The sequence below is a fragment of the Brevibacillus borstelensis genome, from assembly GCF_036700025.1.
GTDB classification, from domain to species: Bacteria; Bacillota; Bacilli; order Brevibacillales; family Brevibacillaceae; genus Brevibacillus; species Brevibacillus borstelensis.
Genome location: NZ_CP144922.1, coordinates 2381712 through 2439382 on the forward strand (window position 1 = coordinate 2381712; position 57671 = coordinate 2439382).

The 57671-nt window shown below is 53.1% G+C and carries 52 protein-coding genes, 2 pseudogenes and 2 riboswitches (2 of these 56 cut by a window edge); of the genes and pseudogenes, 47 read left to right on the top strand and 7 right to left on the bottom strand.

Annotated features, from left to right (window positions below; translation table 11 throughout):
• The 10 genes and pseudogenes from V5G20_RS11115 to V5G20_RS11160 all read left to right on the top strand — a co-directional run.
• Positions 1 to 19, top strand: the final stretch of a protein-coding gene (locus tag V5G20_RS11115) for an LCP family protein (RefSeq protein WP_003386222.1). It extends 1394 nt beyond the left edge of the window; the window shows 19 of its 1413 coding nt (coding positions 1395-1413); the start codon falls outside the window, past its left edge; its stop codon occupies positions 17 to 19.
• A gap of 171 nt (positions 20 to 190) precedes the next feature.
• Positions 191 to 2344, top strand: coding sequence for a DNA topoisomerase III (locus V5G20_RS11120; RefSeq protein WP_003386221.1), 2154 nt, complete (start codon positions 191 to 193; stop codon positions 2342 to 2344).
• Between the two features lie 170 nt (positions 2345 to 2514).
• Positions 2515 to 3180, top strand: a complete 666-nt coding sequence (locus tag V5G20_RS11125; RefSeq protein WP_024984277.1) for a PspA/IM30 family protein — start codon at positions 2515 to 2517, stop codon at positions 3178 to 3180.
• Positions 3181 to 3400: 220 nt separating this feature from the next.
• A complete protein-coding gene (locus tag V5G20_RS11130; protein ID WP_003386219.1) occupies positions 3401 to 3805 on the top strand; it encodes a DUF350 domain-containing protein in 405 nt (134 codons plus the stop codon).
• Positions 3806 to 3831: 26 nt separating this feature from the next.
• A complete protein-coding gene (locus tag V5G20_RS11135) occupies positions 3832 to 4338 on the top strand; it encodes a DUF4178 domain-containing protein (RefSeq protein ID WP_122958261.1) in 507 nt (168 codons plus the stop codon).
• A gap of 12 nt (positions 4339 to 4350) precedes the next feature.
• Positions 4351 to 5139, top strand: coding sequence for a DUF4247 domain-containing protein (locus V5G20_RS11140; protein ID WP_003386217.1), 789 nt, complete (start codon positions 4351 to 4353; stop codon positions 5137 to 5139).
• Positions 5140 to 5276: 137 nt separating this feature from the next.
• Positions 5277 to 6722 carry an IS1182 family transposase gene (locus V5G20_RS11145; RefSeq protein ID WP_024985259.1) on the top strand — a complete coding sequence of 482 codons (1446 nt, stop codon included), beginning with the start codon at positions 5277 to 5279 and terminating at the stop codon, positions 6720 to 6722.
• Positions 6723 to 7013: 291 nt separating this feature from the next.
• Entirely contained in the window at positions 7014 to 7244 is a 231-nt protein-coding gene (locus V5G20_RS11150) for a spore coat associated protein CotJA (RefSeq protein WP_003386215.1), read from the top strand.
• Positions 7241 to 7510, top strand: coding sequence for a spore coat protein CotJB (locus tag V5G20_RS11155; protein ID WP_003386213.1), 270 nt, complete (start codon positions 7241 to 7243; stop codon positions 7508 to 7510). The genes V5G20_RS11150 and V5G20_RS11155 overlap by 4 nt, the downstream gene beginning before the upstream one ends.
• Positions 7511 to 7531: 21 nt before the next feature.
• Positions 7532 to 7732 (top strand): annotated as a pseudogene (locus V5G20_RS11160) (manganese catalase family protein); the annotation flags it as partial.
• A gap of 5 nt (positions 7733 to 7737) precedes the next feature.
• Here the strand turns inward: V5G20_RS11160 and V5G20_RS11165 are convergent.
• The gene (locus V5G20_RS11165) at positions 7738 to 9345 is read right to left on the bottom strand and encodes a recombinase family protein (RefSeq protein WP_338463407.1); all 1608 of its coding nucleotides are present in this window, start codon (positions 9343 to 9345) and stop codon (positions 7738 to 7740) included.
• A 284-nt stretch (positions 9346 to 9629) separates the two neighbouring features.
• Here V5G20_RS11165 and V5G20_RS11170 point away from each other — a divergent pair, with 284 nt between their 5' ends.
• Entirely contained in the window at positions 9630 to 9806 is a 177-nt protein-coding gene (locus V5G20_RS11170) for a hypothetical protein (protein WP_157211768.1), read from the top strand.
• Between the two features lie 217 nt (positions 9807 to 10023).
• On the opposite strand, the gene V5G20_RS11175 is transcribed toward V5G20_RS11170, so the two are convergent.
• Positions 10024 to 11223, bottom strand: coding sequence for a multidrug effflux MFS transporter (locus tag V5G20_RS11175; protein ID WP_338463408.1), 1200 nt, complete (start codon positions 11221 to 11223; stop codon positions 10024 to 10026).
• Positions 11224 to 11514: 291 nt separating this feature from the next.
• Between V5G20_RS11175 and V5G20_RS11180 the strand changes: the two genes are divergently transcribed.
• The 22 genes and pseudogenes from V5G20_RS11180 (at position 11515) to V5G20_RS11285 (ending at position 36453) form a co-directional block, all read left to right on the top strand.
• Positions 11515 to 11679, top strand: a complete 165-nt coding sequence (locus V5G20_RS11180; RefSeq protein ID WP_157211767.1) for a hypothetical protein — start codon at positions 11515 to 11517, stop codon at positions 11677 to 11679.
• Between the two features lie 747 nt (positions 11680 to 12426).
• Positions 12427 to 12810 (top strand): annotated as a pseudogene (locus V5G20_RS11185) (manganese catalase family protein); the annotation flags it as partial.
• Between the two features lie 356 nt (positions 12811 to 13166).
• Positions 13167 to 13613 carry a DUF4912 domain-containing protein gene (locus tag V5G20_RS11190; protein WP_024982951.1) on the top strand — a complete coding sequence of 149 codons (447 nt, stop codon included), beginning with the start codon at positions 13167 to 13169 and terminating at the stop codon, positions 13611 to 13613.
• 126 nt (positions 13614 to 13739) lie between these two features.
• Entirely contained in the window at positions 13740 to 15770 is a 2031-nt protein-coding gene (locus tag V5G20_RS11195; protein WP_338463409.1) for a sugar phosphate nucleotidyltransferase, read from the top strand.
• A 146-nt stretch (positions 15771 to 15916) separates the two neighbouring features.
• Positions 15917 to 17329 (top strand): phosphoglucomutase/phosphomannomutase family protein, encoded by a 1413-nt coding sequence (locus V5G20_RS11200; RefSeq protein ID WP_031932974.1) that lies wholly within the window; start codon positions 15917 to 15919, stop codon positions 17327 to 17329.
• 613 nt (positions 17330 to 17942) lie between these two features.
• Complete coding sequence (gene ltrA / locus V5G20_RS11205) at positions 17943 to 19208, top strand: group II intron reverse transcriptase/maturase (RefSeq protein WP_024985202.1); 1266 nt, start codon at positions 17943 to 17945, stop codon at positions 19206 to 19208.
• A gap of 227 nt (positions 19209 to 19435) precedes the next feature.
• On the top strand, positions 19436 to 20083 hold the full coding sequence (locus tag V5G20_RS11210; RefSeq protein ID WP_031932973.1) for a serine/threonine protein kinase: 648 nt from the start codon (positions 19436 to 19438) through the stop codon (positions 20081 to 20083).
• A 108-nt stretch (positions 20084 to 20191) separates the two neighbouring features.
• Positions 20192 to 20641, top strand: a complete 450-nt coding sequence (gene lspA / locus V5G20_RS11215) for a signal peptidase II (protein WP_003386201.1) — start codon at positions 20192 to 20194, stop codon at positions 20639 to 20641.
• 53 nt (positions 20642 to 20694) lie between these two features.
• Entirely contained in the window at positions 20695 to 21624 is a 930-nt protein-coding gene (locus V5G20_RS11220; RefSeq protein ID WP_031932972.1) for an RluA family pseudouridine synthase, read from the top strand.
• A 54-nt stretch (positions 21625 to 21678) separates the two neighbouring features.
• Positions 21679 to 22080, top strand: coding sequence for a VOC family protein (locus V5G20_RS11225; protein WP_003386199.1), 402 nt, complete (start codon positions 21679 to 21681; stop codon positions 22078 to 22080).
• Between the two features lie 136 nt (positions 22081 to 22216).
• Positions 22217 to 23584, top strand: coding sequence for a hypothetical protein (locus V5G20_RS11230; RefSeq protein ID WP_338463410.1), 1368 nt, complete (start codon positions 22217 to 22219; stop codon positions 23582 to 23584).
• Between the two features lie 249 nt (positions 23585 to 23833).
• On the top strand, positions 23834 to 24373 hold the full coding sequence (gene pyrR, locus V5G20_RS11235; RefSeq protein WP_003386197.1) for a bifunctional pyr operon transcriptional regulator/uracil phosphoribosyltransferase PyrR: 540 nt from the start codon (positions 23834 to 23836) through the stop codon (positions 24371 to 24373).
• Positions 24374 to 24525: 152 nt separating this feature from the next.
• Positions 24526 to 25881, top strand: coding sequence for a solute carrier family 23 protein (locus tag V5G20_RS11240; RefSeq protein ID WP_031932970.1), 1356 nt, complete (start codon positions 24526 to 24528; stop codon positions 25879 to 25881).
• Between the two features lie 189 nt (positions 25882 to 26070).
• Positions 26071 to 27015: an aspartate carbamoyltransferase catalytic subunit gene (locus V5G20_RS11245; protein WP_285854634.1), complete on the top strand. Its 945-nt coding sequence runs from the start codon at positions 26071 to 26073 to the stop codon at positions 27013 to 27015.
• Complete coding sequence (locus V5G20_RS11250) at positions 26985 to 28265, top strand: dihydroorotase (RefSeq protein WP_003386194.1); 1281 nt, start codon at positions 26985 to 26987, stop codon at positions 28263 to 28265. Before V5G20_RS11245 ends, V5G20_RS11250 begins: the two co-directional genes overlap by 31 nt.
• A 16-nt stretch (positions 28266 to 28281) precedes the next feature.
• Complete coding sequence (locus V5G20_RS11255) at positions 28282 to 29379, top strand: carbamoyl phosphate synthase small subunit (RefSeq protein ID WP_031932968.1); 1098 nt, start codon at positions 28282 to 28284, stop codon at positions 29377 to 29379.
• Positions 29363 to 32575 (top strand): carbamoyl-phosphate synthase large subunit, encoded by a 3213-nt coding sequence (carB, locus tag V5G20_RS11260; RefSeq protein ID WP_031932967.1) that lies wholly within the window; start codon positions 29363 to 29365, stop codon positions 32573 to 32575. Before V5G20_RS11255 ends, carB begins: the two co-directional genes overlap by 17 nt.
• Before the next feature lie 17 nt (positions 32576 to 32592).
• Positions 32593 to 33360, top strand: coding sequence for an orotidine-5'-phosphate decarboxylase (gene pyrF, locus V5G20_RS11265; protein ID WP_051925551.1), 768 nt, complete (start codon positions 32593 to 32595; stop codon positions 33358 to 33360).
• A gap of 25 nt (positions 33361 to 33385) precedes the next feature.
• The gene (gene pyrE, locus V5G20_RS11270) at positions 33386 to 34030 is read left to right on the top strand and encodes an orotate phosphoribosyltransferase (protein WP_003386189.1); all 645 of its coding nucleotides are present in this window, start codon (positions 33386 to 33388) and stop codon (positions 34028 to 34030) included.
• Between the two features lie 211 nt (positions 34031 to 34241).
• Positions 34242 to 34982: an oxygen-insensitive NADPH nitroreductase gene (nfsA, locus tag V5G20_RS11275; protein WP_003386188.1), complete on the top strand. Its 741-nt coding sequence runs from the start codon at positions 34242 to 34244 to the stop codon at positions 34980 to 34982.
• A 150-nt stretch (positions 34983 to 35132) separates the two neighbouring features.
• Complete coding sequence (locus tag V5G20_RS11280; protein WP_003386187.1) at positions 35133 to 35585, top strand: hypothetical protein; 453 nt, start codon at positions 35133 to 35135, stop codon at positions 35583 to 35585.
• Positions 35566 to 36453 (top strand): tetratricopeptide repeat protein, encoded by an 888-nt coding sequence (locus tag V5G20_RS11285; protein WP_338463411.1) that lies wholly within the window; start codon positions 35566 to 35568, stop codon positions 36451 to 36453. The genes V5G20_RS11280 and V5G20_RS11285 overlap by 20 nt, the downstream gene beginning before the upstream one ends.
• Here V5G20_RS11285 and V5G20_RS11290 read toward each other — a convergent pair.
• Together V5G20_RS11290 and V5G20_RS11295 are read right to left on the bottom strand one after the other, a co-directional pair.
• A complete protein-coding gene (locus V5G20_RS11290) occupies positions 36444 to 37064 on the bottom strand; it encodes a YdcF family protein (protein ID WP_031932965.1) in 621 nt (206 codons plus the stop codon). The genes V5G20_RS11285 and V5G20_RS11290 overlap by 10 nt on opposite strands.
• A 113-nt stretch (positions 37065 to 37177) precedes the next feature.
• Entirely contained in the window at positions 37178 to 37795 is a 618-nt protein-coding gene (locus V5G20_RS11295; protein ID WP_003386184.1) for a TetR/AcrR family transcriptional regulator, read from the bottom strand.
• A 149-nt stretch (positions 37796 to 37944) separates the two neighbouring features.
• Between V5G20_RS11295 and kynU the strand changes: the two genes are divergently transcribed.
• The 5 genes from kynU to dapF all read left to right on the top strand — a co-directional run bounded on the left by kynU (position 37945) and on the right by dapF (position 42995).
• Positions 37945 to 39231 (top strand): kynureninase, encoded by a 1287-nt coding sequence (gene kynU, locus V5G20_RS11300; protein ID WP_024982935.1) that lies wholly within the window; start codon positions 37945 to 37947, stop codon positions 39229 to 39231.
• A 46-nt stretch (positions 39232 to 39277) separates the two neighbouring features.
• Positions 39278 to 39913 (top strand): arylformamidase, encoded by a 636-nt coding sequence (gene kynB / locus V5G20_RS11305; protein ID WP_003386182.1) that lies wholly within the window; start codon positions 39278 to 39280, stop codon positions 39911 to 39913.
• Positions 39914 to 39981: 68 nt separating this feature from the next.
• Positions 39982 to 40677 (top strand): tryptophan 2,3-dioxygenase family protein, encoded by a 696-nt coding sequence (locus V5G20_RS11310; RefSeq protein WP_003386180.1) that lies wholly within the window; start codon positions 39982 to 39984, stop codon positions 40675 to 40677.
• Positions 40678 to 40896: 219 nt separating this feature from the next.
• Positions 40897 to 42132: a dicarboxylate/amino acid:cation symporter gene (locus tag V5G20_RS11315; protein WP_003386179.1), complete on the top strand. Its 1236-nt coding sequence runs from the start codon at positions 40897 to 40899 to the stop codon at positions 42130 to 42132.
• Positions 42129 to 42995, top strand: coding sequence for a diaminopimelate epimerase (gene dapF, locus V5G20_RS11320; protein WP_003386178.1), 867 nt, complete (start codon positions 42129 to 42131; stop codon positions 42993 to 42995). Before V5G20_RS11315 ends, dapF begins: the two co-directional genes overlap by 4 nt.
• A gap of 203 nt (positions 42996 to 43198) precedes the next feature.
• Here dapF and V5G20_RS11325 read toward each other — a convergent pair whose 3' ends face one another.
• From V5G20_RS11325 to V5G20_RS11335, 3 genes are all read right to left on the bottom strand, one after another.
• Positions 43199 to 44935, bottom strand: coding sequence for an amidohydrolase (locus tag V5G20_RS11325; RefSeq protein WP_024982932.1), 1737 nt, complete (start codon positions 44933 to 44935; stop codon positions 43199 to 43201).
• 15 nt (positions 44936 to 44950) lie between these two features.
• Complete coding sequence (locus tag V5G20_RS11330; protein ID WP_243014276.1) at positions 44951 to 46096, bottom strand: polyamine ABC transporter substrate-binding protein; 1146 nt, start codon at positions 46094 to 46096, stop codon at positions 44951 to 44953.
• Positions 46097 to 46225: 129 nt separating this feature from the next.
• The gene (locus V5G20_RS11335; protein ID WP_003386175.1) at positions 46226 to 47428 is read right to left on the bottom strand and encodes a saccharopine dehydrogenase family protein; all 1203 of its coding nucleotides are present in this window, start codon (positions 47426 to 47428) and stop codon (positions 46226 to 46228) included.
• Positions 47429 to 48055: 627 nt separating this feature from the next.
• Positions 48056 to 48167, top strand: a riboswitch (SAM riboswitch).
• A 103-nt stretch (positions 48168 to 48270) separates the two neighbouring features.
• Positions 48271 to 48385: riboswitch (SAM riboswitch) on the top strand.
• A gap of 85 nt (positions 48386 to 48470) precedes the next feature.
• Between V5G20_RS11335 and V5G20_RS11340 the strand changes: the two genes are divergently transcribed.
• The 9 genes from V5G20_RS11340 to V5G20_RS11380 form a co-directional block, all read left to right on the top strand.
• Positions 48471 to 49721: a homoserine dehydrogenase gene (locus tag V5G20_RS11340; protein ID WP_003386174.1), complete on the top strand. Its 1251-nt coding sequence runs from the start codon at positions 48471 to 48473 to the stop codon at positions 49719 to 49721.
• A 101-nt stretch (positions 49722 to 49822) separates the two neighbouring features.
• Entirely contained in the window at positions 49823 to 51316 is a 1494-nt protein-coding gene (gene glpK / locus V5G20_RS11345; RefSeq protein ID WP_024982929.1) for a glycerol kinase GlpK, read from the top strand.
• 240 nt (positions 51317 to 51556) lie between these two features.
• Positions 51557 to 52273: an extracellular solute-binding protein gene (locus V5G20_RS11350; RefSeq protein WP_338463412.1), complete on the top strand. Its 717-nt coding sequence runs from the start codon at positions 51557 to 51559 to the stop codon at positions 52271 to 52273.
• Between the two features lie 50 nt (positions 52274 to 52323).
• Positions 52324 to 52632: an ABC transporter substrate-binding protein gene (locus V5G20_RS11355; protein WP_338463463.1), complete on the top strand. Its 309-nt coding sequence runs from the start codon at positions 52324 to 52326 to the stop codon at positions 52630 to 52632.
• A gap of 12 nt (positions 52633 to 52644) precedes the next feature.
• Entirely contained in the window at positions 52645 to 53772 is a 1128-nt protein-coding gene (locus V5G20_RS11360; RefSeq protein ID WP_024982928.1) for an ABC transporter ATP-binding protein, read from the top strand.
• Positions 53769 to 55475 carry an ABC transporter permease gene (locus V5G20_RS11365; protein ID WP_003386169.1) on the top strand — a complete coding sequence of 569 codons (1707 nt, stop codon included), beginning with the start codon at positions 53769 to 53771 and terminating at the stop codon, positions 55473 to 55475. Before V5G20_RS11360 ends, V5G20_RS11365 begins: the two co-directional genes overlap by 4 nt.
• A gap of 12 nt (positions 55476 to 55487) precedes the next feature.
• Positions 55488 to 56258 (top strand): HAD-IIA family hydrolase, encoded by a 771-nt coding sequence (locus V5G20_RS11370; protein WP_338463413.1) that lies wholly within the window; start codon positions 55488 to 55490, stop codon positions 56256 to 56258.
• A 49-nt stretch (positions 56259 to 56307) separates the two neighbouring features.
• A complete protein-coding gene (locus V5G20_RS11375; protein WP_003386166.1) occupies positions 56308 to 56874 on the top strand; it encodes a glycerol-3-phosphate responsive antiterminator in 567 nt (188 codons plus the stop codon).
• A gap of 128 nt (positions 56875 to 57002) precedes the next feature.
• Positions 57003 to 57671 carry the start of a glycerol-3-phosphate dehydrogenase/oxidase gene (locus V5G20_RS11380; protein ID WP_311068360.1) on the top strand. 1047 nt of this gene lie beyond the right edge of the window, so the window shows 669 of its 1716 coding nt (coding positions 1-669); the start codon lies at positions 57003 to 57005; the stop codon falls past the right edge of the window.

Here is a 57671-nt window from a genome sequence, read left to right on the forward strand (position 1 = left end):
CAACGGTCAGACCGGATAGACCGAGGCTGCATTCGAGAAGCGAATAACGAGCATATGGGAAACGGGGGCAGGAGACTGCTCCCTTTTTGTGCTTTCCATCCGCTCGCAAGGAGGGAAGCGGATAGTGTAAAATGAACGGGAACAAGCTTTTCAACAAAACCTGTACAAATAGCATAGGGAGAACGAGGAAATGAAGGTTGTCATAGCAGAAAAGCCGGACCAAGCCATGAAACTGGCCGGCCCCTTTACACATAGAAAAAAGCAGGGATTTCTTGAGATCGCCCCCAATCGCCTGTTTCCCCAGGGGGCGCTCGTCACATGGGCGATCGGCCACATCTGTGAGCTCGTTCCCCCGGAAGCGTACAATCCAGCCTGGAAAAGATGGACACTGCAAAGCCTGCCGCTGATTCCGGAGACGTTTCGCCATCAGGTGACACGGTCCAAAGCCAAGCAGTTTGCCATCATCAAGCAGCTCCTCAGACGGTCTGATGTTCGTGAAATTATCCACGCCGGTGATGCGGGGAGAGAAGGCGAGTTGATCGTCAGGACCATCATCGAACAGTGCGGCGTGAAAAAACCGATGAAGCGCTTGTGGATTTCCTCTCTGACCGAGAAGGCCGTTGTCGCGGGCTTCGAGTCGCTTTTGGACGAAACGGAGACGCAAAACCTGTATCAGGAAGCCTACAGCCGCTCCTGTGCCGACTGGCTGATCGGCATGAACGCCTCCCGTGTCTACACGATTCTGCTGAAGAACAAGGGGATCAACGATGTATTTTCAGCGGGGAGGGTTCAGACCCCGACACTTGCGCTGGTCGTCAAGCGCGAAAAGGAAATCGCGAACTTCAAGCCCGAACCGTTTTGGGAGGTGCTGGCCACTTTTCAGATCGATGGCAAGAAGTACGAGGGCGTCTGGCAAAAGGACGGGCAGTCCCGCATCGACCAGGCGGAGATGGCAGAGCGGATCGCCGCCTTTTGCCGCGGGAAGTCAGCCTCTGTAAAAGAGGTGAAGCAGGAACGGAAGGAGTATTTGCCGCCCTATCTGTTTAATCTCTCGGCATTGCAGGCAACCGCCAACAAGCTCTACAAGTTCTCGCCGCAAAAGACGCTTGAAGTGGCACAGAAGCTCTACCTGAAAGGATATCTTTCCTACCCGCGCTCCGATTCCAGCTTCGTCACCACGGAGGAGGCGCGGACCTTTCCCGATATTCTCGCCAAGCTGGCAAAGCAGCCGGCGTTCAGCGGCTATTTTCCGACGCCCAAGACATCGCTTGCAGGGAACAGCCGCTACGTCAATCAGAAGAAAGTGACGGACCACTATGCGATCATCCCGACGGAGCAGGTGCCGAACGTCGCGAAGCTGCCTGATGAAGAGCGCAAAATTTACGACCTGGTAGCGCGCAGGCTGATCGCCGCCCACTGCGAGAGCGCATTATTTGACTATACGACCGTGCTGACGCTGGTGGAGGGACGGGCAGAGTTCGTCAGCAAGGGAAAGGTTCAGGTGCGTGCCGGTTGGCGAACCGTGTTGTTTGACCAGGAGAAGGACGGCGACGATGAGATTTTGCCGCCGCTTGCAGAGGGCGAAGAGGGCAGCGTGCACAAGGTAAAGGTAAAGGAGAGCAAGACGCAGCCGCCCAAGCGATACACGGAAGGCCAGTTGATCACCTTGATGAAAACGGCGGGCAAGCATTTGGACAACCAGGAGCTGGAAAAGGTCCTGATGAAGACGGAAGGCTTGGGGACGGAAGCGACCAGAGCCGGGATCATCGCCATGCTGAAGCAGCGCAAGTACATCGAGGTAAAACGGAACCAGGTGTTTGCCACGCAAAAAGGCATTCTCTTGATCGAAGTGATTGGAGACAAGATTCTGGCATCCGCCGAGATGACGGCGCGTTGGGAGCAGCGTCTGGCCGAGATTGGCCAGGGACAGGCGTCTGCCCAGGCGTTCATGGAGCAAGTGCGAAAATTGTCCCATAAGATCGTCCAGGACGCCGTGGAGCAATCGAAGGAATGGAACCTGCAGGACTACGATGTCCAGGCCCTGCCCAAACAGGCTTCGCGATTCAGACTCGGCAAAAAGGTGGCCGCCTGCCGGGTATGCGGCGGAGATCTGGTAGACAAGGGAGATTTCTACGGCTGCAGCAACTACCAAAAGACAAAATGCAGCGTGACCATCTCCAAGCAGATCATGGGCAAGAAGATTACCGAAACCAATGCCAAGAAGCTGATGGAGCAGGGCAAAAGCAACAAGATCAAGGGATTTAAAAAAGGACAGGAGAGTTTTGACGCCTATCTGGTTTGGGACGAGGAGGAGAAAAGAGTGAAGGTCGAACAGGACTCGTAATACTGGCGCTGAAGCCTTGAATGGGTGATCGGGGAGCGAAAAGAGTTTCTCTGCCCTGAGTCCTATCGTTTTTTGAAACTTCTTTTGTACTCATCCGTACCTATATAGAGAAAGAGGTACAGCGTCTAAAGTTGTATTTCCAAGTTCCTTATCCGAGGAGGAAAAGACCTATGTCCATTTTTAAAAGACTTCGCGACCTGACCATGTCCAATCTGTATGCGCTTATAGAAAAAGCGGAAGATCCGATTAAAATGACCGACCAATACCTGCGTGACATGCAGGAAGACCTGGCGGAAGCGGAAAAAGCGGTGGCTGCTCAGATCGTTTTGGAAAAGAAATTCAAACAACTGTATGAAGAGCAGGAAGCCCTGGTGAAAAAACGCGATGAGCAGGCCCATGTCGCAGCGCAGGCGAAAAATATCGACCTCGCTCGCCGCGCGCTGGAAGAAAAGAAAGCAGCCGAGCAAAAAATGGCCGAGTACAAAACAAGCTATGAGCAAAACAAGGCTGCTGCCGATATGCTGCGCGAAAAGCTGGAAGAAATGCGCAAGCAGATTACCGAGCTGAAAAACAAACGGGAAACATTGGCTGCACGCGTGAATGCCGCCAAAGCGCAAAAGCAAATCAACCAATCGATGTCCGGGTTCGACTCCAGTACTGCTATGGCCGGGCTGAAGCGCATGGAAGAAAAAGCGATGCAGCTGGAAGCAGAAGCGGAAGCGAGCGGAGAGCTGTACAAGAAACAATCCTCTCTGGACGAAGAAATTGCCAAACTGAGCAAGGATCAGCAGGTTGAAGACGAGCTTGCTGCGCTGATGAAAAAATACGAGGGGTAAGCCGCCTGGGCGGTCCCCCTTTTTTCGTCGCAGGAAGTAACGAAATGATGCGTAATGGACCGATAGTACAACTATTGAAGCCCGTGTCCCCTTGGGCACTGCGTTCAGCCAAGGCTTGGCAAAGCCGGCTTTCTATCAGCAGAGACGGTTGGAGCCGAGGGAAAGACGAAGGCACGGGATTTTCCGGATTGAATGAACTTGATGCGTGGGGGGATTGTCAGTGGCCTGGAGAGAAATTCTCGCCATGCTCGTTTGGACGGGAGCAGGGGCTATCTTGTTGTTTGTGCTCATGTGGATAGATTCCTTGTTTACCAGATACAAAGATTTGACGGAAATGAAAAAAGGCAATGTGGCCGTCACGACGAGATTTGTGATGAAGCTGTTTGCACAGGGATACATTCTGTCGCAGTCGATTGCGACATCCAATGACCTGTGGGAAGCGCTGCTCGTCTCGGTGGTATCTTTTATCATCTTGTTCATTTTGGAATTTGTGGTGGAAAGGCTGTTAAAAACGTTTACAGGCCTGGATCTGGATGAAGGCACCCAGCAGGGAATGGTAGCGTATGCGCTCCTGGCCGGGTCCTTTCATGTCGTTGGAGCATTGATTTTGGGGGCCTGTCTGTAAATGGTTAGATTGAGAGGGGTTCACCAATGAGTGTATGGAAGAGAATCCAAAACATCTTTGCCAAGCATGAGCCTCCTCATGAGGAAGAGAGCTTGCTTGCGATCGGACCGGGAGATGTCATCGAAGTCTCGCTGGAGACCTATCAAGTGACGGGCAAGACCCGCAATCTCAACCGGAACGCTGTGATGCTCACTTTGCAGGATGGCAATCGAGTGCGCTACTTTTTGATTGAAGAGCGGGAGCGGACGGTTTATCAGCTATATGACGTCATTGACGGGCGGCTGGATTCAGTGGATGAAATCCCGAGCACGATTAAATTGGACGATGCCACCTACCATCTGGAGGAGCAATTTTCCGGAAAGGTGACGGCGACGGGAAGCACAGCGTTCCAATCCTCGGGGGAGCAGCATATTTGGCAGTTCCAATCAGATGACCGGCGGCTGCTCAGAATCGAGTGGCAAGACGGACGCATTATGCTGTATGAAGGGGAGAGCATCCTGCCGGCCGACGTGCAGATTATTCGCGGGACGTAAAGGGGGAGAGACATGCGACAGGCACTGTATAAAGCGATCAAGCTCATCCTGGTCCCGGCCCTGTTGCTGCTTGCCTTGTCAGGGTGCAACACCCAATCAGTAGGTGAAACCTATCCGCTGGAATCTGTGATTTCCAAAGACGGAAGCCAGACCTCCCGCGTTTACCGCGCTGAAAATAAAACGGTGCCGGAAGTGGCCAAGGAGTTGTCCGCGCAAAGAGAGCCGGACGAAATCTCCAAAGAGGACGAGAAACACATGTTTCTGGTCTACTCGGATGAATGGTATCATTTGCAGCAGGATGAGGCCAAGCCTTCAGATACGCTCATCGAAGTGGACAGCAAGGAATTTGTTCGACAAAACTACAATCCGTCCTTCCTCGAAGGGTACATCCTTGCAAGCATCCTGAGTGATCTGTTCGATGGCCACAAAAGCTATCCGGGTACGTACCGGGGCTACACGACCAAGGAAGTGTACAAACCGTCAGGGACGTACCGTACACCTACTGCAGAAGAGATAAAGAAGGCTCCGCCGATCACAACGCAGGGAACCGGCAGCATCATCAAACGGGGAGCGAAAGGAAAAGATACGACCGTCGGCTCCGAGGGCAGCATCACCAAGAAGCCGGTGGATACGTCTTCAGGCTCGAGCAAGAAAGGAAAAATTACCCGAACCTCAAGCAAGGGCAGCAGCATTTCTGACAGCAGCTCCAGCAAGAAGTCGTCGATCTTTTCCACGCCCCGAAGCAAATCGCCGCCGCGTACGAAGGTAGGGGGCTACGGACGAATAACCAAGAGAAGATAATCCGTATGAGAAAGATCCGCTTTCAGAAGCGGGTCTCAGCCTGTAGACAAAGTTCCGTAAGGAACAGGGTCTGCAGGCTTTTTTGTTGAATATAGAACATGTTACGTTTTCAAAAGTTATTTTTTAGAGGTGGCATTATGCTTAATAAGCAAGAGGCCGAAGGGCGTTATCAGATATCTGCATTCTCGCTAGATGAGTTGGTGCCAGAAGATCATCTCGTAAGAAAAATTGAAAATGCAATCGACTTTTCGTTCATCTATGACTTGGTGGAAAGCCTCTACTGTCATGACAATGGCAGACCCAGTGTTGACCCTGTAGTCTTAGTTAAAATTGCTTTCATCCAATATATTTTTGGAATTCGTTCCATGCGACAAACGATTAAAGAGATCGAAACCAATGTTGCCTATCGGTGGTTTATTGGCTATGATTTCAGTCAGCCCATTCCCCATTTCACGACCCTAGGCAAGAACTATGTTCGCCGTTTTCGGGATACTCAACTCTTCGAGTCGATCTTCCTTCGAATATTGGAGGAGGCGGTTCATCATGGATTCGTGAAGCCTGATGTGCTTTTCATTGATGCTACGCATGTAAAAGCCAGTGCGAATAAGCATAAATACGTGAAAGAAATCGTTGAAGAACAAGCGAAGAAATATCAAGAGCTGCTGGACGAAGAAATCAATCAGGATCGTATTGCACATGGAAAGAAGCCCCTTGAAAAAAAGACAGAAACTTCGAAGAAGGAGGTGAAAGTCAGCACAACTGACCCGGATTGCGGATTGTTTGTAAAAGGGGAAAAGGAACGTGTATTTGCTTATAGTTTTCATACAGCATGTGATCGAAATGGATTTGTGCTTGGTGCCAAGGTAACGCCAGGCAATGTGCATGACAGTCAGGTTTTTGAGGATGTTTTGAATCAAGTGCGAAAGACGTTTGCACAGCCTCAAGCTGTGGCAGTGGACTCGGGATACAAGACGCCTTACATCAGTAAAACACTCCTTGATGACCAGATTCGCCCCGTTATGCCCTACACAAGACCACGCACCAAAGAAGGTTTTTTTAAAAAGCACGAATATGTGTATGATGAATATTTCGACTGCTACATCTGCCCGAACGAGCAAATCTTAACATATGAGACAACAAACAAGGATGGGTACCGTATCTATCGATCAAATTCTCAAGTTTGCCGAAGTTGTCCGTTCTTGAAACAATGCACGGAAAGTAAAGACTACACAAAGAGAGTGAGTCGCCACATCTGGGCTGATTACCTCGAAGAGGTAGACCACCTCCGGCATACCGAGGAAAACAAACAAATCTATAGCAAACGGAAAGAAACGATTGAACGTGTATTCGCTGATATGAAGGAAAAGCATGGCATGCGTTGGACGACCTTACGAGGACTGGAGAAGGTCACGATGCAGGCGATGCTTGTTTTCGCTGCCATGAACTTGAAAAAAATGGCGACCTGGCTATGGAAATCAGGTCGCCAAAAGGTGAACGATCAAAACACCTTCGGTATTTTCATCAAATTATTAAACAAACTCCCTCTGCTGTTCGTTCAGCGAGGGAGTTTGTCTGCAACCTGAGATCCGCTTTCAGAAGCGGGTCTTTTTTGTTTGTACATACATGCAGGATTTCCAATCGTAATCGCATGCATTTTTTCATCATCAATAACTGACGGAGAGGAACAGACATTTCTTCTCCTAAAGCTGAGAGGCGGAGAATTGGACGCATTGACCTGTGACCGGAACGATTGTCATACGCAAATAGACGATTTTTATTTACGCGAATCGGGCGATTGCCCAACACCGGGCATGGGTAATTGTCATAGAGTGGTAGTGGTTAGTCAAAGACCTATCCCCAAGGAGGTTCCAGCATTGTACTCCCAGTACCGAGTCTATTATCCGTATGTCAGCCCGTTTGATCCTTGCCCTCCGCAACGAGTGAAGACATATGTGGTTCCGCCGCAGCTATTTATTCACTTCCAACCTCCCAATTTGCCGCAGTTTTCACCTCGTGAGGCGCTATTCCACGGCACACTGTGGCCAGAGCTGTACAGCCCTTATGAAGGACGCGGCGACAGGAGCGAAGGGAGGAGAAAAAAATGAATGAACCAAAGCCTGTTGACGAGCGATACTACCAACTATTGCATCAACTGCAGGCACTCGATTTCGTCTTGGTCGAATTGACGCTCTATCTCGATACACATAGCAATGACGCTGACGCGCTGCAGCAGTTCAACCAAATATCCGAGGAGCGCTGGAAGGTTGCTTGTGAATTTGAAGCAAGCTACGGACCGCTGCTGCAATTTGGTCTCAGTTTTTCTGGTTACCCGTGGCAGTGGAACGACACGCCTTGGCCCTGGCAGGTATAAAGACGAGGAGGAGAACACATCGTGTGGGTGTATGAAAAGAAACTGCAATATCCTGTCCGCGTGAGCAAATGCGATCCGCGTATGGCAAAATTCCTGCTTGAGCAGTACGGGGGCGCGGATGGTGAACTGGCTGCGGCTCTCCGCTATCTGAACCAGCGGTACTCGATTCCTGACAAGGTCATCGGCCTATTGACAGATATCGGGACGGAAGAATCGGTACATGACAGTTATCGATGAGAAGGAGAATCTCTTCTTTTTGGAAGCTTCGGATACAGTACGAGCGTAAATTGATTGACCGCTTCTGGATTCCACCGGCCGCCTTTCTCCTTCCGATAGGTTGCCTGCTCGACCACAGATTTTAACAGAGCGTTTTTCTTGGCAGGATCATCAGTCTTGTGATATGCCTCCAGCACATGTTCAACCTGTGGAATCGTCTCCGTCCTCGCTGCAATCCGTTTTTGTTCTAACTCCATTTCTTGTTCGGTCTGCGAAATCGCTTGTCGCGTGTCATTGATCTGTTTGGCAAGAGATTGCGACCGCTCTTTGTATATGTCAATGGAATACACCTTTAGCTCAAGCAGATTGTGGACTTCGTTTTTTTGGGCTTCCAATGCGGTTAATTTTTTTCGCAATGATTTTAACATTTCCTCGTGAGCTTTCCATTTCATCTGATCGTTTCGATTCGGTTTCGGCTGCTTTTCTTTCCATTGTGCTTTGTAAGATTTGAGCCATTCCTGAAGCGACCGCAGGAGACGATCTTCAACAACATGAAAATATGAGCTGACATTGACGCAATCTTGTGCAGGGCAAATCATGGCAGCCGGATTTTTTTCACCGTAGGGACGCAAGACCATGGGGCCGCCGCACATATCGCAGCGGATCAAACCGGCGAGGGGATTGCTTATTTTTCCTTTTGGCAGTGGCGTGTGCCTGTTTTCTTCCATGATCGTTTGCGCAAGAGCAAAAGTATCTTCATCGATCAACGGCGTGTGCATCCCTTTGGCTTCGACCCACTGATCCCGAGGCTTTCTCGGCCGGCTTTTTCCATCACGTCGTTTCACCTGCGGACGAGCTCCCCATCGTACCCGGCCGATATAGACAGGGTTACGGAGCAATCCATTTATCGTCGCTACCGTCCACCTGCTATTTCGGGCTGTCGGTACTCCCATCGCATTCAACTTTCTGGCCAAGCGGGCAGTGCCCATTCGTCTTTCCGGATTGGGGTCGGTGTACAGAGAAAAGATCAATTGTACGATCGGCGCTTGCTCAGGATGTGGCTCCAGCGTCCAGCCCTTGCCCGGGAGCTTTACCCGCTGATAGCCATAAGGCGGAGTGTTTCCGACATAACGCCCGTCTCTCACGCCATCGACCCGGCCGCTCTGCAGTCGTCTTGTAATCGTTTTGAACTCGCGGCGAGACATAAACAGGCCGAACTCAAAATACTCTTCGTCATCGGGGTTTTGCGGGTCATACACACGCATGGGCGTGACGATCAGGGTGTTCGAGTATTTGAACGCATTTGCCACGATTCCCTGATCCATCGTATCCCCGCGTGCCAAACGCTCTACTTCTACTACGAGTATCCCTGTCCATTGCTCGTTTTCCACATCCTCAAGCAAGCAAATCATTTCCGGGCGCTCTGAAATTCTTTCGCCGGATGTGGCTGGCTTCTCCCGATAGATTTTGTCAAGGGTGATCCCGTACCGCTTCGCCAGCTCCTGCAGGATGCGCTTGTGACGTTTATACGTATCTTCTTCGCCCCTGGCTTCTGCCTCGAGATCGACACGTGATTTTCGGAGGTAAGCAGCGTATTTCCCGATTGGAAGTGTATGCAAATGACTCACCTCTTCCAGGAAACAAGTATTGTCGACTATATAGAGGAACGTTGACCTGCTTATTGCTTAGCCTATGTTATGATTCCTTTTCAGCGATTTAGTCCTTCTTTGCATAATCGGCTAAGCAGCATACTTGGCGAAAACAGCTCTCCGGCCACTTCTAATGATTACGCATGTAGCGCTTTGTTTTGCACAAGAAATGAGCCTATCTTTGCGACTGGGCATGATCAAGGGCAGTCCCCATGGCATCAATGCATATACATCCAGCGAAGGGAGTGGGTGCTGTGGGTAAAAAACGGGAGAAACCAAACATCGTGGAGACCTACATGATTGAAGGTTCCACCATCCACATAGCCGACAACTGCATGCGAAAGGATAAGGAGGAAATCGACAGAATCATCGACGACTTCCATGCAGCAGGATGGGCGATTTTGCAAGAAGCGGAAAATAAGGTCGGCTGAGCTCCGGCTTGGTCAGGCAAGCATCAAAAGAAGAGAGGGAAACGGAAAAAAGCCGACTTTCTTTTAACAGAAAATCGGCCAATCGAAGCAGTTGCAATCATCATCTCGTGCTTTTTTCGTTTATCTGAACGGATTTAGGCGATGGAGCCACCGCCTAAATCGTTCCCCTAACGTGCGTGAAAGAAGCGGTTCAATCAGTATTCATGCCCCGCTGTGATCACAGACTGCTTTCGTTTGTATTGTGACGAACAATTATCTTTTTGCTAACCAGCGACATGAGTATCGCCATAAGAAAATAGACAGGCATCGTCACCAATGAGCCATTGTGAAGCCAGCTCATGCCACTTGTGATCAGGCTGACTACAATGTAGTAGCCCAATCCAAAAATAGCTCCGGCAGTACCGAGTACATCGCCGTAAGCAACGAGCGCCAGACTCAGGCAGTTCGGGATAGTCATGCCAATCCCCAGCAGAATGATAAAGATCGAGGCAACCATCAAAGCCAGAGAGAGAATGGACGGGCTTACCCCAAACAGTGTGAAACCCGTCAAACATATCGCTCCGAACGTCGTTACCAGGGAGCCGATCAGGATGATGTTCTCTGCGGAAAAGCTGTTCAAAAGTTTTTTCGAGAGCATCGCCCCAAATACAGAGGACAATGCTACGAAAATACCCAAAAATCCAAACAGCCCAGGTGTCATGCGGAAAAATTCAATGAAAATAAAGGGGGCTTCGGCATAGTAACTGAACAGTATGCCGTTTGTCCCCCCGATCAAAAAGGTAAAAGCCCCTATTCTACGGTCAGAAATCAGGCGCTTCCATACAGAGAGTGTGTGAATGTTTGCGGCGGCGGACACTCTTGTTTCAGGGAGAGAAGCAAAGGTCCAAATAAAAATGGCCACACTCATCCCAACAAGGGTAAAGAAAACAGCCTTAAACCCAAACAATTGATCTACCCAGCCCCCAATCAACGGTCCAATGGCCGGGGTAAAGGCAAGCGCGGCCGAAATTTGGGCAAACACGGCATGGCGTTTGGCGGCTTCAATGCTCTCCCGCAAAATGGTTTGTGTAACTACAGAACCTGTGCTGGCCCCGAAAGCTTGAGTAAATCGGCACAACAACAACCATCCGGCCGAGTCAGACAAGTAGCAGCCGAGGCTTCCCAAACCGTAAACGAATATTCCCCATAGCATGGCAGGACGCCGTCCGATGGAATCGGAAAGTCTGCCCCAGCAAAAAACACCAACGGCGAAACCGAGGAAGTAAATGCTCAGCGTCAATTGAATCATGCTGCTGCTCGCATCAAGATGATTGGCAATATCGGGTAAAGCAGGTGTATATATCGTTTCGCTGATTTGCGGGAAACCAACAAGAATGATTAACAGAAACAAAGATGGTGTTGAGATTTTTCTTTCCACAGTAATGCCCCCCTATAATATGAAAATCTCAAACAGTCAGGGGGCCAATTACGGAATAGGGGGTTTGCATTTTATCAATCTGGAAAATGAGAGCATCGTACTTTTCACCTTTACTAACTTTTTAAAGGGGGGAGTCTAATAACGAGCATCTTAGCAAAAAAGAGCTTGTCCTACAATACGGATTTATCTAACAAGCCGCAGATTTATGGATAGCAACCGGATCTGGTCTATCAACGAATGGCAATAGGCTTGATGAGAAAGAATAACTCAAAATGGCCATGGAGGGATACAATGACACCAGATGCGGTAGGAAGCTCATCCTTGCTGGATTCAGCAGACAAAGATCAAAGTGAGACAAAACAGATCATGGATGAGGTCTTGATAGAAACGAAGAAAACAGAGGAAGAGCAAGTGAGTGAGAAGAATGAATACTTGACAAACCTGCAGCAGGATTGACGCTGCCCCGTCTCCAGCTGCTTTTTTATTTTCCTGCCCGTCTTCACCAGCCAAATCATCCGAGTATGCACAGGAACATGGGGCTTCTGTTATAACTGGTTTCCTTTTCCCGAGCTTAAAACCAATTGGGCGGTAGGAAGGGGAACAACCTAGAACGCCCTCCCAATTGTTTACATACGATGGAATCGTATCCAACAGGGAGGGATAAATGTGCAGGATAGGCTGAAGTATCATTTGGAGAAAGCGAACTTATATAACTTGCTTGCGAAATATTATGAGCATATGAACCCAGAAAAGCATATTCACTATTACAAAAAACATTTTTACCATGAGCAAAAAGTTGTCCAGTATTACGAGGGGATGAAAGGGAGAAAAGAATCCTCATATTCCGGTCACAGGTGCTATAGCTGCTAGATATCCAGGGAATCAGGACCGCCTCCCTCCACCAAAAAAGAGAGAGTGTCAAAAGCCTGTGTGAATAAAGAGTTTCTTTCGAAGATACTATCCACGACGGATGTAATGGAATTGGTATTGCTTCGGGAGCAACTAGTACTGGAAGCCTCTAGACCAGAAATGAGTTGGGACTCACGGATGGACATTTATAAAAAAGTGGAACGCATTAATGAGAGAATTTATCAATTGGAAGGCTGAGGAAACTAACACCCGTTTTCAACCTGAGTTGAAGACGGGAATTTTTAAAGCCCTCCTGCAAAAAGAGGGCTCGTTCAACGACAACAGCAGTGTGCCGAAGAGTTCGCTCATCTTGAAATGATCGCGACGATGGTCTACAAACTGACGAAAGACGCTACGCCCGAGCAGCTGATAGAAAACGGGCTTGGCGATCATTACGCCAACCACGACAAGGCATTGTTTTATCAAAATGCATCCGGCGTCCCCTGGACTGCAACCTACATCCAAGCCAAGGGCGATCCCATCGCCGACCTCTACGAAGACATCGCCGCAGAGGAAAAAGCGAGAGCGACCTATCAGTGGCTGATCGATATGACCGATGACGTGGATTTGCAGGACGGTCTGAAATTCCTGCGTGAACGGGAGGTCATTCACTCGCTTCGTTTCAGGGAAGCAGTGGAAATACTGAAAGAAGAACGAGATCGGAAAAAGTTTTTCTAGCCCGGGGCCACCGCACAGGTGGGCTCTTTTCTTTTGAGTTGAAACAGCTATGTAGCCCGAGGTCACTGGAAATAGCTGCTTACGATGTAGAGATTTTCCATAAATTTTCTCCTCGTTCAAGATGCAACAATTTTAAGTGATTCCCTCCAATCAAAACGGTCAAAACGATTTTTGTACGATGATGACGAAAAAGAGCTGTTTACTCGACAAAAGAACAAGCGATATGTTTGCAGCGTTCGACAGTTTTTGTCTGCCACTTCCGCTATGATTGCAATGGTGATTGATCCGTAAACAGTCTTCGTGGGATAGGAGAGAAGAACTACATATGGGAATACGACAGAAGGGAGCGATGTACGGTGCTCATTCAACCAGTTCCAATCCATTCACAGTCGAAGTCCGATTCTCAGGAGAGCCCGTGTCCGTTTGGCCACAACAGAATCTTGACTGCTGTAAAAAGACCTGACGCCTTCTGTGTAAAGTGGGAAATAGGCGCAGCCCGGCTGCGGATGATTGCTTCCTACCTGCAGGCTGACGAACAAGAAGTAGCCCAAGGGCTTCGTGTGTACGATGCCACGAATCTGCGAATAAATGGCAAACCTCCTCATCCGATCAGAGAGATTTGCGTGCAGGCGGATACAAGGGAAACTGTTGTTGATCGCTTGCGCCCGGGTGGAACGTATCTCGTTGATTTCGGATTATTTCACGATAGACGATTTTGTCCTGTCCTGCGCTCGGAGCCAGTGACGATGCCAGCGAGGAATCAGATGTTTTGGCAAAGACTGCATGCGGGAGGCAGCCGATAGAGGACAAATTCATTTCAAGCAGTAAATCCGCCGTTTTGTTCTATTGGCCGGAAAATCGGAATAGAGTAAACGTACGCTTCTTTCCCGGGGGTTCCGGATGATTGTGCAAACAAGGAGGTACCGTGGATGAAGGCTGTAATCTTGGCGGACGGAAAGGGCGAAGAGCTCCTTCCATTGACCGTGCGTACTCCAAAAGCGATGGTACCGCTATTGAATCGCCCGTGCATGGAGTACACGGTCGAGCTCTTAAAGCAGCATGGCATTACAGATATTGCCGTTTCGCTAGAGTACCTTCCCGAGCTGGTTCGGGATTACTTTGGCGACGGTTCCCGGTTCGGCGTTGCACTTACCTATTTTGAGGAGCAGAGGCTGTCTGCAGGCGATGAAAAAAATCGGCAGAGCCTTGCGGAATTTCTGAATGATACAAGCGTCGTCATTCGCGGAGACATCTTGACCGACTGCAATCTGTCGGAAGCCATTGGCTTCCATCGGGAAAGGCGTTCGATGGCGACTCTGGTGCTGTCTGGTGACGAGTCTCGTTTACAAGGTCTCCACGTATGGACAAATCGGGAAGGCAACGTAACAGGGGTTGCGGAACAATCAGTCGAAGAAGGCAGTTTTGCCTTGGGTACGGGAATTGTGTTGATAGAGCCGGAGATTTTTTCGCTGCTTGAGGATGAAGGCGAACTAGCGGAATCGGAACAGCTTGTTCACTCGCTTTTCCAACAGGGAATCCCTCTGAGCGGTTATGTCATGAAGGCGTATTGGTCGAAAATACACTCGCTGATGGAATACAAGCAGGTTCAATGCGATCTGCTGGACGGCAAGGTGGACAGGGCTATCCCCGCCAGGCAGCTGGCTCCCGGAATTTATGTGGAGGGAGATCTTGCAATCGATGCCTCTGTGAGATTGGAAGGACCGCTCCTGATCGGAAAAGGGGTCCACCTGCAAACAGGGACATCGGTTGGGGCTTACTCTGTCATCGGGAGCCGATCTGTCGTAGCAGAAGGGTCAGCATTGACACAAACGATCCTCTGGGAAAACAGCTATATCGGGATGCAAGCGGATGTGTCGGGCAGTATCCTCGGGAGAAACACAAGCATCGGCGATTGCGTCCTGCTCGGGGAGAACACAGTCGTGGGGGATGGTTGCCGCATCGGACGCGCAGCCAGTGTCAAAGCCGGTGTGCTGATCTGGCCCCACAAAGGAATTGAGGAAGGAGCAACGGTGAACCATACGGTTATTTTCGGCAATACGCAGCCGAGGAGGTTGTTTGACAGCCAAGGCATTACGGGGATAGGGAATGTTGACATAACCCCGGAGTTTGTTTCCCGACTGGCTGCTGCCTACGCCTATCAGCTTCCGCCGGGGAGCCGAATAGCGCTTTGCGCTTGCGATCATCCATTTGCTCAATTGCTCAAGCATAGCGTCATGACCAGCCTATGTGCAGCAGGGATTGATACAATCGATTTCGGTGTCGGTATTGCGCCTCAGCTTCGCTATGGTGTACAAAGCCTTTCCTGCACCGGCGGCATCCATATCCAGATGGCAAAGCAGCATGGAGAAAAGCAGGTAACGCTTCGATTTGCGGATCAAGACGGACTGCCCATCAACCGTGAGATGCAGCAAAGCATCGAGTTGTCATGTAGACAGGAGATGTACGCTCGTTCCCTGGGGCGCTTGGGTCAGCTGCATGTGGAGCATCGCGTTTGGGATGCGTATAAACAGGCATTGTTTATGCAAGTCGATGGCGGAACAATCAAGCACAGGGGATATACAGTACTGGTTGAATGTGAATCCCGTTTTTTGCTTAGCCTTTTATATCCTTTATTCACTGAACTGGGAATGACCGCTTTGGTTGGCTCGATTGCCGACGGCGTCAGCAGCTATCAGGCGGATATGGGCGTACGGCTTCTGCAAAGCGGGGAAGCGCTCGAGCTGTTTTCCCATACGGGCGAGCGGTTGACGGAGGACCAGCTTGCCGATCTGCAAATGATCTTTAGCGAGACGAGAAGCGAGGGAACCAATGAGGCCCGTTTCCATCCGAAGCTGGATGCTGTCTACATACTCATGTGCATCGTAGATTACCTTTGCAAAAAGGAGCTTTCGCTGGCGGATTTGGTTCTTCAGAGACGGGCTGCGCTCCGTTTGCAGTGAGGCAAAAGATAGCCGGTTGTCCATGGTTATCAGGGGGAAAATCGCGGCGTAAAATGTGGGAGGAAGGAAATCTGCAGCCTTTCCATTTTAAATGGATCCATAAAGGAGACGAGAGAAATGAAGCAAGAGAGCTGAGGTGAAACAATGTGACTGCAATACGCTTTGGCACGGACGGCTGGCGAGCCATCGTAGCTGATGAGTTTACGATGGAAAATGTACGGGTCGTGGCCCAAGCCATTGCTGCTTATACGAAGGGAATCGGTCAGGAGGAGCAAGGCATTATCATCGGTCATGACACCAGGTTTTTGGGTAGACGCTTTGCACTTGCCGTTGCCGGTGTCCTGGCCGCCAATGGCATTCGGACGTATTTGGCAAACGAATCCGTCCCGACGCCTGTTGTCGCTTTTGGAGTCAAGCATTTTGCCGTCAGCGGGGCGATTATGATCACGGCCAGTCATAATCCTCCCGAATACAACGGCATCAAGTATATACCCGATTACGCGGGACCGGCAACGCCGGAGATTACCGAGAGACTGGAGGAGGAAATTCAGCGCATTCAAAACGGGGGAGAAGTGCTGTCGATCACCCCTGAGGAAGCAGTAGCCCGCAGGCTTCTTGAAGTAATTGTGCTGCGTCCCCACTACGAAGCCCATCTGCGTCGCATGATCCATTTTGACAAGATGAGGCAGGCGCATCTTCGTGTTGTGGTCGATCCCATGCACGGTGCCGGGATTGGCTATGTCAGCCGCATGCTTGCAGAAGCAGGCGTAGAAACCTGCGGGATTCGGGAAACAGCTGATCCATTTTTCGGCGGACAGCTGCCCGAGCCAAAGGATCAGCACCTTTCTTTGCTCAAGCAGGAGGTCATCAAGCAGAAAGCGGCATTGGGACTCGCCAATGACGGCGATGCGGATCGCTTTGGCGTCGTGGACCGGTTCGGCCAGTATTTGACGCCCAATGCCATCCTCGTTCTGGTCGCCTATCATCTCGTAAAAAACAGGGGGCTTCGCGGCAGAATCGTTCGGACGGTCGCTACTACTCATTTGCTCGATCGGTTGGCGGAGCGTTACGATCTGGAGCTGGTGGAGACGCCTGTCGGGTTCAAGTACATCGGTGCCCAAATGATGCGAGGCGACGTGCTGCTGGGCGGAGAGGAAAGCGGGGGTGCCAGTATTTTGGGTCACATCCCGGAAAAGGATGGCGTCCTGATCAACCTGCTCTTGGCGGAGATGTGTGCGTGGGAAAAGAAAGGCATCGACCAGACGCTGCGGGACGTGTATGACGAAATTGGCGAACTGTTCAGTACGCGTATGGACATCCGGTTGCCGGAGAAAACGCCTTGGCTGGAGCAAATCAGGACCGTTTCTCCTGCAAAAGTGGGACCTTATGCTGTCACAGGCGTGAACAGAATGGACGGGATCAAGCTCTTGCTCCAGGGAGGACACTGGGTCCTGATCCGCCCGTCCGGTACAGAGCCGCTTTTGCGGATTTATTGCGAGGCAGCGAGTGTCGGAGCGCTGAACAAGATAACGGAAGCCATCCGCGACTGGTTTTCGTAGCCAGCAACGCGTAGAATCGGCGGCCCTTTCACTTTTTCCGGTGAAAGGGCCTTTTTGGTGCGCCCAGCATGGGCGATAGCTATAGGGTGAAAGTCCCGAACGGGGGTTGGCTGTACCAACCGTTAGCTCAAGGCAAGGGTGTCGACCGCGAGGTCGAATCTGAAGGAAGCCGGCGGCAAAATCCCGACCTGAGGTACACGAACCCAATTTGAGGCTGTTGTATCCGGGCGAGTCTGCCAAACAAGACAAAGCCCCATACAGCCAAGGGATACAGTAGTAAACTTGGGCAGGTACATGGGATGAAAGTTATCGTTCTTACCTGGGGAGGTCTGCATGAAACGCCTTCAACTGTTGGTAACCGTCTCCGTAAGGAGACGCTGAACATGCAGAAGTCAGCAGAGGCCATAGTACCCGAGTAGAGGACGCTTGAATGGGGAAGGGCCGAACATCAAGTCAGCATGCGATCCATGTCTTTTGATACGGTACGTCGAAGCAGAATTCTGTCAAGGAACTACTTTTGGAAGAGCAGGGGTGAAGCCCCGAGGGTACAAAAGAGGGCTGAGTATCGTACAGCAAGCACGGAGTCCGCATGTGCGAAGGAAGGAACATCATTATGGATTTGCTGGAAAAAGTCTTATCACGGGAAAACTTACGGATGGCACTCCAACGAGTGGAGGAAAACAAAGGTGTCGGTGGAGTCGATGGTGTTTCAACCGAACAACTACGCGATTATCTACGTGAACACTGGCAAGCCATCCGCGAGAAGATGGAAAGGGGAACCTATAGACCTTCACCTGTTCGCAGAGTCGAAATCCCGAAACCTGACGGTGGTGTAAGGTTATTAGGCATTCCCACCGTGGTAGACCGCTTTATTCAGCAGGCCATCCTCCAAGTGTTAACGCCGATCTTCGACCCCACCTTCTCGGAATCTAGCTATGGGTTCCGTCCAAAACGTAGCGCTCACATGGCAGTAAGGAAAGCGCAAGCGTATATCTCCGAAGGATATCGTTTCGTGGTGGACATCGATCTAGAGAAATTCTTTGATCGCGTAAATCATGATATTCTAATGAGCCGTGTGGCTCGAAAAGTTCAGGACAAGAGAATTTTAAGACTGATTCGTTCCTACTTGAATGCGGGGATCATGATAAATGGCGTCTGTACAACATCAAGTGAAGGAACACCGCAAGGTGGGCCGTTAAGCCCACTTTTGGCAAATATCCTACTTGATGATTTGGACAAGGAACTCGAAAAGAGAGGCCACCGTTTCTGCCGCTACGCAGACGATTGTAATATCTACGTGAAAACAAAACGGGCAGGGGAACGAGTAAAGAAGAGTATTCAAAACCACTTGGAGAAGGTACTAAGGCTAAAAGTAAATGAGGAGAAAAGCGCGATAGACCGACCATGGAAACGAAAATTCTTGGGCTTTAGTTTTACCTTTGCAAAACAGACAAGGATTCGCATCCACCCCAAATCCCTCCTCAAGCTAAAAGAGAAAATCCGCACGATCACGAATCCGGTGTGGAGCATCTCGATGGAGAAGCGGATTGAAAGAATAAATCAGTACCTCATGGGCTGGATTGGATATTTCGCCCTTGCAGACGCGAAGGGCATTCTACAATCCATTGAGGAATGGACAAGGCGCAGGCTCCGTCTTTGTTTGTGGATGCAGTGGAAACGCGTGAGAACCAGATATCGAGAACTTCGTTCTCTTGGCATATCTCACGTAAAAGCCATTGAAATTGCAAATACCCGCAAGGGTGCATGGCGTACCACAAAGTCTCCGCATATACACAAAGCCCTCGGCATTGCCTACTGGCAACAACAAGGGCTGAAAAGCTTAGTGCAACGATATTCTCAAATTCGTCAAGCTTGGTGAACCGCCGTATACCGAACGGTACGTACGGTGGTGTGAGAGGACGGGGGTTAGTCGCCCCCTCCTACTCGATTGAGTTGCCGACCGTTTTGGCGTTTTGCTAGAATCAAAAGAAGCTATCTTGGTCTCGTTCGACCCGCCCAATAAATCTTGTCTGGAGGAACGAGTGGATGCTTTTTTTGCATCAGACTGCCAAATGCCAGCTTTTTACTCATGAAAGAAGTGGACACATGCGCATTCATCGGGATGTATTAACCCCCTTTTTGCAAACGGTAAAAATAGAAAGTCGCTCACCAGATGATCCTGTGGTCGTTCTGTCGACCCCCTATCCATGGGAATTGGTCGGTACGGGAAATTACGCGGCCGTATTCGGGCATCCCGATTATCCCGACGTCGTCGTCAAGCTGTACGCACCGGGCCGGCCGGGTTGGGAACAAGAGGTCGAGGTCTACCGGAAACTGGGGGAGACACGTTCGTTCCCGGTATGCTACCAGGCGGAGCCGCACTATCTGGTCTTGAAGCGGATACGCGGCATTTCCTTGTACGATTGCTTCCGCTACGGGATTCCCGTCCCTCCCCAGGTGATCGAGGATGTGGAAGAGGCATTGCAGGAGGCACGCTCGAAAGGCCTGTTTCCACATGACGTTCACGGCAAAAACGTCTTGATGGATCGAGGCCGCGGCTATTTGATCGACGTCTCCGACTACTACAAGAGCGACAAGCCGGACAGCAAGTGGCGTGATCTGCGAAAAGCGTACTATCGGTTTTATTTGCCGTTTATCAAAGACCGCGGCTGGAAAATGCCGCTGTGGCTTTTGGAAGGGATCCGAAGAGGGTATCGCTATTACAAAAAGCTGTCCAGGCTGCTGCGAAAGTAAGTGGCCGAGAGGCGAGATTGTTGAGCTATTCCACCTATGGTACAATAATATTTTGACGTGAATCTTTTGCGGCTGTCTGTAGTCGGGACTTAAGGAGGACTTCCATTTATGTACTTTATCATCGCTGCCGCCATTATTGCGCTTGACCAGTGGACAAAGTCTCTGGTGGTAAAACATATGGAGCTGGGACAGTCGATTCCCTTGATTCAGGATGTGCTTCATTTGACATCTCATCGCAACACGGGAGCGGCTTTCGGCATCCTTGCGAACCAACGAATGCTGTTCGTTGTGATCACGATCGCGGTCGTGGTCGGCATTTTGATCTCGCTTATTCGGATCGGCAAGTCCCAACCGCGTGTTTCACTTGCGCTTTCGATGGTTTTAGGCGGAGCGATCGGCAACTTTATTGACCGCGTCACCACAGGGAAAGTAGTCGACTTTGTCGATGTGACAGTGATCAATTTCCCTATTTTCAACGTAGCCGACATGGCGATTACCATCGGTGTGGGGCTGCTTTTGCTCGATGTTCTGCTGGATAGCAAGCGCAAGGCCGTTTAATGGATAAACGGATATTGACGGATACTAGAGTGACTACACCAGAGGAGAGTATCATGGACGATTTGGAGTTGTTTGAAAGGTATGACTGGGTGGCAGAGCCATCGGATGCAAAAGAGCGCATCGATAAATTTATTACCGGGCAAAACGAGGAGTGGTCCCGCTCTCAGGTGCAGGCCTGGATCAAGGAAGGCCGAGTCTTTGTAAACGGAGAGCCGATCAAAAGCAACTACAAGCTGTCTGCCGACGATGAGGTGACGCTGCGCGTACCGCCGCCGAAAGAAATGGAGATCCAGGCGGAGCAGATGGCGCTGGATATTGTTTATGAGGACAGCGATGTCGTGGTCGTCAACAAACCGCGGGGCTTGGTCGTCCATCCGGCACCGGGACACTATTCGGGGACATTGGTGAACGGCCTGCTTGCCCATTGCAAGGATTTGTCCGGGATCAACGGCGTCCTCAGACCGGGTATTGTCCACCGGATCGACAAGGACACGTCGGGACTGTTGATGGTGGCAAAAAACGACAAGGCGCATCTGTCGCTTGCCCATCAATTGAAGGAGCATACCGTAGACCGCAAGTACGTGGCGATCGTACACGGGGTCATCCCGCACGAGATGGGAACGATTGACGCGCCGATTGGCCGTGATCCGAAAAATCGCCAGCAGATGGCAGTCGTCTTTGAGAACAGCAAGCCGGCCGTGACTCATTTTGTCGTGCTGGAACGCTTCAAAGAGTATACACTCGTTGAGCTGAAGCTGGAGACGGGCAGAACCCATCAAATCCGTGTACATATGAAGTACATTGGCTACCCGCTGGCTGGAGATCCGAAGTACGGACCGAAGAACACGCTTGATCTGGATGGACAAGCGCTCCACGCCAAAACATTGGGCTTTGACCACCCGCGAACAGGGGAGCGCCTGCAGTTCGAAGCGCCGCTGCCAGAAGAAATGGTCGATGTGATCGATTATTTGCGGCAAGCGTAAAGCGTACGATTGGAAGGGCTTTTTCAAGATGATCACAGTAACGGAGGCAAAGGTATGCTGCGAAGACTGGCACATGTCACGCTGTACGTGAGGGACTGCGAAGAGGCGCTGCAATTCTACACGGAAAAGCTGGGCTTTGAGGTGCGGATGAGTGCCAAAATGGACTCGGGAGCCTGGTGGCTGACGGTCGGACTCCCGGGGCAGGAAGTGGAAATTGTGCTGCACGACCCGACGCATTGGCACGATCAGGAGACGGCGGAACAAATGCTGGCCCTGGTAGGGAAAAATCCGATGTGGGTGTGGGAGACGGATCGGTTTGACGAGACGTATGCGACATTCCGCGAACGGGGAGTGCACTTTGTCACTGAGCCGCGTGATCAGATGTACGGGCGCGAAGCCATTTTTGCCGATCTGTACGGAAATCTGTTTTTGTTGATGGAGCCAGCCTTGGTATAGGTGTCACATAAAAGCGATGCGATTGGAAAACGCTAGGGATTGAGAAATCATTTCCCTGGCGTTTTTTGTTTGGGAGGTAACAAAAGACAGCCGAAATGCGTCGTACGATTGAACAAGAATGAGGGAGGCAAATGCGATGCGGAAGTGTGTTTCCATCCTGTCCGGTATCGTTTGCGCAGCAGTTGTGCTGTTTGCTGGCAGCGGTATCGGCAGTGCAGCCGAACAAATCCAGACACCTGAGAGAATATTTGAGGCGAGCGTACCTGCAAGAGTGGCGTTTACCAGCAACGCGCAATTATGGCTGCTGGACGGCAGTGACCCGAAGGCAAAACCCAAGCAGATCACGACAACCGGTGCAGTGGAGATTGCAGGATGGTCGCCAGACGGAAAATGGCTGTTTTACTTGCACAACCAAAATCCGGCTGATGCTTCATCCGGAAATGTTCTGTGGGCAGTGAAAGCGGATGGATCCGGAGCCTTTCAGGTGGACCCGCGCCGGGTTCTGGAGAAACCGAAATGGGCGAGTGATGCAAAGACCTTTGCATACATGGTTCAATCCACTCAAACAGGTGGTCCAGACAATGCCTATTCTCCCGAGTTCGTCGTGGCAAGACTGGATGGGGAGCGGGTACAGAAGCTGTTGGAGCAAAGGCGGGAGATTGAGGATTTTGCCTGGCTGCCGGATGGAAAGCGTCTGCTTGTGTCTGTTCCTGCTGCAAAGGGGCGTCCTATTACTTTGGAGTTGACCGATCTTGCAGGGAAAAAGCTGGCCGCCTATGCGCTGGGGGGGCCGCCGAATGTCGAGGAAGGCATCTATCCGTATTCGGCCGAAGGACTCACATTGTCCCCTGACGGCAAACGGGTGGCCTACTATGTCCGGGTTTCATCGGGCTCACTGTCGGCCGATGGCGTAAGCATTCAGCTTTTTGACCTGACGAAGCCGGACCGAAAGCCGGTCGAGATCGGGGTGGGGCTGGCTTATCCGGAATGGTTCTCCTGGTCGCCGGATAGTTCCCGATTGGCTTTTATCGACGGGAGCGGACGCATCGCAACGGAAAACAAACATCTGACCCTTGCAGATAAAGACGGCAAGATTGTACATGCAGGACAGCCTGGCAAAGTGGACGCCCTTCCGCGTTGGCCCGAGAAAGCAGCGGACAGCTTGTATTTTGCGAGAGGGTTTGAAAATGCGAAATGGCTCGGGAATTACGATCCAAAACAGCTTCTGATCTCCGGACAACGAATCTGGATGCGAGATACGCAAGGCCGTGCGCTGCCAGTCACCAAGGGACCCGAGGGTACAGCCGATACGTATCCCCACCCTTCTCCAGACGGAAAGCAGCTGATCTTTGTCCGATTGGATGGAGCTGAGCATGGCTCTGTCTACGTTCGCACAACGGATGGGCAAGAGAAAGAGCTGGTTCGCCATGTGACGGGTGACCCGGGATACTATGCGAATTATTTGCCCGAATGGGTGGGAGTTTACTGGATTCAATCTGAGTGAAATGATTCGAGGAATATGAAAAAGTGTTGACACCTTGCCCGATTCATGACATAATGTGTTCTGACGAATCGAGAACCTTTAAATCCAGTCCCGTGAGGCTGGCAAGGGCACGGATACAAGCATGGACAAAAGAGAATGGGGCTCTGCCGCTTTTCTTCTGTCATGCCCAGTGGCTTCTTGTCAACCGGCAAGAAGCTTTTTTTCATCTCGTCAAATATGTCAAGCTGTCAGTCGGGGGAGGAAATACACATGATCAACAAAAGCGTGATTATGGATGAAGCTGCGATCCGTCGGGCTTTAACCCGGATTGCCCACGAAATTATCGAACGCAACAAGGGCGTGGAAGACTGCATCGTCGTCGGCATCAAGACGAGAGGGATTTACCTTGCAGAGCGATTGGTTGAGCGGATCGAACTGATCGAAAATGTAAGAGTTCCTGTCGGACAGCTGGACATTACATTTTACCGGGATGATTTGCAGCACAAGTCCGAGGACGCCGTACTCCACGGTTCCCAACTGCCTGATGAAATTACTGGTAAAACGGTGATTCTCGTCGACGACGTGCTCTTTACCGGCCGTACGGTGAGAGCGGCGCTGGACGCGCTGATCGACAACGGGCGTCCGCGCATGATTCAATTGGCCGTACTGGTAGACCGGGGCCACCGCGAGCTGCCGATCCGGCCGGATTTTGTAGGAAAGAACGTTCCGACCTCGCGTAGCGAAATTATCGATGTACAGCTAGCGGAAGTGGACGCCATGGACATGGTGACCATTCGCCAGTTGATCTAACTGCATACACCTCTTTAAATGGCAATCCCGTGAGGTTGCAAAGAGGTACTTGCTTCCCGTCTTTCGATGGAAGGAGTATGCCTCTTTGCGCCTCTCGCAAAGAGGTTTTTTAGTAGACAGAAACGTTATACACGCACAGGGGGATATCGAAAATGAGTCAAAAAAACTTTGTTGATGTGCACGAAACGCCGCCGATCTCCAGGCTTTTGCCGCTCAGCATTCAGCACCTGTTTGCCATGTTCGGTTCGACTGTACTGGTGCCGATTTTGACAGGCCTGGACGTGGCGACCGCACTGTTTACCAGCGGGATCGGGACGCTTCTGTTCCTCTGGATTACAAAAGGAAAGATTCCAAACTACCTGGGCTCTTCCTTTGCCTTCATCGGTCCGATCATCACAGTGAGCCAGGCTTACGGAGTCGGCACTGCACTGCTCGGCTGTCTGCTCTCAGGCCTTGTCTACATCATCGTGGCGGCCATCGTCAAGAAGGCAGGTGTCAAGTGGCTGGATCGGGTACTGCCACCGGTGGTAATTGCGTCGGTCATCGTCGTAATCGGACTTAGCCTGTCTGTCGTCGCTGTCGATATGGCGACAAAGGTAACGGTAGACGGACAATCGCACCTGTCCTTGACCTCCATCGAGATTTCGCTTGTCACGATGATCGTGACAATCCTTGCGGCAGTGATGCTGCGCGGATTTTTCGCCCTGATTCCGATTCTGATCGGGATCATCGTCGGGTATCTTTACACCCTGCTCCGCCATCCCGATTTGATCGACCTGAACAAAGTGGCTGAAGCAAAATGGTTTGTCGGCTTCTCGGGGATGTTTCACGATCACTTCAAATTCGGCGAAGTTGCAGCTGTAATCGGCAATCCTTCCGCATGGGTTGCAGCGCTGATCATTGCGCCGGTCGCATTCGTGACACTGGCAGAACACTTGGGTCATCTGCTTGTTACGAGCAAAGTCATGGACCGTGACCTGATGAAAGACCCCGGCTTGCACCGCAGCCTTTTGGGTGACGGGATTGCGACCTCTCTGGCCGCGTTCATCGGAGGACCTCCGGCGACGACGTACGGCGAAAACATCGGAGTTCTGGCAATCACTCGGGTCTACAGCCGGGTCGTGATCGGACTGGCTGCTGTCTGTGCCATCCTGTTCGCCTTCGTCGGCAAAATCAGCACGCTGCTGATGACCATCCCTACACCGGTGCTTGGCGGCGTCTCCATTATCCTGTTCGGAATCATCGCCGCCCAAGGATTGCGCATGTTCGTCGAAAACAAGGTCGACTTTTCCAACAAGCGCAATATGATCATCTCTGCCGCGATCCTCGTAACCGGGATCGGCGGCTACAAAATAAGCTTCGAAGGTGCTACCTTCTGGCAGGCATTCCTGCACAATCTGACGATTGACAACATCGCCTTCGCTACCTTCCTCGGGATCATCCTGCACGTGATTCTCCCGGGGAAAGAATCGGCGATGGGGGAAGCTCACCGCGAAGCGCAATCCTGACACGTTCCAAATTCCTTTAAAACAGTCCCGTGAGGCTGGCAAGGAAGTAGGGCGCTGTTTGCCCTGCTTGTCGAACGAAGCGAAAAGCTTCTTGCCTATGCCCGCCTCACGCGGCAGCTTGGCAAGAAGCTTTTTTTGCACACATCTACAGACGGTTTGGAGAAATCGGAAATAACGGAGGGATTCGAGATGAGTAACATGCGGCATCTGACTGGAATCAAGAATTTGTCTAGAGAAGAGATCGGCAGCCTTTTGGAGCGTGCGGATTTCTGGGCAAAGAGTCCGGGCGTGCAATCAGAGGTGTTGCGGGGACGCTTCGTCGCCAACCTGTTCTTTGAAGCAAGTACGCGGACCAGATTCTCTTTTGAAGTAGCCCAGAAGCGGCTCGGTGCCCATGTACTGAACTTCATCCCGGAGACCTCCTCCACGGTAAAAGGGGAAACCATCCTGGATACAGTGCGAACACTGGAAGCGATGGGCGTGGAAGCAGCGGTCATCCGGACTCGCAAGGACGGCCTGTTTGAAGAGCTGGCTGATCAGGTAGAGCTCCAGCTGATCAACGCCGGGGACGGTACGAACGAACACCCGACGCAGTGCCTGCTCGATTTGCTGACCATGCAGCAGCAATTTGGCAAAATCGAAGGGCTGAGCGTCGCGATCATCGGCGACTTGCGGCACAGCCGCGTCCTCGGCTCGCATCTGCACGCTCTGCCGAAAATGGGCGCCCATCTGCTGCTTGCGGGACCTGCGAGCATGATGCCGCAACCCCAGCTCGTCCCTCATGGAGTTCAAATCGTCGATATCGACGAAGCCGTCAGGACGGCTGACGTGGTCATGATGCTGCGTGTCCAGCTCGAGCGGCACACCTCCTCGCTGTTCATATCCAAGGAAGAGTATCATCTGGCCCACGGACTCACGCTGGAGCGAGCACGCATGATGAAGCCGGGAGCGGTGATCATGCACCCTGCTCCAGTGAATCGCGGAGTGGAGATTCACACGGATCTGGTCGACTGCGAGCGGTCGCTGATCCATAAGCAGGTGACCAACGGCGTAGCGGCACGCATGGCCGTCATGGAAACATTACTGAGAGGGAGCGATGTGAAATGGGAATCATCCTTGGCAACGGCAAACTGATCAATCGGACGGGAGAGCTGATCCCCGCAGAGGTGCTGGTCACTGACGGACGGATCACGGCGATAGCGGAAAAGGTAGACAGAGCCGGACACGAGTGGATCGATTGCAGAGGCGGGCTCATTTCCGCTGGCTTCATCGATGTGCACGTCCACCTTCGCGAGCCTGGCCTGGAGCAAAAGGAAACGATCGCGACCGGAGCGAATGCGGCGGTGCGAGGCGGATTTACGACCATTGCCTGCATGCCGAATACCCGGCCCTCCATCGACAGTGTCGAGACAGTCCGCTACATCCACGATAAGGCACGCGAAGCAGGTGCTGCCCGCGTCCTCCCTTACGGCGCAATTACGATCCGCCAGTTGGGCAAAGAGCTGACCGATTTTTCCGGATTGAAGGAAGCAGGGATCTTTGCCCTCACAGACGACGGCGTAGGCGTGCAATCGGCCGGCATGATGAAAAAAGCGATGCAGGAGGCGGCGGCCTTGGGTCTTTCCATCGTCGCCCACTGCGAGGACGACACGCTCTTGCCTCCGGGCGGCGCGCTGCACGACGGCGTTGTGGCCGCCCGCCACGGGCTGCCCGGTATCCCGTCGGAGTCTGAGTCGGTCCATGTGGGACGCGATATTCTGCTGGCCGAGCAGACAGGCGTTCACTATCACGTCTGCCACATCAGCGCCAAGGAATCCGTACGGCTGGTCCGCGACGGCAAACGCGCCGGAGTCAACGTCACCTGCGAAGTGACTCCGCACCATCTGCTTCTGTGCGATGAAGACATCCCGGAAGATTTGAATACGAACTGGAAGATGAACCCGCCGCTGAGGTCCCGGGACGATCGCGCGGCGCTGATCGCGGGTCTGAAGGACGGCACGATCGACATCATCGCGACGGACCACGCCCCGCATACGGCAGAGGAAAAGGCAAACGGCCTGGAGCGGGCGCCGTTTGGCATCGTCGGTCTGGAGACGGCCTTCCCGCTGCTGTACACAAACCTCGTTCTGACAGGCGAGCTTACATTGAAACAACTGGTCGATTTTCTCACGGTGAAGCCGGCTGACTGCTTCCAGTTGCCATACGGACGCCTGGAAATCGGAGCGCCAGCCGACCTGACCGTGATTGACCTGGATACAGAAAAAGAAGTAGACCCCGATACGTTTGCGAGCAAAGGCAAAAACACGCCGTTTGCCGGCTGGAAATGCAAAGGATGGCCTGCAGTAACACTGGTTGACGGGAAAATCGTTTACCGCCAAGCGTAAAAAAGGAGGAGCGAAGATGCGAGCGAGACTGATTTTGGAAGACGGTACGGAATGCGTCGGAACGGCTTTTGGAAAGGTGAAGGAAACATACGGTGAAGTCGTGTTCAACACGGGCTTGACGGGCTATCAGGAGGTATTGTCCGATCCGTCTTACTGCGGACAAATCGTCACGATGACCTATCCCTTGATCGGAAACTACGGGATCAACCGCGACGACTTCGAAGCTGTACGTCCGTATATCCACGGATTTGTGGTCAGAGAGCACTGCGACGAACCGAGCAATTGGCGCAACACCAGCACCCTTGACGAGCTGCTCAAGGCGTACGACATCCCGGGAATCGCCGGGGTGGACACGAGGATGCTGACACGGAAAATCCGCTACCACGGAACGATGAGAGGGCTCATCACGACGAGTGACGCTCCGCTTTCCGAATTGCTTGATTCGCTGCGCAGCACGCCGCTCATGACCGATCAGGTGGCCCGCGTATCGACCAAGAGCGTTTTCAGCTGCCCGGGGACGGGACATCGCGTGGTGCTGGTCGATTTCGGCGCAAAGCACGGCATCCTGCGTGAGCTGACCAAGCGCCAATGCGATGTGGTCGTGGTGCCGTACAACGTGACCGCCGAGGAAATTCGCCGCTTGCAGCCTGACGGAATCCTGCTCTCCAACGGCCCCGGCGATCCGAAAGACGTCCCGCAGGCGATCCGGATGATCAGCGAAATACTCGGAGAATACCCGATCTTCGGAATTTGTCTGGGCCACCAGTTGTTCGCGCTCGCATCCGGGGCGGACACGATGAAGATGAAATTCGGGCATCGCGGAGGCAACCATCCGGTCAAGGAAGTCGCCACCGAACGCACGTATATCACCTCGCAAAACCACAGCTACGCGGTGAAGGAAGAGTCGATCGCCGGAACCGGTCTGACGATTACGCATACGGCTCTCAATGACGGAACCGTGGAAGGGCTGAGCTGCCCGGAGAAGCGGGCCTTCTCGGTACAGTACCACCCAGAGGCCGCTCCGGGTCCATATGATTCGGGTTACCTGTTCGACCGCTTTATCGAAATGATGGAAAACGCCAAGGAGGAGAGTTCGCATGCCAAAACACGCTGATTTGAAAAAGATTCTGGTTATCGGTTCCGGTCCTATCGTGATCGGGCAGGCGGCAGAGTTTGACTACGCAGGCACGCAGGCTTGCCAGGCGCTGAAAGAGGAAGGACTGGAGGTCGTCCTGATCAACTCCAATCCGGCCACCATCATGACAGATACAAATATGGCAGACAAGGTGTATATCGAGCCGATCACGCTTGAATTTGTCACGCGTGTCATCCGGCAGGAAAAGCCGGATGGTCTCTTGCCGACGCTCGGCGGACAGACAGGCTTGAATATGGCGGTAGCCCTTGCCGAGGCAGGGGTGCTGGAAGCGGAGAACGTCAAGCTCCTCGGTACCAATCTGGATTCCATCAAACAAGCGGAAGACCGCGAGCTGTTCCGTGCGCTGATGAAGGAGCTGGGCGAGCCGGTGCCGGATTCCACAATCGTCAGCACGGTCGAAGAAGCAGTCGATTTTGCCAACGAGATCGGCTACCCGATCATCGTCCGTCCGGCCTACACGCTGGGCGGCACCGGCGGAGGCATTTGCGCGGACGAAGAGAGCCTTCGCGAGATTGTCGCCAGCGGTTTGAAATACTCGCCGATTACGCAATGCCTGATCGAGAAAAGCATTGCCGGCATGAAGGAAATCGAATACGAAGTGATGCGCGATGCCAATGACAACTGCATCGTGGTCTGCAACATGGAAAATATCGACCCGGTAGGCGTGCATACGGGCGACTCCATCGTTGTCGCGCCTAGCCAGACGTTGTCGGACCGCGAGTACCAAATGCTCCGCTCCTCCGCGCTGAACATCATTCGCGCACTGGGCATCGAGGGCGGCTGCAATGTGCAGTATGCGCTTGACCCGCACAGCTTCCAGTATTACGTGATCGAGGTCAACCCGCGCGTCAGCCGTTCTTCGGCCCTGGCCTCCAAAGCGACCGGCTATCCGATCGCCAAGATGGCGGCAAAGATCGCGATCGGCTACACCCTGGATGAGCTGCGCAATCCGGTTACCGGACAAACGTACGCTTGCTTCGAGCCGACACTCGACTACGTCGTGAGCAAAATCCCGCGCTGGCCATTTGACAAGTTCCAATCGGCCAACCGCAAGCTGGGCACCCAGATGAAGGCGACCGGAGAAGTGATGGCGATCGGTCGAACATTCGAGGAATCGATCATGAAAGCGATCCGCTCGCTGGAAGTGGGCACCTATCACCTGGAGATGAAAGGCGCATCGGAAATTGCCGAAGAAGAGCTGACGGCTCGCCTGATCGCTGCCGACGACGAGCGGCTGTTCCTTCTGGGAGAAGCGCTGCGCCGCGGATGGAGCCTTGAGAGACTTCACGACTTGACCAAAATCGACTTCTTCTTCCTGCACAAATTCCACAAGCTGGTGGCATTCGAGTCGGAGCTGGCTCAAGGTTTGACGGAAGAAAAGCTGTATACAGCCAAGCGCCTCGGATTTACGGACAGGAAAATCGCCGAGCTTGCGGGGCAAACCGAAGACGAGGTTCGCGCACTCAGAAAGCAGCACGGGTTTACGCCGGTCTTTAAAATGGTAGACACCTGCGCGGCTGAGTTTGAGGCGTCAACGCCTTACTACTACTCCAGCTACGAAGTAGAGGATGAGCGCATCGAGACAGGCAAAAAGCGGGTGATCGTGCTGGGCTCGGGTCCGATCCGCATCGGACAGGGGATCGAGTTTGACTACGCGACCGTACACGCTGTTTGGGCGCTGCAGGAAGCGGGCTACGAGGCGGTCATCATCAACAACAACCCGGAGACGGTCTCCACCGACTTCAACACATCCGACCGGCTCTACTTTGAACCGCTCTACATCGAAGACGTAATGAACATTATCGATGCGGAGAAACCGGAAGGCGTGATCGTCCAGTTCGGCGGTCAGACGGCGATCAATCTGGCAGACAAGCTGGCAGCCCGGGGGATCAAAATCCTGGGAACCAGTCTGGAGAACATCGACGCAGCAGAAAACCGGGAGAAGTTCGAGGCTCTGCTGCGCAATCTCAACATCGCCCAGCCGCCCGGAAAAACGGTCACCTCGGTACAAGAGGCAGTCGTGGCTGCGGAAGAGCTCGGCTTCCCGGTACTGGTCCGCCCGTCTTATGTGCTGGGCGGACGCGCGATGGAGATTGTCTACAACAATGACGAGCTGCTGGAGTACATGGAAAAGGCCGTAAAGGTAAACCCGGATCACCCGGTGCTGGTCGACCGCTACATGGTAGGGACCGAAGCCGAAGTCGACGCGATCTGTGACGGCGAAAACGTCCTGATCCCGGGAATAATGGAACACATCGAACGCGCAGGGGTGCACTCCGGCGACTCCATCGCGGTTTATCCGCCGCAGTCTCTGTCAGATGCGATCAAGCAGGAACTGATCGAGATGACGACCAAGCTGGCCCGCGCACTGCAAATCAAAGGGCTGCTCAACATCCAGTTTGTCATCTACAAAAACCAGCCGTACGTGATCGAAGTGAATCCGAGATCATCCAGGACCGTGCCGTTCCTCTCCAAAGTAACCGGCATTCCGATGGCCAACATCGCGACAAAGGCCATCCTCGGCCACTCGATCACAGAGCAAGGCTTTACACCGGGCTACCATCCGGAAGAAGCGATGGTTTCTGTCAAAGTGCCTGTCTTCTCCTTCGCCAAGCTGCGCCGGGTAGACATCACGCTCGGACCGGAAATGAAATCGACCGGGGAAGTCATGGGGCGTGAAAGCACCTTGGCCAAAGCGCTTTACAAAGGGCTGGTGGCTGCGGGCATGAACATCCCGACTCACGGCTCCCTGCTGGTCACCGTGGCAGACAAGGATAAAGAGGAAGCGCTGGGTATCGTCAAACGCTTCCGCATGCTCGGGTTCAAGCTGCTGGCTACGGCAGGGACAGCCGACTATCTGGAGCAGGCAGGTCTCCCCGTCACCCGCGTGAACAAATTGTCAGAGGGCACACCGAACCTCTTGGACATGATTCACAGGGGCGAAGCCAACATCGTGCTGAACACCTTGACCAGAGGCAAGACGCCGCAGCGCGACGGATTCCGCATCAGACGCGAAGCGGTGGAAAACGGGGCGGTATGTCTCACCTCGCTGGATACGGCGACGGCACTTCTGCATGTACTGGAGACGATCACCTTCTCCACGGAAGCCATGCCGGCGCAGCGCTCTGGCGCGCAAGTTGCGGTAACCGTGTAAGGGAACGGTAAGCTTGAATGAAACGGGATAGAAAAGAGGAGAGTAGTGTGCAATCACAACCAACAGATGTTCGCGAGCGGATGATCGTAGCGCTGGACTTTTCCACCAAAAAAGAAGTAGAGCAATGTCTGCAGCGCCTGGATGGACGGGTCCGCTATGTAAAGGTGGGAATGGAGCTGGCATACGCGGAAGGTCCGGCAATCGTGCACTTCCTGAAAGAGAAGGGCCTCAAAGTCTTCCTCGATCTGAAGGTGCACGACATTCCCAACACGGCCAAAGGAGCGATGCGAAGCCTGGCCCGCCACGGGGTAGACATGGTCAACGTCCACGCAGCAGGCGGCACACAGATGATGGCCGCTGCACGGGAAGGCCTGGAGCAAGGAACGCCGGCGGGCGCTGCACGCCCGCTCCTGATCGCAGTCACGATGCTGACATCTACGGGGAAAACGACGATGAACCAGGAGCTGGCTATTCCCGGGAATGTCGAGGATGTAGTCGTACACTACACGATGATGACGAAGCAAGCGGGCCTCGATGGGGTCGTTGCCTCTCCTCTGGAGGTCCCCGTGATCAAACAGGCAGCGGGCAGCTCGTTTATTACCGTGACTCCGGGGATACGGCCGCTCGGTTCGGACAAAGGAGACCAGACCCGTATCACGACACCGGAGAAGGCTTTTCAGCTAGGCAGCGATTATCTGGTCATCGGCCGGGCGATCACGGGTGCGCCGGACCCGGCGGAAGCATGGGAAAAAATCGTGCAAGAGGCAGAAGCGGCACGCATCTAGCGCGCATGGGGGAGGAAAAGCAATGATGACAAATACAAAAACTACTGCCAAGGAAATCGCGGGCAAATTGCTGGAGATCGGGGCCGTGCATCTGCGGCCGGATCAACCGTTCACCTGGACGTCGGGGATCAAGTCTCCGATTTATTGCGACAACCGGATCACGATGTCCTACCCGACTGTTCGCCGCCAGATCGCGCAAGCATTTGCGAAAGCGATCCGCGAAAAGTACCCGCAAGCGGAAGTGATCGCGGGCACGGCGACAGCTGGCATTCCGCATGCGGCTTGGGTGGCGGAAATTCTCGATTTGCCGATGATCTATGTTCGTGACAAGGCAAAAGGCCACGGGCGTCAAAATCAAATTGAAGGCGCCCTCCACAAAGGCCAAAAAGTAGTCGTCATCGAAGACTTGATCTCGACAGGCGGAAGCTCGCTGAAGGCGGCCCAGGCTGTAGCGGAGGAAGGAGCCGAAGTGCTTGGCGTGATCGCGATCTTCAGCTACCAATTCCCCGACGCTTCGGGGCTGTTCGCGGAAGCCGGCATTGAGGCAAGCACCTTGTCCAACTATACGGCATTGCTGGAAGCTGCCAAAGAGAACGGAGTTATCACTGCTGATCAGGAATCCATTCTCGCCGACTGGCGCAAATCGCCCAGAACCTTTTTTTCTTCCTAATCGCGTGTAGCACGAAGCAGAGTGACAACAGATCATCACGCTTGTGCAAAAAGCTGCGGATTTTCCCGCAGCTTTTTGCTGTTCAGACGAAAGAGGGGCAGACAAGCTATAATAGTGGTATCAGGCTTACGGGGGAAAAACCGAATCGGCAAACCATAAGGAAGAATAAGCTTGATCAAATATTCGTTCAGTTACCGACAGGAGGCATACGATGCAGACAGATGTAACCAGGTTGATCCAATCGCACCGCTCCATCCGCAAGTACACGGACAGACCGATCCCGGACGACGTGCTTGCGGATATTTTGGCAAGCGCCCAGTGGGCTCCTTCCTCGCACAACGTTCAAGCCTACAGCATTGTCGTCGTGCGTTCAGCGGAAAAGAAAAAACAGCTGGCCCAGCTATGCGGGGGACAGAAATGGGTGGAGACATGTCCCGTCTTTCTTGTGTTTTGCGCTGATTTCTACAAGTTGAAGCTGGCGAGCGACATGCACGGAAGCGAATTTTTGGCTGACGAGGTGGAAAATATGCTGGTGGCCGCCGTAGATACGGCATTGGCAGCGGAAAACGCGCTAGTCGCCGCTCGTTCTCACGGTCTGGGCGGAGTAATGATCGGCGGAATACGCAATCAGCCGGAGGATGTCGCCCGCCTGCTTAAGCTTCCTGTGCTAACCGCTCCGATCATGGGCATGTGCCTGGGCTATCCCGATCAAGACGTGGAGCAAAAGCCAAGACTGCCCAAGCGTGCGGTCATCCATGAAGAGGAATACCGGACGGAGCATTTGCCGGAAGCGCTGGAGGAGTACGAAGCGGTTTCCGCCGAATATTATGCCCGCAGAACAAGGAAAGATCATGCGGAAGGCTGGACCAAACAGATGGCCGATTATTTGCAAAAACCAAGGCGTCCGCATCTTGGCGACTTTTTAAGGAAGCAGGGATTTCCTTTGAAGTAGGAGCCGAGATCAGCCAGGGGGAACGGAAAAAAGTGCCCAAAGTTTCGCAGTAGGAAACCGGGCACTTTTTGTTTGTCAATTCTTGACAATGCTTGGTATGCTAGTAAGATTAATGGTGTTTGCATTATCGGGATTGGAGATGACAGTTTGTTGAACCGGGAGCTTTTACAGCCTTCTTTGGCGAATGGAGAGATACGTGTAACCAAATCTTACGACATTGATCGTTTTTTTTATCTCGGCTTTTTCGGCGGCGTGCTGCCGGTCATGATTTTGGGTACGAGAAATGCGATATGGCTGCGGTGCAGCAAGAAGATGATCGCGATGCTGCTTGGAATCAGCTTGCTTCTTTGCGGATTGAAGCTCGCTTACGTCGCCTGGACGGGAGCCGACAGCGTAGCGCTTCTGTCACGGATCATGGGCGTCGCCCTGGCAGTTGTCTATCGATACGCCCAACGAAAGCGCTACAAGCTGCATTCCGTCATCATCGGTGAGGATCAGCCGATTTTTTGGTGGGGACTGCTTGCCGTGGTGGCCGGAATCGTATTCGACAGTTGGCTGGTGACGATGGGGAAGGGGATTCACGATGTCTTTGATCAGGGATGACAATAACGTAGCCTGGCAGGAAGCCATGCATTTGTACCACATGGGGCGCTATGAACAGGCAAAAGAAAAATTCATGCCGTTTTTGGCAACCAGTCAGGAGGACGGTCAGCTGCTGTTCTTCGTAGCCTATTGCTCTTTCAAGCTGGACCAGCTGGACGAAGCCGAGACGTTTGCCCGCGAAGCTTTGCGCGTCGGCTACTTCGGGGAAGAGGTATACTCGCTGCTTGGTATTATTTGCAAGGCAAAGGGCGCTTACGCTGAGGCGGAAGAATTTTTTTTGGCCGGCCTTGCCAAAAATCCGCAGGACGGCGATTTACTCGCCCAATACGGGTATTTGATGCTGGTCACCGGTTACGAGGAAAAGGCGAAGCTGTTGATGGCTGAAGCGATGCGAGTCGACCCGGAAAGCGAAGTCGTCCTGCACTACCATTACCATTTTTTGCGGGCGTACGATGAGGTCGAAGCCCAGCAGGAAACGATCCGAAAATACAACGAAATCGCCGGAAGTGATGTTGACAAGCTGATGAAAATGGGGCTGGCCGCACTGGATCGGGGAAATTATCGGGAAGCCCGGGAGTGTTACCGGCAGGCCTATTTGCTGGATCCCGGCAATGAACCGCTCTTGTATGCGATCGAAGAAATCGACGAGATCATCCATCCGGTCTTTTTCCCGAATCGCTTGATGCAGAAAACGGGCGGGCCGGTCGTCTGGTGGATTTGTTTTATCGGGGCCGTTTTTCTTTTCGGCAAGCTAGACTGGGAGGGGGCTGCGGGAGTCCTCGCCATGGTCTACGTCCCTTTCTGCATATATACATGGATCTCCCCTTTCATTTACCGGGCAGTGCGAAAATGGGGGCGCTATCGGTAAAGGCCCAGCCACCTGAGCGGCTTGCTGGCTTGATAGCCGAGGTAATAGAACAACTCGCGAAGAAAAAAAGGAGCTTTTGTCTTCAGGCTTTGATAGGCTGAGGTGGGCGTCGGCGAGGAGTATGCCTCCATCCCCAGGTCGTGGGCCATGGCCAGAGAGCGTTTCATGTGCAGCGGATCGCTGACAATCGTAAAGCTGCGCCAGTTTGCGGTACGGGCAACCTCGAGTGCGAATGAAAGGTTTTCTTCCGTAATAGTAGAGCGGTTTTCCAACAAAATATCGGCAGGGTGCACCCCATGCTTGATGGCGTAATCGCGAGCTACCTCGGATTCGGCTTCGGCGCTGTCTGCGCTTTTGCCGCCTGTAAACAGGATTCCTTGGACATACCCGTTCTGGTACAGCCAGATAGCGTGGTCGATCCGTTCCCGAAACACCGGGGAAGGCTGCGAATCCCAGACGGCTGCTCCGAGGACGATGGCCGCATCTGTCTTTCCCCAATAGCGGACGGAGGCAAAGGACCAAATGCTGTAGGCTGCGTGAGACACCGTCAGTAGAACAAGCAGCGACAACAGCAATAAAACGCGGGTAGATCGCTTTTTTTTCATTTTCATGAAGAACCCCCAAGTGGAAACCGAAATTCCGTGAAAAGGAATGAAATTGTACAAATGCCGGAAAAAAGAGACTTGTCCGTCAACAAGCGGGCTGCAAGTCTCTTTTTTGCTGCTTATGAATACAATCCACCCGTATAGATGGCTGCCAATGTTTTCGCGATCTCGTCCAGTTGAGCTTGATGTTCTCCCCGAACGATTTCCCAGAGGTACATTTCATGCGAGTAAAACCAGCCGCGTGCGACCAGCTCCGGATCAAGTCCGGTCCGTGCCAAGCCGTTCTGCTGGGAATAGGCGATGTCCTGGGCAATTCTGTTGATGAAGCGCTCGCGGATCTCGGCCCATTTTTGCGAAGCAGAGGCCGAGACGCCAATCGCCTCTCCAAATACCTGCAGCATCTTGCGCTCAGACTCAGCCATTCGTAAAAAGGCAGTCGTCTGGTACAGAATAAGCTCTTCAGCTTCGGCGCGGGAAGCGGGTGTAAAGGGAAGCTCTGCAATACTGTAGAATGCCGTCATGACATCTTCCATCAAAACGATCAGGAGGTCATCCTTGCCTGTAAAGTGGACATAGGCGGTACCGTATCCTGTTTTTGCCCGCTTGATGATCTGGGAGATCGTTGCTTTGTGGAAGCCTTCCTCGCGAAATACTTCTTTGGCTGCTTCCAACAGCTTGTGCCGGGTGTGCAGCGAACGCAAATGGCGTCCATCCGTTACGCTCTTTGTCTCTTCCACAGCACCGCCCTCCTTTACCAACTAGAATACAGGGAAATAAGGGAAAAAGGAAGAGAGGCGGACTCCAAAGCCAACTAATTCAAAATATTGACACTATGTCAACTTTTCTGTAATCTTGTGCTAACAACCGATACGAAGGAGGTTTTCCCTTGAAGGAATCTGCGTTTTCGCCCACGGAAGAATTTGCTCTGGAGCAGGACAATCGCGATGCTCTGGGTCCTTTTCGCGAAGAGTACTACCTTCCGCAAGGTATTGTCTACCTGGATGGAAACTCGCTTGGGATGTTGTCAAAAAGGGCCGAGCGTACCCTCATGGACTCGCTGAACGATTGGAAACGGATGGGGATTGATGGGTGGACACAAGGGGAGCGACCGTGGTTTTACCAGGCGGAGAGGCTGGGGGCTTGTCTGGCGCCGCTTGTCGGAGCGGATCCCGATGAAGTGATTGCAAGCGGTTCCACAACGGTCAATCTCCACCAGTTGGCGTCCACCTTTTATCAGCCTGAGGGGAAACGGACCAAAATTCTCGCCGATGAGCTTACCTTTCCCTCGGATATTTATGCCTTGCAAAGCCAGATCAGGCTGCGTGGACTCGATCCGCATGAGCATCTGGTCTTGGCAGCCAGCCGCGATGGCCGCTTTCTGGAGGAGGACGACATCATCGCTTGCATGACTGAAGAGATCGCCCTGATCGTCCTCCCCACTGTTTTGTATCGAAGCGGACAGCTCCTCGATATCCCGCGATTGACGGAGGAAGCGCACAAGCGGGGAATCATGATCGGCTTTGACGGCTGTCATTCGGTCGGTGCGATTCCGCATCGATTCAGCGAATGGGATGTCGACTTTGCCTACTGGTGCAACTACAAGTACCTCAATGGCGGGCCTGGCAGTGTTGGCGCGCTGTACGTAAACCGGAAGCACTTCGGGCGGTTGCCAGGACTGGCCGGCTGGTTCGGATCGGACAAAGAGAAACAGTTTGATATGGAGCTGAGCTTTTCGCCCGCGCAGACGGCTGGAGCGTACCAGATCGGGACGCCGCATATTTTGAGCATGGCCCCCTTATTCGGAGCGCTGTCCATGTTCGAGGAGGCGGGAATAGACCAGATTCGCCAGAAGTCCTTGCAGCAGACTGCCTATTTGATGGATCTGCTTGATGAGGAGCTTGCGGATCACGGCTTTGTCATCGGAAATCCGCGAGAGGATGCGAGGAGAGGGGGACATGTCAGCCTGGAGCATCCGGAAGCGGCCCGCATCTGCAAGGCTTTGAAAGATAGCGGGGTGATTCCGGATTTTCGGGCGCCAAACGTGATACGCCTGGCACCAGTAGCCCTGTATACCTCATACCATGATGTATGGCGTGCCGTCCAAATCCTGAAGCGGATTATGGAGGAGCGGACGTATGAACGTTACGAGAACAAACGCGGCGTGGTCGCTTGAAGCACAATAAATCTGCCGGAAACGCAGGAGAGGAGCTGCCAGGAATATGAACTGGATTGACATATCGCGTCCGCTCGCGCCCGGTGCCCCTACATGGCCTGGCGATACGCCGTTTCACTACGAGGTGAGCTGGCCGAAATCCGAGAGCGGCTCTGTCAATGTAGGCAAGCTGACGATGAGCCTGCATACGGGTACACATGTAGACGCTCCTTATCACTTTGACGATGACGGGAATAAAATTCTTGATTTGCCGATCGAGATTTACATCGGTCCGGCTATAGTTCTGGATGTGTCCGGGAAACAGAGCGTCGGAGCCGCCGATCTGGACGGTATCGATCTGACAGGGGTGGAACGGCTTTTGCTCCGTACCGGCTCGTGGCCCGATCCTGGGCGTTTTCCTTCTGATATCTGTTATCTCCGCTCTGATCTGGCTCCTTTTTTAGCGGAGCAGGGCATTCGCCTGATCGGTGTCGACGTCCCGTCGGTCGATCCGCTGGACAGCAAGGAGCTGCCGGCTCATCACAGTCTGCACGCCTGCCATATTCACATTTTGGAGGGGCTGCTGCTGGATCATGTAGAGCCGGGACAGTACGAGCTGATAGCCCTGCCGCTGCCGCTCGTCCAGGCGGACGGAAGTCCTGTTCGTGCCGTATTGCGCCGTTTAGCACAGGGAAATGAATAAGACATCGCGGAGCCGGATGCTTTCGGCCATGCTGCTCGCTGTTACTTGAAAAAGGGGAGGAAAAGCCGTTGACCAGAGAGCTGTCGGATTACGAGAAATACATTCGGACAGAGGAACTGCTCGGGTTGCAAAAGCGTGAGGATGAGTTGGCGTGCGCGGATGAACTGACCTTTCAGGTGATTCATCAGATCGCGGAGCTGCATTTCAAACTCGTCATGCAATATCTGCAAATGGCCAAATCGGCGATGGTCGCAGGGGAGCCTGACAAGGCAAAGGAACATCTGCACCGCGTCAATCTCCACATGAAGCATCTGCCGGAAGTATTTACGATGGTCAAAGTGATCAGTCCGTTGGATTACCATACCATACGGCTCGCGCTCGGGAGGGGCAGCGGACAGGATTCGCCGGGGTTCAATCAGATCCTCCAGTTTGGCCCGACCCTTTGGGAGCCATTTGAAAAGCTCCTGGGCGAAAAGGGACTGTCTCCTCTCGACGTGCACAAAGAGCCCACGGCACATCTCGCCTTGTATCAGCTGATGCAGGAGCTGATCCAGTTTGACGAGGGCTTCCAAAGCTTTCGCTATCAGCATCTGCAGCTAGTGCGCCGGATGATCGGCCTGGAGACAAACAGCCTCAAGGGGATACCGGCCCAAGCGCTGCAGAAGGGGGTCCGACACGAGTTTTATCCGGTGTTATGGAAGGCGATCAGCGAGTTGACCGACTGGACCGGCTCCAGCTACAATCCGCGGCCGCTCGGCGAGTAAACAGCTTCTCTCGAATGGAAAAATGTCTCCATTCGAGAGAAGTTTTTTTGTCAGTGGAGAAGCTTCAAGTCTTAAAGCGGGTGATAGTGCTACACTTTCCCCTGTTCTCGTACTTTGAACCAACAGGCATTATTTTAGTGAATTTTCAGAAATGTATCGAGCGTTCCTCCATATATTTAAGTAGACAACTCCACACAAGTCCAAAAAGGGGTGAAAATAATGGGGGAATCCGGGAAAAGCCGGGCATGGGAAGCGTATCGGTATCCCATCCTTTTGTTGGTTGCGATCCTCATCGGCGGCGTGATAGGGTGGGTGGCCGGACCGAAGGCAGATGTGCTCAAACCGTTTGGCGACATTTTTATCAATCTGATGTTCACCATTGTCGTGCCGCTGGTCTTTGTCAACATCAGCAGCGCGGTAGCCAGCATCGCAAACTTGAAGCGGCTGGGAAAAATCCTGGGCGTGATGCTGGCAGTCTTTGTCGCTACGGGTATCGTTTCATCTGTGCTGATGATCGTCGGAGTTTCGCTTGTTCCGCCGGCTGATGGTGTTCAAATCGAACTCAAAGCACCGGACGAGCTGAAGCCGCTGCAAACGGGAGAGCAGTTCGTAAACGCCTTTACCGTGCCCAATTTTAGCGATCTGCTGTCGCGGAAAAACATGCTGGCACTCATTGTCTTTTCGATCTTGTTCGGCCTTGCGGTAAGTCTTACCGGAGAAAAAGGGAGGAGGGTAGCAGACGGCCTCTCTCTTTTGTCCGAGGTAATGATCAAGCTGATCAAGCTGCTGATGTACTATGCTCCGATTGGGCTGGGTGCCTACTTTGCCACGCTCGTCGGGGTATTCGGGCCGGAGCTGTTAGGTTCGTACGCCCGGGCGATGTCGGTGTACTATCCGATTGCAATTTTGTATTTCTTCCTGTTCTTCACGTTGTATGCGTATATGGCAGCAGGCAGGGGAGGTCCGGGAAAGTTTTGGCGGGCAGCCGTCTCTCCTGCCGTCACTTCGCTTGCGACATCGAGCAGCGTAGCGACCATTCCAGTCAATCTGGAAGCGACGGCCCGGCTCGGTGTGCCAAAGGACATCCGCGAGATCGTCATCCCGCTCGGAGCCACTGCCCATATGGATGGTTCCTGTCTGAGCGCCATTCTGAAAATTTCATTTCTGTTTGGCTTGTTTCAAATGCCGTTTCACGGGTTTGAGACATACGTGACAGCCATTGTCATCGCTGTTCTGAGCGGTGTGGTCATGTCTGGCGTCCCGGGCGGCGGCTTTATCGGGGAAATGCTGATCGTTACGATGTACGGTTTTCCGCCGGAAGCACTGCCGATCGTCGCGATGATCGGAACGCTGGTCGATCCCCCTGCGACGATGGTGAACGCTACCGGGGATACTGCCGCCAGCATGCTCGTTTCTCGCATCCTCGAGGGCAAAGGGTGGATGAACAAAGCATGAATCCCGGAAATTCCATTGAGATCATGAAAAGGTGCATCCCTTTTGCGAAGATGCATGGCTGCGGCAACGACTTTTTGATTATGGACAATCGGCAGGAAGAATGGGAGGGCAAGGAGCTCGGAGCAATCGCCCGTCGGCTGTGCAATCGGGAAACGGCATTGGGAGCTGACGGATGCATGTGGGTGGAGAAGTCCGACGTTGCCGATTTTTCCATGCGTTACTTCAACGCAGATGGCAGCGAAGGGGAAATGTGCGGGAACGGGGCCAGATGTATTGCCCGTTACGCCTTTGAAAAAGGGATTGCGCCTGCAGCGATGCGGTTTGCTGCCAAAGACGGCCTGTATCATTCTCTTGTGGAAGGTCGATGGGTAGACGTGTACTTTCCGGCAATGGACAGGGCTGACTTTTTCCTGAATCGCCGTTATGAAGCCATGGATGGAGCTCGTCAATACCATTTTGCCGTGGTCGGTGTGCCGCATACGGTCTGGTTTGTCGCGGATACAGAAGAGATGAGTGACGAGCAGGTATCAGCCTGGGGAAAAGCGATCCGGTACGATCACTCGATCTTTCCTGACGGCGTCAATGTGAACTTTGTGCAAATAGCTGACGAAAACAAGCTCAAGATCCGGACGTATGAGAGGGGAGTAGAGCGAGAGACGCTCGCCTGCGGCTCGGGTGCGACGGCCAGCGCAATCACGTCGTCGTTGCTCGGTCTGGTCGCGTCGCCGGTAACAGTCTTGACCAGGGGAGGAGAGCTTAGGGTTTCCTTTCGCCTTGAAAACAATCTGGTCAGAGACATCGTTCTCGGAGGACCGACGAGGTGGGTAGCTTCCGGGTACCTCTTGCCGGAAATGTGGATGTAAGAGGAAGAGCGGTTTATAGATCGAGTTGGGATAACGAACAGGCTGTGACGGTTAAAAAGTTGTTAGAATGACAAACAGACTGCGAAGGTGAAACGAAAAGAAGCATGCTTTCCACCAAGCCGCCAAGCTCTGCTCAGGAAAGAATTTTGCAGAGCGCTCCCGGTCGGCTGCCTGAGGAAAACATGCTTCTTGTTTATCAAACGCTATTTGCCTGCCGGTCCAAATGAGCTGTCGCGATAAACCGGCTTGCCTTCAAATAAGGTGAGCAGAACCTTTGTCTCATTGATCTGGGTCGCCGGGATCTCAAACAGATTTTTCTCCAGGACGACCAGGTCGGCCTTTTTGCCGATCTCGATGGAGCCAGTCTCGTTTTCGAGGAAATTGGCATACGCTCCCTCGATCGTAAAGCTGGCGATCATGTCAGCCAGCGTGGCTCTCTCCTCCGGCCAGAGAATGTCGCCGGGATCGGTAGAACCGTGCTCCGCCCGAGTGACGCCGCGCTCGATGCCATCCAGGGGAGAGAACTCCTGCGTCACCGGATAGTCGCTCGAGGAGGCCATGTGTACCCCGGCGGCAATAAAGCTCTTCATCGGGTATTCGCGGTCAGCCCGTTCCTGACCGAGGTACGGTACCTGGATGTCTTCGTAATAGCCCGGTTCTTTAAAGAACCAGAACGGCTGAGGAACTCCGATCACTCCCAGAGCCTTGAAGCGGCTGATATCCTCCGGCTTGACAAGCTGGAGATGGGTGATGAGATGGCGGGAGTCGCGTTTGCCGTTGCTTTTTTGCACCGCTTCCAGTCCGTCCAGCGCAATCGAAGTGGCCGCATCTCCGATGGAGTGAACATGAACCTGAAAGCCTGATTTGTCGATGGCCGCTGCCATTTGCTTGTAGCTGTCCGGCCTCCAGACAAGCTCGCCATGTGAATCAATATGTTCGTAAGGCTCGGACAAATAACCTGTGCTGCCTTCGATTACGCCATCCATAAAGATTTTGACACTGTTTGTCTGGTAGAGCGGTCCTTTGTTTTTCTCCCGTTCCTTAATGAACTCCTGGAGCTGTTCCGGCCCTTTTCCGGGATCAGCCAGGAAGGAATTGCGGAAACGCATGGTCAGCTTGTTGTTTTCCTCGGCTTTTTTGTAGGCGGCCAGAACGTTGGGACCGCCGATCATTGGCTCGTGGGCTGTCGTGACACCGCGTTCTGCTGCCATTTCCTGATAGGCCAGGATGCCATCCATATACTGGTCGACAGTAAATTCGGGAACCACGTCGGCGATCAGATCAACGGCTTTTTCGCGGAGCGTCCCCCATGGTTCGCCCGTGGCGTCATCCCGTTCGATTACGCCGCCCTCGGGATTTTTCGTATCCTTGGTAATGCCGGCGAGCTCGAGTGCTTTTGAATTTGCCCATACAGAGTGAACGTCTTCCGAAGTGAGCACGACGGGAATGTCCGAAATGACATCATCGAGCATTTTTTTGCTCGGCCCTTTGCCCGGGATCAGCGGGTTGCTCCAGCCCATACCGGTAATGACTTTGGCATCGGGATGCTTTTTGGCGAATTCGCGCACGGCCTGCAAATATTCATCCACCGATTGCTTGCCGTACAGATCGACAGAATGAATTTGCTTGACCGTTTCGCTGGCGTGAGTGTGACTGTCGAAGAAGCCGGGCAGCACCATTTTTCCTTTCAAATCGACGACTTCGGTCTTGGGGCCGGCATATTTTTTCGCATCGGCATCGGTTCCGACAAAAAGGATGCGCCCGTCTTTGACCGCGACGGCTTCCGCCCAGTTGCGGTTTTTGTCCACCGTGTAAACGGCTCCATTTTGCAAAATCAGATCGGCCTGCTTGTCCGCAGGCAGAGGTGCAGCATTTGCGCCATAGCTGCCCAGGGAACCGAGCAGCAGCAGGCTTGCCAGAAAACAGGTTGTCCGTTTCACGCGTCATCCACCTTTTTACTCAAGTTTAATTTCCGACCAAATCCGGTCATACTGCTTGGCGGCATCCCCGATGTCCACCATGTATTCCCCTTTTGCCAAGTCCTCCTTCGGCGGATAGACGGCGGGGTCTTCCAAAACGGCCTTGTCGATCAGCTCGTGGGCGGCCAGGTTCGGATTCGCATACGGGTAATGTTTGGAGATTTCGGCGCTGATGTCCGGGCGAAGAATGAAGTTGATGAATGTCTCTGCCGTTTTTTTGTTTGGACTGCCCTTGGGAATGACGAAATTATCCTGCCAAAGCTCCATGCCTTCCTTGGGCAGTACCGTTTTGATCGCCGGATTTTCCTGACGGGCTAGCGAAGCCTCGGCACCGTAGACGATGCCGGCCGCCACCTCGCCGGATACGAGCAGCGTCTTCGGGCTGTCGCTGTCAAAAGCCTTTACGTTGGGCATCAATTGGCTGAGCAGCTCTTTCGATTTTTCCAGTACGGCGGGGTCCGTCTCATTCAGTGACTTGCCCTGCATTTGATTGGCGATGCCGATCATCGAGCGGGCGTCATCGAGTACGACAAGCGATCCCTTCAACTTTGGGTTAAGCAGATCCCGGTAACCGGAAATGGGGATGGAAACCTTGTCCGCATTGACCGCAATCACGACATTTCCCCACATGTACGGCACAGAAAAAGCCCCCTCGGGATCAGAGGAGCGTTTCAAAAACTCCGGACCGACGTTTTTGATGTTGCTGATGCTGGAGTAGTCCAACTTTTCCATCAATTGCTGTTTGCGCATCAAGTCTACCATGTAGTCGCTCGCGACGGCAAGATCATAGCCCGAAGAATTGACAGACAGTTTGGCGAACATTTCCTCGTTCGAGGAGTAGGTGCTGATATTCACCTTTACGCCGTACTCTTTTTCAAATGCCTCCAGAACACTTGGCGGGATGTACTCCGACCAGATAAAGAGGTTGAGCGATTTGGACAATCCTGCCTGGCTGTCTCCGCCCGCTTTGGCAGCTTCATTTCCCGACGAGGGAGCGCCATTCCCCTGGACCTGCTGACCCGGCTGGACAGAGCTGCTTCCGCAACCAGTCAATCCGGTCAACAGAACCAGAGCAGCGACTAAGATGAGCATGAACAGGCTTGTCCGCTTTTTCTCCATCATGAGAGGTTTCACCTTCGTTTCATGTAGGATTGATGAATCGGAAGAAACGTACCGATCTGTATTTAACAAAGATCGGGACAGCGGCAACAGCTGCCAATCCCGATCTTTTTCTATATCTCAAGTTACGTACTACGATATTTGCCTGAGAGGGGCAGTCTTCTCAATCACATCCCAAGTCATGCCGCGAGCCTTTAACCGCTCTAAAAAGGGGAGCGGGTCGATCAGCTCGGGCGGAATGCAGCCGGTCGTGGTCAACAATCCTTCAGCGATCATGTCGACAGCGACGACCGGCGGGATGCCTGTCTGCCAGATCGTTGCTTGAAATTCCGTCTTGTAGTAAACCTCATCGTGATTGGCGATCGTGTAGACGTAAACTTCTTTTCGCTTGTTGTTCTTCTTGCCTTTGACGAGTGCGCCGACGGAGGAGTATCCGTGGATTTTTCCGGCGAGATCGGCCGGTTTCGGCATGGTCGTCACGACTACATCGCGCGGCGCTACCTTGACGCCTTTGACCTCGATCTCTTCGTCGCTGTCCAGTCCCAGATAGCTCAGCACCTTGAGGGTATTCACAAAGTCGGGATGGAGGGCGTACTTGAAGTCCACGTATTTGCACCCTTTTGCGCGGCCAATCGTCTCGCCAAGAGTGGTCGCTTCTTCGTGCTCCACGTTGTAGCAGTCCAGCCAGCCGATCGGCTCGGGGAATTCGAACTCCTCTTTGTTGGCAAAGGGAGTAGGCAAGTATTGTTCACCCTTGTCAGCCGTCCAGAAGTTCGGTTTGGCCAAACACTCCTGAATGGCTGTCTGCGGACTGAAGAAGGAGCAGAAGCCGTCGTAGTCGACGACGGAATTGTCGCCGTCGCGAATCAAAATCTCATCGACTTCGTCCAACTGATCCACAGCGTACCGCGCCGCGATGTTGGAGAAGCCGGGGTCGCACCCAAGCCCCATGATTCCGAGAATGCCTGCCGCTTTGAATTTATCGGTCCAGGCTAGCTGCTTGCGGAGCCATTGCGGGCCGCTTGAAGCCGTGTCGATATAATGGGTTTTCGTGTTCAGGCACGCTTTCATCACTTCAAAGTTGTTTTCCGGCAAGCCGATATGCAGCAGTACGTCAATGTCAGTCAAAATAGATTGGACGCTCGATACATCGCGTGCGTCGACACGTTTTACCTGGATTTCCACATCCGTCTCCCGGCGCAGCTCGGCAGCCAGCTCTTCAGCCGGGCCGATCGATATATCTGCCAGCACCAGTTTTTGCAAATACTTCGATTTCACGATTTCACACGCGCTTACTTGTCCTACACCGCCAACTCCTAAAATAGCGACTCGCATAGAGTCCTCCTTCCATTTTTGGAAAACGTTCTATCTTCGCATTCGAAACAGCCATTTCTGCAAATGCAGATCGATCGTAGCAGGAAATACCGCGACTTGTGTCGCAACATCGATTGGTTCACGCGGACGAAGTCTCATCCAAACACCCTCCTTCTGCACACGGGCAGATCATAGTAGAAACCGAAGCTAAGTGGGACGATCGTGGATCAAAACAGGCAGCAGCCTACTCAAAAAAAGCACCTCCTTCCTGCTGAAAAAGTCAGAGTGGAGCGTCTTTTATTCATGTATATTCGACGCACCCGACGTCCCATGCGAATGGAAAGAGGGAATTATACTCTGACTTTTCTGAAAATATATGCAAGAATGATACCAAATGACCGGCTGCTTCCTGTGCAGTATGAAGGAGCATCGGCAGTACCATTATTCTCACTATTGAGAAAGCAAAAACCAAAACAAAGTGCTGGAAATGTCTGTTGGTGCGCCATCACCTGCATGAGAACACCTTATTAAAAATGAGAAACCTTTCTTTTCAAAAATGAAAGGAATCGTCCGAAGATGAAATGTCGGAAATATCTGGTTGACGGCTCAAACCGAATTCCTTACAATGTTGCCAACAGGAAAATACTGTTCTTATCCAGAGAGGCGGAGGGACTGGCCCGATGAAGCCCGGCAACCGTCACGCAGTTTGTGACAAGGTGCCAATTCCTGCAGGACTGATGACAGTCTTGACAGATAAGAAGCGGGAGTACGTCCATTCCGGATGCCAACCTTCTTCTTAACGGGAGAAGGTTTTTTATTTGTATGATCAAATGTTTTTGAGTTATCGCAACTTCATAACTTCTTTCTTATCCAGAGAGGTGGAGGGACTGGCCCGATGAAGCCCGGCAACCGTCACGCAGTTTGTGGCAAGGTGCCAATTCCTGCAAGACAGCAGCAGTATGTCTTGGCAGATGAGAAGGAGGCCCCCTGTAGCTCGCGAGCCTTCTTCTTAAACGGAAGAAGGCCTTTTTTATGTTTGAAATGAGAAAAAGAGGTGGAGTACATGAGTGCAAGTGTGGTAAAAGTAGGATTGCTTGGCGTAGGGACGGTGGGGGGCGGCGTCTTGAAAACGATCCGCTCTCAGCAGCAAAAGCTGTCGGACAGGTTGGGCAGACGTGTCGAGGTGGTCAAGGCGCTGGTCCGCAATGCGGAAAAGCAGCGGTCTGTACCGATTGAGAACAATCTGATCACGACCCGGTTTGAAGAAGTGCTGGCGTCAGACGTGGACATCGTCGTCGAGGTGATGGGCGGCGTCGAGCCGACATACGGCTATGTCCGTGCACTGATTGAAAAGGGCTGTCACATCGTCACCGCGAACAAGGAGCTGCTTGCCAAGCACGGAACGGAGCTGGTGCGGCTAGCCAATCGGCACGGCGTTCAGCTCGCGTACGAGGCCAGCGTAGCCGGAGGGATTCCGATTCTCGGCGTGCTGCGCCAGTTTCTCCGGACTAATGACATCGTATCGGTCAGCGGCATTTTAAACGGGACGACGAATTACATCCTGACGCGGATGGAACAGGAAAAGCTTCCCTACGCCGAAGTGCTGAAGCAGGCGCAGGAGCTGGGCTACGCCGAAGCGGACCCCGCCTCGGACGTAGAGGGCTGGGATGCCTTGTACAAAACGTACATCCTCGCCCAGCTCGTATTTGGTGAATCGCTACCGCTGCATGCAGCCGAGAGGCAGGGGATTGAAAAGCTGCACCTCGGACAGATCGGCCTCGCCCGCGAATTGGGGTACCGGATCAAGCTGCTGGCCAAGGCTTCCAAGGCCGGGGGCGGTCTACAGCTTTCCGTCCGTCCAACGCTTCTGCCGCTGGATCACCCACTCGCGCAGGTGCAGGATGCCTACAACGCCGTGCAGGTGTCGGGCAATATCGTCGGCGACCTTTTGTTCATGGGCAAAGGGGCAGGCGAGCTTCCGACAGCAAGCGCTGTGGTGGAGGATCTGGCCTATTTGCTGACCCAGCGCTTCACTCCTCAGCCGGTCTGGCAGGAAAGCGAGCCGGCAGGCAATCGGGAAGCCGGGGAGAAGCGGTGCTTTTGCTATCTGGAAAGTAAAGCGTTGCGGGGAACGCCTGATCAAGTCACGCATTTTTTGGATCGGGCAGGAGTTCTCGTGGAAAAACAGCGAATACAATATGACTGGGCGAGCGTCTTGCGCATCGGCATGATTGCCAGCGGTTTTGCAGAGGAGCACAAGAAGGCGCTGCACCGCGATTTCGGCATCAGGGCGGAAGTGTTTCCCGTGTTGTGAGCGGAGACGGCCCAATGCTTCGGGATATAGACCGCATCCGGTTTCACCCCTAATAGAGGAGAAAAAGGGTGCCCGTATCCCGCGGTAGAAGGAGGAAGCTCATGGATAAAAAGTATGTGCTCGCAATCGATCAGGGGACGACCAGTTCCCGGGCCATCTTGTTCGACAAGCAAGGAAGCATCGTCGGGATGGCCCAGAAAGAATTTCCCCAGCTCTTTCCCCAGCCAGGATGGGTAGAGCACAATGCCCTGGACATCTGGTCATCGGTCGTCGGCGTAATCGGCGAGGTTTTGGCCAGCCACAATGTTTCGGCACAGGAAGTGGCAGCCATCGGGATCACCAATCAACGCGAGACGACCGTGGTGTGGAACAAGCATACCGGAGTGCCCATCTATCACGCAATTGTCTGGCAGTCGAGACAGACAGCGGGAATTTGCGAAGAGCTCAAAAGCAAGGGATACGACCCATTGTTTCGGGATACGACCGGTCTGCTGATCGATGCTTACTTTTCGGGCACAAAAGTAAAATGGATTCTCGACCATGTGGAAGGCGCCCGCGCTTTGGCGGAGCAGGGCGACCTCCTGTTCGGAACGATTGACACGTGGCTGATCTGGAAGCTGTCCGGCGGCCGGGCGCATGTGACCGACTATACCAACGCGTCGCGCACACTCATGTACAATATTTTTGATTTGAAGTGGGACGATGAGCTGCTGGCTCTGCTCGATGTCCCGCGTGCGATGCTGCCTGAGGTGAGAAGCAGCTCGGAGGTGTATGCGGTAACCGACAAGGATTTGTTCTTTGGCGTCGAGGTTCCGATCTCGGGGGCTGCAGGAGACCAGCAGGCCGCTTTGTTCGGGCAAGCCTGCTTCGAGCGGGGCATGGCCAAAAATACATACGGCACCGGCTGTTTTTTGCTGATGAACACCGGAGAACAAGCCGTTCGCTCCGAGCATGGCTTGCTGACGACGATCGCCTGGGGCCTTGGCGGAAAAGTGGAGTACGCGCTGGAAGGGAGCATTTTTGTCGCAGGCTCTGCAATCCAATGGCTGCGGGATGGCCTGCGCATGCTCAAAACCTCGGCAGACAGCGAACGCTACGCAACGGCCGTGTCATCCACCGAAGGCGTCTATGTCGTCCCGGCTTTTGTGGGCTTGGGCACTCCTTACTGGAACAGCGAGGTCCGCGGCGCGATTTTTGGACTGACCCGGGGAACCAAAAAAGAGCATTTCATCCGGGCCACACTGGAGTCGCTGGCGTACCAAACCAGAGACGTGGTGGCAGCCATGGAAGCAGATGCCGGCATTCCGCTGAGCAAGCTTCGCGTAGACGGCGGTGCCGTAGCGAATCAGTTCCTGATGCAATTTCAAAGCGATATTCTCGGTGTCACCGTCGAGCGTCCGCGCGTACATGAAACGACGGCGCTCGGTGCCGCCTATTTGGCCGGGTTGGGCATCGGTTTTTGGAAAAGCAAAGAGGAGATTTCGCACAATTGGCAGGTTGAGCGCTCATTCGAGGCGAGACTGGAAGAGACGGAGCGCAGCAGGCTATATGCCGGTTGGCAAAAGGCTGTCCGGGCTGCGGCAGCATTTGTGTAAGCATTTTCATTGACAGTTATTGAAAACTATGGTTATACTTTAGAAAAGTTGATCGTGCAGCACGAAAACATACGGAAATACGGTTAGGCGGAGAAAACGGAGAAAACCCTTACCCGTAAACACATTCCTTTTAAGGGGAGGAGTGTGTTTATATACGTAAGGGTTTTCTTTTTATTCATTATCGTCAAACCTATTCGATCAACAGAAAAATGAACACGAATAGAAAGAGGGGTCTGACAAATGGTGAAAAAGTGGCTGAATGTCGTAGCGACCGCGGCGTTGTTGTCGACGGTGGCAGTAGCAGGGTGTTCCTCGGGGGATACGGGCTCATCCAGTACGGGCCAAGGAGAAGCTGGCGGGGGTTCGGGTGCCGCAAAAGAACTGGGTCAAATTGCACTCTACTCGCCTGAGACACCTGATATGACCAAAGAAATTGGTCAGAATTTTGAAAAGGCTTTCAAGGGCTCGACCGTTAACATTCAGTACGCCGGCACCAACGTTCTGGTGAACAAGATGATTGCCGAAAAGGACAATCCGATGGGGGATGTCTGGTATGGCGGAGGCGGTTTCCTGCCGTTTGAGTCGGCGAAGGACAAGGATATTATTACGGCCTATACGCCTGAAGCGATCAAGGATTGGCCGGAAGTGCGCGACGGGATCAAAATCCGCGACAAGGATTGGAAATGGATCGGAGCAGAGGTGTTCGTCCTCGGTTTTGTTTACAATACCGACCTGGTAAAACCGGAAGAAGCGCCGAAAACATGGGACGACCTCTTGGACCCGAAATGGAAAGGCAAGCTCCAAATGCCGAACCCGGCAGCATCCGGAACAGCCACGCTTACGGTTCTGAGCCAACTGATGGAGCGCGGGGAGGAACCAGGCTGGGAGTACTTCAAAAAATTGGTCGATCAGATGAGCGCGATGCCTGACTCCGGCTGGCGCCCGGAAAAGCGGTAGCCAAAGGCGAAGCCCATGTCGCGATCGCATTTGACTTCATGGCATACGAAATGAAGGCAAAGGGGGAAAAGGTGGACTTTATCGTTCCTGAGAAAACTCCTGTCATCGTCAACCCGGTATCTCTTGTCCAGGATGGACCGAACCCTGACGGCGGCAAAGCGCTGATCGACTACCTGTTGTCCAAGGAAGGACAGCAAACGCTTGCCAACTGGTACCATATCCCGATTTCCAAAGAGGTTGAATCGAAAACGCCGCTCACGCTGGAAAAGGTCATCCCGCATGCACAGGAGCTCGACGTAGATTGGGTCGTGCAAAACTACGACCGCGTACGCAACGAATGGCGGCAAAAATTCCAATAAGGAGGTTCTTCCATGGGGTCGGTCAGAATTGAGAACTTGCACAAATCGTTTAACGGAATCGCCGCATTGGAAGACGTCAGTCTGGACATTCGGGAGGGCGAGTTCTTCGCCCTTCTCGGCCCGTCCGGCTGCGGAAAAACGACGACTATGCGCTGCGTGGCCGGGTTTGAAAGTCCCACATCCGGCAAAATTTTTATCGGGGACCGCGATGTCAGCAACGTCCCCGCCAACCAGCGCAATTGCGGAATGGTTTTTCAAAGCTATGCGCTGTTCCCTCATTTGAATGTATTTGAAAATGTCGCCTACAGCCTGCAGGTGCGCCGTTTCTACCAAGGCGGCTTTGGCACCAAACTCGCAGTCCTCGGCAATATGCTCAATCGGAAATTGGGCAGGGTGGACAAAGAGACAGAAAAAAAGGTGAGAGATGCACTGGATTTCGTAGAGTTGGGTCATTTGGCCGACAGGCTGCCGGGACAGCTTTCCGGCGGCCAGCAGCAGCGGGTGGCGCTGGCTCGGGCCTTGATCATGGAGCCGGCTGTGCTGTTGATGGATGAACCGCTCTCCAACCTGGACAAAAAGCTGCGCAACAGCATGCGGGTCACGATCCGCCGGATTCAGCAAAAAGTAGGAATTACGACGATCTTTGTCACACACGATCAGGAAGAGGCCATGAGCATGGCTGACCGGGTCGCAGTTATGCAGGGAGGCAAGCTGGTGCAGGTGGACACGCCCACCGCGCTGTACAGCAATCCGGGCTCCACTTTTGTAGCGGATTTCGTAGGCTCGTCCAATATTTTCAAGGGCAAGGTAAAAGGAACGGAGGCAAGCGGTACAGTCATTCAGCTTGAAGGCGGGCAACTGCTCACATCGGCTTTTTCCGCGAAACGTGAAGATGTAGAGGTAATCATTCGCCCTGAAAGCATTCGCCTGGCTGCCGGAGAACCGGTCGATGCAGGTGATAAATCGATAGAGGGTACCATCACCATGTCTACCTACCTTGGACCCAGCATTCGCTATGACGTACAGGTCGGAAACATGCAGATCGAAGTGGACAAGACGTTTGAAGCAGGAACGCCGCTGCTTCCGCCAGGCACAAAGGTCTATCTTTCCATCGATCCTCATCTAGTGGTGATCCTATGAAAAAGCGATTTCTCGAATCATTGAGCGGGTTTACGGTCCTGAAATGGTTTATCTACTTGTTCTTCTTCCTGTTTCTCCTGGTTCCGTTGTTCTCGATTTTGCTCGTCAGCTTTACCGGCCAGCCGATCAACCTGTTTGGCAGCCTGGTCAGCCAAAAAACGCTGGCAAAGACAATCGAGAAGCTGTCCAATGTGTCTCTGGAGGCCTACTCCTCGCTGTTTGAGGGCAAGGGCTACTTTGATGCCCTCCTGAACAGCCTGAAGCTGAGTACCGGAGTAGCACTGCTTGTGACCATCGTTGTCATTCCGATTGCGTACGCCTTTGCGCGGACGAAAATGCCGTTCAAAGGACTTTTTGCCACACTGTGTACAATTCCTCTGGTCGTACCCACGTTTATTTCGTCCTATGCTTTCATGCTGATGTTCGGAAAAACGGGGTGGGTCAATCACATCTACCAAGCATTGGGCGGGGAAGGCGTGCTTTTTGACATCCAGTCGATGCTCGGGATTGTGCTCGTACAGGTCTTCTACTTCTTTCCTTACGCCCTGTGGCCGATGGTGGCAGCCTTCAAGATCAGCGACCTGACCTTGGAAGAAGCGTCGCAAAACCTCGGTGCCCATAGTTGGTACACGTTTATGCGAGTGACCTTGCCGCTGGCGATGCCGGGGATCGTTTCGAGCATGCTGCTGATTTTTACCGTCAGCTTTTCCGACTTCGGGACACCGATTATTTTGGCGCCAAAAGATCTCAACCTGATCGTGGTCGAAGCGTATCGGGAGATGGCCGGCTTCTTCAACTGGGCAGGTTCCGCGGTATTGACCGTCATCATGCTCCTGGTCGCAGCCTTCTTCTTCTGGCTCCAGCGCCTCGTGATCAAGGGAAAGGAATACGGCACGATCTCGGGAAAACCGACTCGCCAAAAAATGAACGATCACAAGGGCGTAGTCTCCGTACTGACCACCTACTCCTTTTTGGTCGTACTGATTCCCGTACTCGGTGTCGCATCCATCTTCCTGTCGTCGCTCGCGACTACATGGGGACGTCACGCATTGCCGGACGGCTATACGCTCAGCCACTATCTGACGATTTTCAGCACGTCGCATAAAAATATTCTAAACAGTCTGGTTCTTGCCGGCGGAGCGCTGGTCCTGAGCGTGGTGATTGCCACCTTCGTCTCCTACTTTGTCGTGCGTCGCAACTCCGGGGGACTTGATTTTATCTCGTCCATTCCGCTGATCGTACCGGGCATCTCGCTGGGAATCGCGCTTATCCAAACGTTTAATACCGCTCCGTTGAAGCTTACGGGAACAGCGATCTTGCTCATCATCGCCTATACGATCAGGCGAATGCCGTACATGATCCGCTCGACGATGAGCTCGATGATGGCGATTCGCAAGGATATCGAAGAGGCAGCGGTAAATATGGGGGCATCCAACCTGCTCGCCGCCGTGACCGTGATCGGACCGCTGATGCTGCCCGGCATTGCAGCGGGTGCTATCCTCGTATTCGTAACGGTGATCAAGGAAACGAGCATTTCCCTGCTTCTGGCCCCGACAGATTGGGCGCCGATGAGCCTGGCGGTATTCCAAAACCTGCTGCGGGGTGAATACTACACCGCGTCAGCGATGGCGATTCTGATCATTGCGATCGTCATTGTCCTGCAGTACCTGGCGAAAAAATTGACCAAGGATCAACTGTACTAAGGAGGAAAGGCAGTGAAGGGGTTTATCTTCGACCTCGACGGTACGGTGTATCTCGGAGACCGCCTGATCGAGGGAGCAGCAGAAGCGATTCAGGAACTAAGGAACCGCGGGGACAAGGTCGTGTTTCTGTCCAACAAACCGATCGCGACCCGTCAATCCTACGCGGAAAAGCTGACCAAAATGGGAATTCCCACCACAGTGGAGGATGTGCTGAACTCATCCTTGATCGCAGCCAGATACCTTCAGCAAGTGATGACTCCGACAGAGAAAGTACTGGTGATCGGCGAGCAGCCGATTCGAGACGAGCTGCGCGCGCACGGCATACAGATGAGCGAAGACCCGAATGAAGTGTCTTATGTCGTTCTCTCTTGGGATCGCCAGTTCACGTATGACGGATTAAACGACTTGTATCAAGCCGCCATTCGCGGGGCCAAGGTGATCGCGTCCAACCCGGATCGCACCTGCCCGCTGGAGGATGGCCAAATACCCGATACCGGGGCCTTCATCGGGGCACTGGAAGGCGCGACGGGAAGACCGATTGATCTGGTGGTCGGGAAGCCTTCTCCGATAGCAGCCGAAGCGGCCGTACGTCACCTCGGTCTGGACTACCATGCTTGCTACATGGTAGGGGATCGGCTGGAAACGGACATCAAAATGGGGAACGATACAGGCATGAACTCCGTTTTGGTCTTGACCGGAATTTCGACCAGGGAAATGGCCGAGCAAAGCGAATACAATCCGCGGTACATTTTAAACAGTATTAAAGAAATTGTGAATCTTTAGACATGCGATGCTATAATGGGAGCAACCAAGCACCATATGGAGGTAGCGGATGTATCCTATTGTAGATCTGGTCGAGTATGAAACCATTGCTGCCGTCCAATCCGAAGCCGATTTGGATGACGCGCTCAGAAGCAATGTCAATATCATCTTTCTGTTGACCGGCTCCATTTTTAACATTCAGGAGCTTGTCGACAGAAGCAAAGCGGCAGGCAAACAGGTGTTTCTGCATATGGAATTTATCGAGGGGATCGCACCGGACAAGAGCGGGGTTGCCTATGTGGCAAGAAACATCGCCCCTACCGGTATTATTTCCACGCGAAGCAACCTGATCCGAGTTGCCAAGGAAATGGATCTGATGGCGATTCAGCGGATATTTTTAATTGACCGAAATGCGGTAGTCAAAGGAATCAGGGTAGTTGAGCAGAGCGCCCCCGATGCTGTCGAGATCATGCCGGGTGTGATGCCCAGAGTCATCCGGGAAATGACCGAGCTCACTCCGCTGCCGATCATCGCGGGCGGCCTGATCGGAACCAGGCAGGAAATCGACGAGGCACTGGCGGCTGGCGCCCTGGCCGTGTCGGTCGGAACAAAAGAATTTTGGTTTTCACCTGAATAGGAAAAAGGGAAGAGATGAGGAGATACCCCTTTGGAAAGACGGCATGTCTGCATGGCAGGCCGATCTTTTCATGGGGGTTTTTTCGTTGATCAAAAACATCCGGCACGAAGCCGGAGAGGAGGCAACCAGTGGGTAACCGATTTTCAGCACGGACCAGACAGGAACTTCTGCAGCAAATGTCCACAGATACGCTTGACCTGCTCGTCATCGGTGGAGGCATTACCGGTGCCGGCATTGCGCTTGATGCGAGCAAACGCGGACTGAAGGTAGGCTTGTTGGAAATGAACGATTTTGGTTCCGGCACGAGCAGCCGGTCGACCAAGCTGATTCACGGAGGTCTGCGGTATTTAAAGCAAGGGGAAGTGCGGCTGGTTCAGGAGGTGGGACGAGAGCGGGCCATTCTGTACAAAAATGCCCCTCATCTGGTGATCCCTGTACCGATGCTTTTGCCGATCTACAAGGGAGGGACCTACGGCTACCTGGCTTCGTCTGTCGGCTTGTACGTGTACGACTGGCTCGCCGGAGTGGCGCGGAAGGAACGGCGCAAGATGCTGGGGAGAAAGGAAACACTCTCGCGGGAGCCGCTGCTCAAAACGGAAGGGTTAAAAGGCGCGGGCCTGTACTTTGAGTACCGGACAGATGACGCCCGCCTGACGCTTGACATCATGAAAACAGCCGTTGGATTGGGCGCAACGGCCGTTAACTACGCGAAGGCTGAACAATTTTTGTACGACAACGGCATGATAACGGGGGCGCTCGTCACAGACCGGTTAACAGGCAAGAGCTACCCGATTCAT

Excerpts from the sequence above, each read along its gene's own strand:
- V5G20_RS11120 (WP_003386221.1), top strand. The coding sequence starts at position 191 with ATGAAGGTTGTCATAGCAGAAAAGCCGGACCAAGCCATGAAACTGGCC.
- V5G20_RS11125 (WP_024984277.1), top strand. The coding sequence starts at position 2,515 with ATGTCCATTTTTAAAAGACTTCGCGACCTGACCATGTCCAATCTGTAT.
- V5G20_RS11135 (WP_122958261.1), top strand. The coding sequence starts at position 3,832 with ATGAGTGTATGGAAGAGAATCCAAAACATCTTTGCCAAGCATGAGCCT.
- V5G20_RS11140 (WP_003386217.1), top strand. The coding sequence starts at position 4,351 with ATGCGACAGGCACTGTATAAAGCGATCAAGCTCATCCTGGTCCCGGCC.
- V5G20_RS11145 (WP_024985259.1), top strand. The coding sequence starts at position 5,277 with ATGCTTAATAAGCAAGAGGCCGAAGGGCGTTATCAGATATCTGCATTC.
- V5G20_RS11155 (WP_003386213.1), top strand. The coding sequence starts at position 7,241 with ATGAATGAACCAAAGCCTGTTGACGAGCGATACTACCAACTATTGCAT.
- V5G20_RS11180 (WP_157211767.1), top strand. The coding sequence starts at position 11,515 with ATGACACCAGATGCGGTAGGAAGCTCATCCTTGCTGGATTCAGCAGAC.
- V5G20_RS11195 (WP_338463409.1), top strand. The coding sequence starts at position 13,740 with ATGAAGGCTGTAATCTTGGCGGACGGAAAGGGCGAAGAGCTCCTTCCA.
- ltrA (WP_024985202.1), top strand. The coding sequence starts at position 17,943 with ATGGATTTGCTGGAAAAAGTCTTATCACGGGAAAACTTACGGATGGCA.
- V5G20_RS11210 (WP_031932973.1), top strand. The coding sequence starts at position 19,436 with ATGCGCATTCATCGGGATGTATTAACCCCCTTTTTGCAAACGGTAAAA.
- lspA (WP_003386201.1), top strand. The coding sequence starts at position 20,192 with ATGTACTTTATCATCGCTGCCGCCATTATTGCGCTTGACCAGTGGACA.
- V5G20_RS11220 (WP_031932972.1), top strand. The coding sequence starts at position 20,695 with ATGGACGATTTGGAGTTGTTTGAAAGGTATGACTGGGTGGCAGAGCCA.
- V5G20_RS11225 (WP_003386199.1), top strand. The coding sequence starts at position 21,679 with ATGCTGCGAAGACTGGCACATGTCACGCTGTACGTGAGGGACTGCGAA.
- V5G20_RS11230 (WP_338463410.1), top strand. The coding sequence starts at position 22,217 with ATGCGGAAGTGTGTTTCCATCCTGTCCGGTATCGTTTGCGCAGCAGTT.
- pyrR (WP_003386197.1), top strand. The coding sequence starts at position 23,834 with ATGATCAACAAAAGCGTGATTATGGATGAAGCTGCGATCCGTCGGGCT.
- V5G20_RS11240 (WP_031932970.1), top strand. The coding sequence starts at position 24,526 with ATGAGTCAAAAAAACTTTGTTGATGTGCACGAAACGCCGCCGATCTCC.
- V5G20_RS11245 (WP_285854634.1), top strand. The coding sequence starts at position 26,071 with ATGAGTAACATGCGGCATCTGACTGGAATCAAGAATTTGTCTAGAGAA.
- V5G20_RS11250 (WP_003386194.1), top strand. The coding sequence starts at position 26,985 with ATGGGAATCATCCTTGGCAACGGCAAACTGATCAATCGGACGGGAGAG.
- V5G20_RS11255 (WP_031932968.1), top strand. The coding sequence starts at position 28,282 with ATGCGAGCGAGACTGATTTTGGAAGACGGTACGGAATGCGTCGGAACG.
- carB (WP_031932967.1), top strand. The coding sequence starts at position 29,363 with ATGCCAAAACACGCTGATTTGAAAAAGATTCTGGTTATCGGTTCCGGT.
- pyrF (WP_051925551.1), top strand. The coding sequence starts at position 32,593 with ATGAAACGGGATAGAAAAGAGGAGAGTAGTGTGCAATCACAACCAACA.
- pyrE (WP_003386189.1), top strand. The coding sequence starts at position 33,386 with ATGACAAATACAAAAACTACTGCCAAGGAAATCGCGGGCAAATTGCTG.
- nfsA (WP_003386188.1), top strand. The coding sequence starts at position 34,242 with ATGCAGACAGATGTAACCAGGTTGATCCAATCGCACCGCTCCATCCGC.
- V5G20_RS11285 (WP_338463411.1), top strand. The coding sequence starts at position 35,566 with ATGTCTTTGATCAGGGATGACAATAACGTAGCCTGGCAGGAAGCCATG.
- V5G20_RS11290 (WP_031932965.1), bottom strand. The coding sequence starts at position 37,064 with ATGAAAATGAAAAAAAAGCGATCTACCCGCGTTTTATTGCTGTTGTCG.
- kynB (WP_003386182.1), top strand. The coding sequence starts at position 39,278 with ATGAACTGGATTGACATATCGCGTCCGCTCGCGCCCGGTGCCCCTACA.
- V5G20_RS11315 (WP_003386179.1), top strand. The coding sequence starts at position 40,897 with ATGGGGGAATCCGGGAAAAGCCGGGCATGGGAAGCGTATCGGTATCCC.
- dapF (WP_003386178.1), top strand. The coding sequence starts at position 42,129 with ATGAATCCCGGAAATTCCATTGAGATCATGAAAAGGTGCATCCCTTTT.
- V5G20_RS11330 (WP_243014276.1), bottom strand. The coding sequence starts at position 46,096 with ATGATGGAGAAAAAGCGGACAAGCCTGTTCATGCTCATCTTAGTCGCT.
- V5G20_RS11335 (WP_003386175.1), bottom strand. The coding sequence starts at position 47,428 with ATGCGAGTCGCTATTTTAGGAGTTGGCGGTGTAGGACAAGTAAGCGCG.
- V5G20_RS11340 (WP_003386174.1), top strand. The coding sequence starts at position 48,471 with ATGAGTGCAAGTGTGGTAAAAGTAGGATTGCTTGGCGTAGGGACGGTG.
- glpK (WP_024982929.1), top strand. The coding sequence starts at position 49,823 with ATGGATAAAAAGTATGTGCTCGCAATCGATCAGGGGACGACCAGTTCC.
- V5G20_RS11350 (WP_338463412.1), top strand. The coding sequence starts at position 51,557 with ATGGTGAAAAAGTGGCTGAATGTCGTAGCGACCGCGGCGTTGTTGTCG.
- V5G20_RS11355 (WP_338463463.1), top strand. The coding sequence starts at position 52,324 with ATGAAGGCAAAGGGGGAAAAGGTGGACTTTATCGTTCCTGAGAAAACT.
- V5G20_RS11360 (WP_024982928.1), top strand. The coding sequence starts at position 52,645 with ATGGGGTCGGTCAGAATTGAGAACTTGCACAAATCGTTTAACGGAATC.
- V5G20_RS11365 (WP_003386169.1), top strand. The coding sequence starts at position 53,769 with ATGAAAAAGCGATTTCTCGAATCATTGAGCGGGTTTACGGTCCTGAAA.
- V5G20_RS11375 (WP_003386166.1), top strand. The coding sequence starts at position 56,308 with ATGTATCCTATTGTAGATCTGGTCGAGTATGAAACCATTGCTGCCGTC.